Genomic DNA, 49,919 nt, shown 5'->3' on the forward strand with positions numbered 1-49,919 from the left:
TGCAGCCATAACCAATTAGAATTAAACCAGTCCAACTTTCAGGGGCCAGTTCAAAGTGCGGGGGCATATGAGCCCCAAAATAAAAGTGCGGGGCAATATGGTCCATTTTCGGCCATTTTTCACCCATATTCACCCGCAGTTTTCACAACCGACCCTGATATTGCCCCGCAGTTTTCCGGCATACGCTCCACGGGCACATTTCTGTCATAAAACCCACAAACGCCCAGAACTTAAACACGCTTAAACAAAACGCAAAGCAGCCCGAGACTCCCCGGGCTGCTTATTTCTCTCCAGCGTGGCTTTTCTCGAGCGCTACTGCACCCGAGCACCACTCCTGAGCGCTACTTCTCTTCAGCGCTTAAGTACCGCAGCGCCACCCGCGTCGACTGCTCAGCAGCCCCACGCAACACCGGATCCACGTCTGTGTAGATCTCATCAACCAACTGATCCACCGAAGCATCATCCCCCAGCTTCTTGCGGGCCTCACGGATCTGGTCAAGACGGTGGTGGCGTCGATCAAGGTATTTCTCGGCAAACGGCTCCAAATCCGGGTGATCCGGCCCATGCGCAGGCAACAACGGAACACCAGCGCCCCGCTTCTTCAGCATCTCCAACGTCGTCAAGTATTGACCCAAATCACCATCAGTCTCGGAGATCATGGTCGTGTGCTTGCCGGCGATAGTATCGCCCGTCAAAATCGCCTCGGGCTTCGTATCACCCAAACCATCATCGGCCCGAGCAGCGTCGGCACTTGGGTAAAGGAAGAAACTCACCGAGTCCGCGGTGTGGCCGGGAGTGGCAACAACCTTCACGGCCGGAGTGACGCCCTCGACGGTGATGATTTCGCCGTCCTCAAGCGGATCCCCCATCTTGCAGAAACGCTTATCGACAGAGCGGACGGGCGCCCCCGTGATCTGCGATAACCGGTTAGCCCCATCAGCATGATCCGGATGCCGGTGAGTCAAAAGAATCATCGCGATTTCCGACGCATGATGGTTAAGAACATTCAGGTGGCCTTCATCCTGAGGGCCCGGATCCACAACGATCGACCGCGGATCACCATCAGCTCTAATGACCCAACTATTGGTGCCCTCTAGCGAGCCATAGCTGGGATTGGGACATAAAACAACGCCCGCGTTGGGGGTAACGGGACGCAACTGGCTATACGCAGGATGCTCCATGCATGTCAGTGTACGTCCTCGCGCGGTCTGTCAAAATCTCATCGGGCCAGAGACGACCGAAAAAATGCCGAAACGGGGGCAATTCCGGGCATGACTTAGCACACGTTCGGCAAACCCCCGGGGTACGACGGGCTTTCGTCGCGGAATTATTCCGCGCCGGTGTTACTCAGCGCTCGTTTTACTCCGCGCCGGTGTTACGTCGCGCGATAACTTCGACCTCGACGGGCGCATCCAGAGGCAAGTCCGAAACCCCCACCGCCGAGCGCGCATGGGCCGTACCGAAAACGTCGCCGAAAAGATCCGACGCACCATTAATCACCCCAGGTTGGCCACCGAATCCGGGTGCCGACGCCACAAAGCCCGTGACTTTCACGATCGACACTGAGTCAATGTCAACGAGGGAATTGATGGCGGCCAAAGCGTTGAGTGCCGCCTGGCGGGCGTAGCTGGTCGCGTCCTCCGCGGACACGCCTGCGCCAACTTTGCCCGTCGCCGGGAGTTCACCGTTCTTGAAGGGGAGCTGGCCCGAGACGTAAATCGTATCCCCCGAGATCACGGCCGGTGCGTAAGAGGCGACCGGTGCCGCCACCTCCGGGAGTTCGATCCCGAGGTCAGCGAGATTCTTCCGGGGGCTCTGTGTGGACTGTCCGCTGGTCGTCATAAAACTAGTCTTCCTTCGGGCGCTTCATGTAGGCAATGTGCTGCTCGCCTGTGGGGCCGGGCATGACTGCCACCAGGTCCCAACCGTCGGCCCCCCATGTGTCCAAAATCTGCTTCGTCGCGTGCGTCAACAGCGGAACTGTTGAATATTCCCAGGTTGTCATGAACCTAGCCTAACAAGAATCAGCTGCACCCGGCTCATTCAGCTGTGCTGGGCTCAATCACCATCGCCGCGCTTAATCAACCGTGCGGACGGGATGGCCCGTTATGACCGGCCGGCATACCCGGCGTAAAAGTCCGCCCAGCTTTCCACTTCGGGGTGCTCCCGCAACAATGCCCGACGCTGCCGCTCGGTCATACCACCCCACACGCCGAACTCCACGCGGTTATCCAAGGCGTCGGCACGGCACTGCAAAACAACGGGGCAATGTCTGCAAATCGCTGCGGCTTGTCGCTGCTTCGACCCCTTGACAAACAACTCCTCAGGATCGATGTCACGGCACTTGGCGTGAGTGATCCACTGGCCACGCTCCGTGAACGACGACGGATCCGTAAGCGAATCCACCTTCTGCTGGATTCGTCCGTCCTTGGTTGTGGCCAACGATGTATCAGCCGGTCGGGTCAGCGATGCAGTCATTGTGCACTCCTCTCCGTGGTCACGTTTGCATGGTCGCGAAGCCGTGAGCGTCACCCTGGTATTCCGAGATACCGTGTTTTTGTGGATATTCACCCTGCTTAGCTGACTGTAAGTCTATTCACACGCCAAACAAACTGTCGACTACATCACATTTCGGGGGTAGTCGCACTAACTACTTAACGGAAGAGTAGGTTTTTATCCATCTGTGTTTTCCCAGAGCAGGTGCCCATAATCGGTGAGACTCACTTCACAAGGCCAATCACTGGGTAGGGTGTAAGCGTGAACCGACGATCTGATGCTCCGGCACCTAGCCTGATCCTTTGCGGCGCCATACTCCTCGCCACCGTGCTGGTGGCGCTCAGCGCGCTGCCCGTCGCCCTGGCAGCCGGAGCCACGATCAACCGTGGCCACAACGCCATGGACTCCAATTACCACGACATCGCCAGCGCCAAGTTCCCGCAGGTCTCCACTATGACGGACCGGGATGGCAACCCCCTGGCCACGTTCTACACGCAGCGCAGACAAGAAGTCGCGTCGGATCAGATCTCAGAGCCGATGAAGAAAGCGATCGTCGCCATCGAAGACCGACGGTTCTATGACCATCACGGCGTTGACCTGCGCGGAACCGCCCGAGCGGTCGTCGCCAACATAACCCACGGGGGCGTCGCCCAGGGTGCGTCCACCCTGGACCAGCAATACGTCAAGAACTACCTCATGCTGGTCAAAGCCAAGACCGACGACGAACGAGCTGCCGCCAACGAGGACACCGTCGCGCGCAAGCTCCGCGAGATGAAGCTCGCGTCGGACCTGGATAAAAACCTCTCCAAGGACGAGATCCTGACCAGGTATTTGAACCTCGTGGAGTTCGGCAACGGGGCGTACGGCGTGCAGACCGCGGCGCAGACGTATTTCCACGTCGACGCCAAGGACCTCACGGTGCCGCAGGCCGCACTGCTGGCGGGGATGGTTCAGTCCACGTCGGCCTATAACCCGTTCACCCACCCCGACGCCGCGCTGCAGCGCCGCAACACGGTCATTAACGCCATGGCCAGCACGGGGGCGCTGTCCACTGCCGACGCCGACGCGGCGAAGAACTCGCCGCTGGGGGTCGTCGATAAGCCTGAAGCCCCGACTAACGGATGTATCGGGGCCGACGACGCCGGCTTCTTCTGTGATTACGCGCTGCGCTACCTGGACTCGCACGGGATCTCGAAGGACGACTTCATTTCGGGTGGCTACACACTGACCACGACGCTCGACCCGAACGCGTTGAATTCCGTCAACGCTTCGCTCGAACAATATGCCCCCGCAACTACCCCCGGGGTTGCCGGAGCGATGAACCTCATCAAACCCGACGGCCACGAAGTGCTCGCGATGGGCGCCTCACGGCACTACGGGCTCGACGCCAACAATTCGCAATCCGTCCTGCCACTGGCATCGCACCCTGTCGGCAATGGAGCTGGTTCCATCTTCAAAGTGTTCGCTGCAGCCGCGGGCCTGGAAAAGGGCATGGGGATCGACACGGTGATGGACGTGCCGTCCCGGATCGAGGTCTCCGACATGGGCCACGGTGGCGCTCCTGGGTGCCCCGCCGACAAATACTGCGTGGAAAACGTCGGCGCGTACCCGTCGAAAATGACGCTCAAACAGGCGCTCGCCGAGTCGCCGAACACGCCGTTTATCGACCTCGAAAAGCGACTGGGTGTGGGCACCGTTGTTGATACCGCCGTCAAGATGGGGCTACGCAGCTTGGCTGACAAACCCAGTTCCGACAATGGGGATAACGGCGACAACAAGGACGAGAAGTCCCAAGCCGACACGATTAAAGAGACCAACCAAGGGTCATTCGTGCTCGGCCCGGTCGCCGTCGATCCTCTCGAACTGAGCAATGTGGCGGCGACCATCGCCAACGGCGGAACGTGGTGCGAGCCCAACCCCGTCCTGAAGGTGACCGACCACGACGGCAAGGACGTCCAGGTCACGCCACCGAAGTGCGAACAAGTCATCCCCACCGACGTTGCGAACGCGCTGGCCAACGGCCTATCCGACGACGTCAGCACCGGCACGGCCCACGAAGCCGCCGAGCTGACCGGGTGGGACGGCACTCTGGCCTCAAAGACCGGTACCACGGAAACCAACCAATCCGCCGCATTCATGGGGCTCACCAGCGGACTTGCCGGCGCCGTGTACATCTTCAACGACGGCAGCACCAGCTCACCGCTCTGCACCGGCCCCCTGCGTCAATGCCCCGATGGCAACCTCTTCGGCGGCAAGGAGCCCGCCGATATTTACCTCAGCGCGGCCAAACCCCTTATCGACGCCTACGGCGGGCACACACTTCCGCCCATGAACCCCTCCTACCAGGCAGGAACCAACCCCGAGGCGATCGGATACTCACGCGCAGTACTCCCCCAACCCACTAATTCCGGTTCGACGGGAGGCACCGGCGGAGGCGCCACCGGTGGTGGCGGTACCGGCGGCGGAGGAGGCGGAGTACCCGCTCCAGCGCCCGCGCCCGCACTGCCCGACATCCCCGGCATGATCAACGACTTCCTGCACACCTACGTCCCACCCCAGCTGCAGGGATTCCTTCCGTAGCAACGGGGCCGGCGCGTGGAACGGTAGCCCGGCGTCGGACCACCGGCCGTAGCGCCCTAGCCCTGAAGCCGCGCGCGAACAGCCGTCGATAAGCGTTTACCGTCGGCAGTGCCCTTGGCCTCTGCGGTGGCAGCCTTCATGATCTGCCCCATCGCCTTCATGGAGACCTCGCCACCGTCGGCTTCATGCTGCTTGATTACCCGGTCTACCAGCGCATTCAGTTCCTCATCCGAGAGCTGCTTCGGCTGGTAGCGCTCCAGAACGGCAATCTCGGCACGCTCAGAGTCCGCGAGTTCATCGCGGCCTGCCTTGGCGTACACGTCGGCAGATTCGTGCCGCTTCTTAATTTCACGAGCAATCACGCGGAGAATGTCCTGGTCCGACGCCTCATGCGCCTTCCCCGACGTTTCCTCCTCCTGAATGGCAGCCAACAACATACGCAATGTGCTGGTCGTTTCCTTGTCGCGGTTCTTCATCGACTGCTTGAGATCCTCGCGGATCGTTGCTTTCATACCCATGCCCTTGAGGATAGCGCCCGCCCGGACACTGACCAGCCGAATCGGAAAAGCGTCCCGCCACCTTTACCATGGGCGTGTGAGTATTTTTCCCCGGTCCATTGGCAAGAAAATCGCGGCCACCGCAGGTGCTGCGGGAGCTGCAGGGGCCGCTGCTGCGCTGCTCGGTGCCAGCCGGTTCCGCCTCGCCGTCACAACCATCCCCATGCTGGACAAAGGCACTTTTCGGGGGCGTCGTAACGAATTCCGCATTCTGCATATCTCGGACCTCCACATGCTGCCCCACCAGCAGCTCAAGCAGCTGTGGGTCAGCGAACTCGCCGAGCTAGAGCCGGACCTCGTTGTCAATACCGGGGATAACCTGGGCGATCCGAAAGCCGTGCCGGCCGTCGTTCAAACCCTTTCTCCTCTCTTGACGACGCCGGGTCTGTTCTGTTTTGGCACCAACGATTATTGGGCACCGACGGCCCCCAACCCGCTGCGCTACCTCACGGGCAAAAAGCAGAAGCACAGCGACCAGAGCATGCCGTGGAAGAATCTGCGCGCGGTGTTCAAGGAGCACGGCTGGGAAGATTGCACACATCAGCGGCATGATTTCGCCGTCGATGGGTTCCGGCTTGCGGTTGCTGGGGTCGACGATCCGCACGGGGATTTGGATGACTATTCGCTGATTGCGGGGGAGCCGAATAAGGACGCGGACCTGTCCATTGGGTTGACGCACTCCCCCGAACCGCGGGTGTTAGATGCCTTCGCCAAGGACGGGTATCAGCTAATCCTTGCTGGTCACACGCATGGTGGGCAGTTGTGCCTGCCGGGCGGGAAGCCCATCGTGACTAACTCCGGTATCGACCGCGAGCATGCGTCCGGCGTTTCCGAGTGGAAGGACTCCATCCTCAACGTTTCGCCCGGCCTGGGAACGTCCAAGTTTGCTCCGGTGCGGACATTCTGCCCGCCGACCGCACAGCTGCTGCGCATCGTCGAAAAGGGTGGCGGCGGAGCTGACGATCTGCCCGAGCCCACTGTCGACGAGATTGAAGTGGGAGACGGCTTCATCGAGCGAGAAATTGTGGTGAAGGGACTGTAGGCAGCGCGCCTGCGTAGTGATTTGGCAGTACGGATCGCTGATTTGGCAGTACGAAAGAGCGTGCGCTAGCCTTAGTCGAGTTGCACCGGGGTATGGCGCAGCTTGGTAGCGCGCTTCGTTCGGGACGAAGAGGCCGTGGGTTCAAATCCCGCTACCCCGACAAATAAATGACCTCCGCCACTTTCGTTAAGAAAGCAGCGGAGGTTTTGCTGTATGCGCTGGGAGTTCTGGCCGGGGGTTGCCGCGTGCGCGCGTTACCGCGTCAATTACTCAGCAGCGTCCTTGGTCAGCATGACGTCATAGTTTCGGACGACGGAATTCATCGAACCGTGCGGTGGCCTCTTCGCCTCTTCTTCATTGCTGGATTCGCGCTCACGCCATCCGTGGTCTTCACGGAACTTGCGGGAATTGCGCCATCCCAGGAAGGCCTCCTGGTCGCGCCACCGAGTGATCACGATCCAGCGGTCGTCGGCAGGTTCCGTCGGCTTGCACAGCTCGAAGCCTTCGAACCCATCGAACGTGTCCAAGGACTGCATGTTCTGCGAAAAGCGGGAAACAACTTCGTCCGCGCGATCTGACGTAATGGTCAGCTGGTTGGTAACTACGATGCTCATGAACTCATATTAAGCATTGGCTGGCTTATAAATAAAGCGACAGAGCGTCGCAAGCCAATATATCCAGCCTAACTTACCCCTTAAATAACAGGTGAGACTGTCGCAAAAACGGCATGAGTGGAGAACGTGCTGGTCAGAGGGGTGAAATTCGCGGGCGCTTAGCCCTCCAACAAACCGAGGCGCCCCGTGGCCGTCGTCGTAAACAGAGCAGGAATAGAGCCGTCACTATTTCACCAGAGGCATATCCGCGAGCACCACACGATCACATGCCACTAAAAAGCATCGCTCAAACGCGATAAACCTCCCCGCCGTCGCCAAGTTTGAGTAACTTAGATCACATGAATACTCGCGCTGCAGCCCTCCTCGTCAAACGTGTTCTCCGCTCACCGCGCCTCTTCGCCGCCGCCATGAGCGCATACCCACCTCTTCTTGCTGCAGGAGTGAGAATTCGGGACATCCCCGACGATTGGTCGTCGGCACACCTCGTACTCAAGGTCAACCGGCTCAACAGCAACGCACACGGGGCAGCATTCGGCGGATCGCTGTTCTCCATGACCGACGCCATGTTCGGCATGCTCGTTATGCAGCGCCTCGGGCGGGAGTACGAAGCCTGGACGCGCACCGGCACGTTCCAATACATCAACCCCGGCCGCAATAACGCCCACACCACGGTCCGGGTCACGGACGCGATGGTCGAGCAAATCAAACGCGAAATCGCCTCCGATGGTTTCTGCAATATCCCATACACCACGGTTATTACTAACGACGACGGCTCCACCGTCGGGATTGGCCAGCAAGAACTCCACTGCCGACTGCGCAAGAGTAAAGAAGCGCAACGCTCACACCGCGAGCAGGAACGTGGAGGTTCGTCCCCTCGTGTGGTCAACCGTCGCATCGAGCCCCACGAGGCTCGCGGAATCACACTTCTTTCATTAGCGACGGCGGTCGCGTGGCGTGCTTTCGGCCCGGCGTCCTCCTCCGCGGAAGAACATAACGCCAAGGATCACGACGCCGACGCATCACACAACGCCGCCACGTTAACCACTCTCCTCAGCGCAGCCCGACGAATCCCCGACCCGGAAGACCGCGCGCGGTTCGTCATCAAGAAAGTGTTAGAAGAAGAAGCACTCACGCGTCAGGAGATAGAAGAGATGGGAATTCCACCGCGGCTCATTCCCAACGAATAGGACCGCGACCACTCTGACCACACGACCACGCCCCAACACCGTTAACCGCTCTGCACCTGCGTCGTTACACTGGAAACTATGAGTAGCGCACATTATCCGAACGTGTACCGAGCTGCAGATGACCGCTACGAACCCGAGGCACACTCCCCCATGCCCTACAACCGCTGCGGGGATAGCGGCCTGAAACTTCCCGCCATCACACTGGGATTGTGGCACAACTTTGGTGGGGATCGTCCCCTGGAAACGCAACGGGCAATCCTCCGCCGTGCGTTTGACCGCGGCATCACCCACTTCGATCTGGCCAACAACTACGGGCCGCCACCCGGATCCGCGGAATCCAATTTCGGCCGCATTTTTGCCCAGGACTTCCGCCCGTACCGCGAAGAAATGGTGATTAGCTCTAAGGCCGGCTGGTATATGAATAGCAGCCCGTACGGCTTCGGGGGCAGCAGAAAGTACCTGGTAGGAAGCCTGGATGCGTCATTGAAGCGGATGGGCCTGGACTATGTAGACATCTTCTACCACCACCGCCCAGACCCCGACACACCCCTGGAAGAGACGATGAGCGCGCTCGACCACATCGCACGATCGGGACGCGCGCTCTACGTGGGCATCAGCTCATACTCGCCCGAACTCACGCGGCAAGCACAGAGCATCGCCCGCGACCTGGGCACACCACTCACCATCATGCAGCCGAGTTACTCCATGTTTAACCGGTGGATCGAAGGCCCCGACGGCCCGACCGACCCATCCGTATCCCCGGCCGCGAAGACGTCGTTGCTGAAAACATGCGCGGAAAACGGCATGGGAGTTATCGCGTTCTCGGTCCTGGCCCAAGGCCTGCTGACCAGCAAATACCTCAACGGTATCCCGGAGAATTCACGCCTGGGCAACCACAAGATGAACTCCACATTCCTCAACGACGACACCCTCGAGGGCATCCGCGCCCTCAACGCCATCGCCGAAGAACGTGGCCAATCGCTGGCGCAAATGGCGATCGCCTGGGCGCTTCGACGGCCAGAGGTAACGTCGGCACTGATCGGGGCAAGCTCGGTGGAGCAACTCGACGACAGCCTCGGCGCACTAGACAACCTGTCATTTACCGACGACGAGCTGCGCACGATTGACCGCTACGCGGTGGACCGCAATATCAACCAGTGGCAAGTAGCGACGGACTCCCGTGACTAACTCCGAGCACGACACTAAGGGCGGCGACGGGAACGGCGACGTGAGTGGCCGCGATACAAGTAACGACGCGGCCCCGGTGGCAAGTGGCCGCCCCCTCACCCGGCGCGAACGCATCATCAGGTGGGCGACCGGGTATCACAGCCTCGAATGGTGGAACGAAGCCAAAGAACGCCCCTCGATGTCGATGGTTCCGCTGACCATTACGGCCGTGATGGTAGGGTTCGGCACCGGCATCATTGCGTCGTATTTCCGCGTATGCCTCGAGCACGCAGAAGCGTGGCGGACCACGGTGTTTGGGTGGTCACAAGACCACGGGATCGTCGGCGTGATCGTCGCCATTGTTGCCCCTGCGGTTTTGGCCATGGTGGGGGCCGCGATGGTTCGCCACCTGGAACCGGTGGCGGAGGGGTCGGGCATTCCCCGCGTCGAGGCCATCGTGAAGGGCAACGCCAACCCCACTCACATGCGCTTGTTGCCCATCAAGTTTGTCGGCGGACTGATGTCTATCGGCGGCGGTTTGGCGCTGGGTCGTGAAGGCCCGTCGGTGCACCTGGGTGCGTCGGTGGCGACGATCCTGGGGCGGACGTACCGCAATAACCGCGCCGACCTGCGCTTACTGATCGCCGCCGGTGCGGCCGCCGGACTGACAACCGCGTTTTCCGCTCCCCTGGCCGGTGCTGTCTTCGTGCTCGAGGAGTTGGTCAAGCGCTTCGAGGCGAGAATGACGGTGGCGGTTCTTTCGGCGTCCGGGGCGGCGTATTCCATGGCGCATGTGATCGTCGGGGATGACCACGTGTTCCCGCTGCCCGAACCTGCCCCGCCGACGCTGGATAACGGCCCGTTTTTCCTGGTCGTGGGCCTGATCGCTGGGTTCGCTGGGCTGCTGTATAACCGCACGCTCATGCGGACCCTGGCGGTGGTCGACGCGTCGACGTTCCCTGTGGAACTCCGCGCGGGCATGATCGGCGCGGCTATCGGCGTCGTCGGTTATCTCGGTCCCAATCTGGTGGGTGGCGGAGATTCACTGACGATGGATGCTCTCATGGGGCGCGGCACTGTCATGGTTCTCGTCGGCCTGCTGATCTTGCGTTTCATCATGGCGATCGGTTCGTATGTCGCGCTCACGCCGGGCGGTTTGTTCGCCCCCATGCTTGTGTTGGGCGCTGAGCTCGGGCTGATCGTTGGGCTTGTGTGCCACGCGCTGTTCCCGCAGGTCGCGCCGGATCCGTCGGCAATGGCCATCGTCGGGATGGCGGCATTATTTGCCGCGAGTGTGGGCGCGCCGGTGACCGGGCTCGTTCTGACCACCGAGATGACCGGTGCCGTGGTGCTTCTTCCGCCGCTTTTGGGTGCGTGCGCAGCCGCGATGTTCATTGCCGTGGTGTTTAAGTGCCGTCCTATTTACGACGCTTTGGGTCTGCGGTCGGCACGGAACGTTGCGAAGAATGCTGCAGCCATTGAGGAGCGGACGCAACGGGCGATGAAAGCGGAACATGAGCAGTAGGAAGTGAGTGGCCACCACCGAAAGATAGGTTTCGCAAAGTTTTTACTTTGTTTCCTATCGACGTTGATGTGCTGGGACTATCGTTCTCAAAAAGCTCAATTTTCAGGAGGAGGCCCCATGCCCCGCACTGCTCCCCACACGTCTCAACCCGATCGGTTTTCTCGCGCGCACACGACGAGGCGTCAGCGCTCCGTTCTTGCAAGCCTAAGCCTCAGTGCTTCTCTAGGAATCGCGTCGACACTCGCTATTCCCACTGGGATCGCGTATGCCGGTGACGCCCAAGGCACCGTGAACCAGCCCACCGAATCCATACCCGGAAGCAATGATCCGCACCTGATGGATACTGCGCCCGGTGACACGACCGAGCCAGGCACACTCACGAAAGTCGAGCCACTGAATCCGGCTATTGCTGTGCCCCATGCGGGAGCGTCGTATCGAATCACGTACTGGACGGTGAATTCCCAAGGTCAGCCAGCGCTCTCTACCGCAGCCGTTTACCTTCCTAAAGGCAAGGCGCCTGAAGGCGGATGGCCGGTTATGGCCTGGGCACATGGCACAGTCGGCCTCAACGACGTGTGCGCCTACTCTACGAACGGTCCAGCCGCATGGGAGAGAGATTGGGATTATCTGAATTCGTGGATGGACCAGGGCTACGCAATTGTTGCGAGCGACTATGTCGGCCTCGGAACGCCCGGCAACCATCCTTATTTGGACGGCAAAGTAGAAGCCCACAGTGTTGTTGACGCGATTAAGGCGTCCACAACACACTTCGAGGAGTTAGCCAAAAAGTGGTTCGTCGCCGGACAGTCACAAGGCGGCGGCGCTGCAATGTTTACAGCACGATATGCAGAAGAATACGGCGGCAACAGCGGCGGATTGTCCTACCGCGGTGCCGTCGCCACCGGGGTTCCTGCCTACATTGAAGACTTACTACCAGTGGTGTTCCGTCCGGGCGTGGTCCCACCAGGAAAATTGGGTGAACAAAACGTGCTGCCGACCCTGACCACCTATCTTCTTTACATTGTTTCCGGGCTTCGTACCGCACACCCGGAGTGGGACGTCAATTCCTATCTCACCGATTACGGGAAGAAATGGGTTGACTATGCCGAGGGGCCAATATGCGACACCCTGTCGACCCCATCGCATCCTGCCCCTGAAGGAATTACGGATGTCGTTAAAAAGGAAAACATCCGCATTGAAAAGGTGTTTTCCAAGCCTTTAGACACCATCCCAGGATTCAAACAGGCCCTCAAGGATTACATGGGAATACCCGAGTCGGGATATAACCAACCTGTTTTTATCGGCCAAGGAGGATTGGACACCGACATATTTATGCCCGGAGCTGTAACCCTTGCGGAGAAGATGAAGGCTAGTGGCCAGCCAGTCACGTTCAAGTTCTATCCCGATAAAGATCACAGCGGAACGGTGAACAGGTCTAAAGAGGACAGCATCCCGTTCGTTAAGAATGTGATGAGTTAGTTACTCAATGGCGACACTTTAGGATGCCGCGCCATGATGTAAGCGCTCGTGCCCGCTGTGGTCTTTCGCTTCCAACTGGAATGTGGTGTGCTTGATGGCCACCGGGAAGTGCTGGGCCGTGCAATCCTCCAGGGTGTGAAGAATCCGGTGGTGCTCGGCCGCGGAAAGGCCACTATCCACCGCCACGTGCGCGGTTAACGCCACCACACCCGTGCTGATGGTGTTGATGTGAAGGTCGTGGCAATCCTTCACGCCATCAACGCCGCAAATATGTTCGCGCACGTCATCGAGGTCGATTTCGTCGGGAGTGGCCTCCATCAGGATTCGGATCGCTGTGCGGAGAAGCGTGAACGCCCGCGGCACCATCAGCGCAACGATAAACAGGGACGCGATCGAGTCCGCGCGCACCCACCCCGTCGCTAATCCGATAATCGCGGCAAGAATGACAGCCAGCGAACCCAACGCGTCGTTAACCACCTCAAGAAATGCGGCGCGCATATTGAGCGAACTTTCGCGTCCACCTGCCAAAATAATAATCGACGCGGCGTTGGCGACCAGGCCGATCGTTCCGATGATGAGCATGGGCACGGGCTCCACGTCGGGCTGGTTAATGAGGTGGGATATGCCCTCTACCGCGACGATGCCGCAGATAATAATTAGCATTCCTGCCTGCAGTGCGGCGGCAAGCACCTCCGCCCGCGACCATCCCCACGTGAAGCGGTTGTTGCGTGGCCGCTGTGACAAATGCACGGCAATTAGGGCGATGACCAGGCCCGACGAGTCCACCAACATGTGGCCGGCATCTGCAGCGAGGGCCAGCGACCCGGAGATCCACGCACCAATAAGCTCTGCGATCAGGATGGTTGCGGTGACCGCGAGGGCAGCAATCAGACGGCCCCGCGACGAGGCCCCATGATCGTGAGAGTGGCCATGAGAGTGGCCGTGCCCATGCCTGTGGCCCGCCCCATGCACATCATGTTCGTGTTCGTGCGCCTCCACATGGTCGTGTGCGTGGGGCATGTTGTGAGCCATGATCGTCTCCAAAGAAGTATTCGGGCACCAGAAGAGGTATTCAAGCAATAGTGAGCGTTATGACATGGCAGCCGTCATCGGCCATAGCGCTCGCCACCGTTACGCTCTCCGTCGCGGCCGTACCCGCCGCGCGAGTTTGTTTTCAATAGTGCCGTCGTCGTTTTCAATAATTCTGACCCTAACACCCAGTCACCCGATACGACAAGGCTTTTTCCTAAAATAATCTCAGCTCACACCCCCGCATCATCACCACAACGACATCACCATGTTTTCATTAAGCAACCGCAACCACCCGCTCACACACCAACCCACCCGGACATTCCCCACTACAAGGCCAATTCCGGCAGCGTGGAATTCTGACCTGCAACTGATACCCTGGGAAACTGTTTATTGTCTGTTTATGTCCACTTAAACCCACAGGTGTTGATGCTTCGTGGAGCTTGTCGCGATCCCCTTGTTCGTGGTGCTCGCCCTCATCCTGGTTCCCCTGTTTGTTCGGTTACTTGATCGCAACGCAGGGTGGCCCCTAGCCCTTATTTTCATCGCGTCCGCCATCCCGCTCCTTCGGAAGTTGCCCGACATCATCGACGGCAATCCCTGGACCTGGAAGGTCACATGGATTAAGGACTTCCTACCCAACGGCGCCGATGTGATCTTCTCACTCCGCGCCGACGCCCTATCCACCTTCTTCGCCCTGCTCGCGTTGGGCATCGGTGCAGCCGTGTTCATCTACTCGACGCGGTATTTACACGGTGGCCGCGGGTCCATGAGCTTCTACCTGCTCATGACAGCCTTCATGGCCGCCGTCGTCACTCTTGTTCTTGCTGACGACGTCATCCTGATGTTCATCTCGTGGGAGCTCGTGTCACTGGCGTCGTTCTTCCTGATCGCGCGGTCTGGCCCCGGCGGCGAGCTGGGATCGATGCGCACGATCATTCTGACGTTCTTCGGTGGGCTCACGCTGCTGACCAGTTTGGGTATTAGCGCTGGTGTGACGGGTACGACCAGCCTGTCGGGGATTATTCATTCGCCAGAATGGGCTCATCACCCCGCGTTGCTGTCTGTCATCGCCGTGTTGATTGCGACGTCGGCGTGCACGAAGTCGGCGCAGTTCCCCTTCCACTTCTGGCTCCCCGAGGCGATGGCGGCGGATACGCCGGTGTCGGCCTTCCTCCACGCGGCAGCCGTCGTGAAGGCCGGCATTTACCTGCTCTTGCGTTTTTCCGCGCTCTTCCATGACGACGCGTGGTGGCGCGGTGTGCTCATTATCGTCGGCATGTTCACCGCGATTATGGCGGCGCTGTTTGCCCTGCAGAAGAACGATCTGAAGAAGCTGACCGCATACTCGACGGTGTCTCAGCTGGGCTGGATTGTGTGCACCATTGGTATTGGTACTCCGCTGGCCATGGCCGCCGCGGTGGTGCACACGCTGGCGCACGCGTTGTTCAAGTCCAGCCTGTTCATGCTGATCGGTGTGGTGGACCACCAAACCGGGACGCGCGATATTCGCCGGCTGGGGCCAATTTGGCGAGTCATGCCGTGGACATTCAGCATGGCGCTTATCGCCGCGACGTCGATGGCCGCGGTCCCGCCGCTGTTCGGCTTCATCTCCAAAGAGGGCATGTTGGACGCCATGATGGAAGGTGAGCTGGCCACCCCGGCCATCGCCTTCCTGCTCATCTGCGCTGCTGTGGGCGCGATCCTGACCTTCGCCTACTCCTACCGCTACATTTTCGGCGGGTTCGTCGACGGAACACGCGACGTCAGCGACGTCCGCGAAGCACCGCTGTCCTTGTGGCTCCCCGCGGCGATCCCCGGTTTCCTGTCCCTCCCGCTGGGTTTTGTCCCCGGCTTCATGGATTCCTTCGTGGACGCCGCAGCGGATTCCGCGCTGAGCACGCACCACGCGACGCACACTCACCTCGCTTTGTTCCACGGCATCAACGTGCCGCTGATGATCAGCGTCGTGGTGATCGTCGTCGGTGTCACTTGTGTCGTGTTCCGTAAAGCTATTGCGCGGGTTCTCGTCGGCAAGGAACTGTCCCCCTTTACTGGAGCGCACGTGCTCCAAGGGGTCATCACCGGTGGTTCCCGCTGGGGCAAGCTGGGTGGTTCTATGGCGGACTCCGTTTCGCCGACGCGCCACCTGGCCCTCCCGTTCTTGGCGGTCATTACTCTCGCTGGTTCCGTGACTATCGGGGCGCTGTTTAACGGTGGTGCCATCGATGGCGTCGATATGGGCTCCCGGGTGGGCGGAATTGACCGCCCGCTGGATTACGTTGCCCTGGTCACGGTCATTATTGGTGTGGCCATCGCGGTCATGGCCCGTCGTCGCCTGTCGGCTGTGATTGCGGTCAGTGCTGCCGGTGTCGGTGTTACCCTGCAGATTCTGACCCTGGGCAGCCCCGATGTGGCGCTCACCCAGATTTTGGTGGAGCTGCTCACGACCGTGGTCCTCATGCTGGTCATCCGGCTGCAACCGCGTGATTTCACGGAACGGTCCGCACGTCGTGATCGCTGGGCTGGAACGATCGCGGTTCTTATGGGATTGACGACGACGGTCGGCGTGATCGCGCTGGTCGGCTACCACGGAAAACCGTTGATTTCGCAGTGGTACCTCACCAATGGGCCCACGATTTCGCACGGTAATAACGTCGTGAATACCATCCTGGTGGAGTTCCGTGCTTTCGATACCATGGGCGAGCTTTCCGTGCTCGGTATGTGCGGTGTGGCGATCGCCGCGGTGGTGCTCTCCGTGCCACGTGTGCGCGATGACATCCGCGGATCCTTGGCCGCCATCCCGCGCCCGGAGCTGAACTCGTTACCGATGAGGTGGATGGCGAAGCTACTTATCCCCGTCCTGATCCTGATCAGCGCGGCCGTGTTCTGGCGCGGCCACAACCACCCCGGCGGTGGGTTCATCGCAGCCCTGATCGGCGGCGGTGCGCTCATGTTCTACTACCTGTCGCGTCCGGCGGATAAAGCGCCGACGAACAACCGGCTCCCCTACATCCTGGTGGGGTCGGGTATTTCCTTGGCAGTCCTGGCAGGTCTGGCCGGTTACCTCGGCCACGCCTCCGGCGAGGAAGGCGGGCACGGTTCCCGCGGTTCCTTCCTCCAGCCGCTCAATGCGCACGTTGGTGGCGAGCTCTTGACGACGGCGCAAATTTTCGACGCCGGCGTTTACCTGGCCGTTCTCGGTTTGGTGGCCATTGCGCTCCTGCAGTTGGGCGGGTCCATCCGCCCCGGCGCGGAAGCACCGTTAGGGCCTGTGCGTGCGCATGGCGGTTTCTCCCCCGTCGGCTCTAATGAGCCTGATTACGCGCCGTCGACCGCGGGTACCGACCGCGACACCGTGTCTGAATCGACATCCGATAGTGGCGGCGATACATCCGGCCGGAAACCCGTCGACACCGTGGAGGTGGAAGAATGATTATCGCAATAACGATTGGTGTGCTGACCGCCGGCGGTGTGTTCCTGGTTCTGCAACGAGGAATGGTCCGGTTGATCCTCGGGATGACGCTCATTGGACACGCCACCAACTTGACTCTCCTGGCTGCCGGCATTGGAGCGTGGCGGTCGGAGCCCATTATGAGTGGCACGAACCCGCAGGACGCGGCCGATCCCCTGCCGCAGGCTTTCGTGCTGACGGCGATTGTTATTTCGATGGCCACCACCGCGTTCATGCTGGCCTTGGCCGCGTTGGGCCGCTCCGATGACACGTTGAGCGACCCGGTCAAGGAGTTCCCCGATTTGTTCGCAGCGTTCAAGGACTCGGTGTGGAGCACCGAGGAAAAGTCGGTGCCCGCTAAGAAGAAGGTGGCACAGGACCAGGAGAAGGATTCGCAGGAGGAGCACGATGCTCCTACCGACGACGCCTACGTTTTGCCTGATCACGTCACCCATGAGGTGACAGCGCTGCAGACGATGGGCCGCAGCGCGCGTCGGATTTCCACGGACTCGAACCAGTACCAGCGACGCCAACAACGCGAGGAGGGCATCGAATAGATGGCAACGTCAACTATCGCGGCGCTGCTGCCGCTTTTCCTTGCCGGGCCTCTGGCGGCCGCGGCTCTTGCCGCCATGTCGCCGTGGAAAATAGCACGCATCGCTTTGGCTTTCGTGGTGCCGGTCGTCGGTTTTTCTGCGGGCCTGAGCCTCATGATCTACCACTGGAATCACCCCGCGATCGCCGAGAATGTGGGCGGTTACGCTGCGGGTATTGCGATTCCGTTCGCGTCGGATTCGTTCTCGTCGCTCATGATCACGATGACCTCGATTGTGTGCCTGGTCTCCGTGTGGTTTGCGACGGCTGTCGGAGAGATGAACGCGCGCTTCTACCCCGCCCTGGTGTGCATGCTGATGGGTGGCGTGTATGGCGCGATGAGCACGGCGGATCTGTTCAACCTGTTCGTGTGCATTGAGGTCATGCTTCTGCCGTCGTACGCGCTGCTTGCGATGACGGGTACGTTGCAGCGTCTCCGTTCTGGCCGCTTGTTTGTGCTGGTGAACTTGATTACATCGGCTGTGCTGGTCATCGGTGTCACGCTCACCTACGCGACAGCGGGGACATCGAACCTGCCGGCACTGGCCAGTGCGGCCCGGGGCAACGGGCCAGTGGTGGTCACCGGTGGTCTGATTCTTCTGGCGCTGGCTATTAAAGCTGGTCTGTTCCCTGTTCACACGTGGTTGCCGCGCACTTATCCGAACACGTCGCCGGCTGTCATGGCTTTGTTCTCTGGTCTGCACACCAAGGTGGCGTTCTACGCGATCTTCCGCATTTATGCCGTCATGTTTGGCCTGGATGACCGCTGGTCATGGCTCATTCTTGTGATTTGTGTGGCGGCCATGCTTGTTGGTTCCTGGGCCGGACTGGGTGAGCGGACGATGCGTTCGGTTCTGGCCTACCAGATGGTCAACGGTATGCCATTTATGCTCGTTGGCCTGGCATTTGTGGGCCATGATCCCCGACGGATGCTGGCGGCGGGCGTGTTCTACGCGGTTCACCACATGACAGTGATTGCGTCGCTAGCCCTCTCCATCGGCTCGATTGAGGAAACGTACGGAACCGGCCGTTTGCAGCGCCTGTCCGGCTTGATGCGTCGTGACCCGTTGGTTGCGGCCGTGTTCGTCGCCGGCGCGTTGTCGATCGTCGGGTTGCCGCCGTTCTCCGGCGTGATCGGTAAATTGGGTGTTGTGATGGCTGTGGCCAGCGACTACTCGGTGAAATCGTGGATCGTGTTGGCGGCCATCGTCATCGCCGGCATGGGCGCGCTGCTCTCTATGCTCCGGCTGTGGCGCGAGGTGTTCTGGGGCAAACCCATGAATCCGCAGTACGTTGACCGTCAACTGGCTGTTCCGGTGCGGTTCATTTTGCCGTCCGCGGTGATGGCCCTCATGTCAGCCGGGCTGCTGGTGGGCGCTGGACCCGCCATTTCGGCGACGAACCACGCGGCGGATTCGCTGCTCAACGTCAAGGCCTACCAGAGCGCTGTTCTTGGCGACGACGCGGTGGGTGTTGCGAACACCGGTGGCGCTGGTCTGACTGGCGATTCCCATGATCCGGCCGAGGTTCCCGAGGACAAGATTGTTCACCACGACGACGAGGACGATCACGCTGACAACGACCACGACACTGACCACAACGCGGCGGGTGCTGGCCACGCCACTGAGGGCGGCCACCACGCCGATTCACATCAGCGTCAAGCGTCGGCAATGATTGCAGGGACCACAGGAGGGCAAGAATGAAAACAGTTCGTCTAACTCTGCATGCCCTACGGTACGGTGCGTGGCTCATTGAGCAGGTGTTACTGGCAACGTGGTCCATCATCGTGGATGCCAACAAGCGCCGGTCAGAGATCGATCCGATCATTGTGGCGTACCCGTTGCGTGTGCAAACGGACCGCGAGGTCGGCCTCTTTACGACGTCGATCACCATGACGCCGGGGACGTTATCGTTGGGGCTCCTTGAGGTGGGCGATGCCCTGCCTCAGGACGTGTCCGATTATCCCGGGCCGCATGAGCCGATGCCGGCTGAAGATGCTCCCGACGGCCGGATCCTTCTGGTTCATGCTGCGTTTGGTAGCGATCCGGAGTCCATCATGCAGGAGCTCGCAGAGATGGAACAGCGGCTTGCCCCCCAGGTGTGCCAGCGCACGCACCCGCGGTGCGCTAATGGTTACACCAGTAAGTTGTATTACTCGGATGATGCACCCAATGGCGGTCCCGGGCCGAAGTCCTTCACTAAGCCCGGCGGGCCGAGCATTCCCCCTGGTTATGCCGGTGGGGATACGGATGCTACCGGGTTCTCTGTTGAGTCCATTCTTCCGGAGTCCGCCAAAGCCTCGCGTCGGAACGCTTCACAGGAGGAGAGCTAACTATGACATTCGTCTTAATTCTTGTGAGCGCGGTCATCATTGCCTCCTTATTAGCGGCATTATTGCTGATGGCACGGTGTGATGACTTGTCCCGCACAGTGTTGTCCGACGTTATTTTCTTCGGCGCGGTCGGACTGTTCCTGGTGTACTCGCTGGGGAACCGAACAACCATCACCTACGAGGTCGCCGTCTTCGCCGGGGTGCTGAGCGTCCTGAGCTCGGTTGCCAACTCGCGCATCATGGTGGGAGGCCAACGATGATCGTCAACATCATTATTTCTGTACTGATCGTGATCGCCGCCATCGCCTTCATCGACGAGGTCATCGAAATGTGGCGGGCGCCCGACGCCCTCACTCGCGTCAACCTCACCGGCCCCATCACAGGCGTCGGAGTCCCCCTGCTCATCATTGCGAACATGATTCGTTCTATTGCCGACGGCGACGAATGGTACGTCGTGCTGGTGAAGTCCGTGATCGCAATCGTCGCGTGCCTGATGGTCGCGTCGGTGGGATCGTTCGTGATGGGCCGTTCCGTCCACGCTGAACAAATCCGTCGCGGGCAGAGCGCCACGATGGGCAAAGGAGCAGGCTACACGGGCAAAGCCACAACAACGACGGGAACCCCCCTGGACGGCAAAGCCGGTGGAGACAAAGACTAAGCGGAGAGTTAAACATTAAGCAGGGCTACACCTAGGCGCCTAAGCGTCGAGGGTGGCTCTGTTTCTTTTTGATAACATCCCCCAACAAAGGGGGGATATTTCGCCCTTAAAAGTTTCGATTATATTTCGGTTACTGAAGCATCTCAGAACCATTGCTACCGTTGGCCACGGACACGGAAACCACTTTCTACCCAGGTGGTCAGCCCTCGAGGGCACCACTACCGACTTCAGAGAAAGGACTATCCATGCCAGCCAACGTCACGTCCGATTCCATCGATCGCGACAACACAATCCGCAACTCCCGATCACACGTCGGGCGTATTGCCGCCGGAGCCGCCGCCATTGTGGCCGGTGCCGGCCTCATGGGTGCAACCGCCGCTCAGGCTGAAGAAGCACCTGCACCAGCCCCCGCTCCAGCGCCCGCTCCGGAAGATGCCGCCCAGGCTGTTCACCACGTCGTCTTCAACACCCCCGAAGTCGACTGCCAGGTCACCGAGAACCCTGATTCCGTCGCATGTGGAAGCAGCACGGCTGGGGCACAGAGCCAGAACTCACAGCAAGCCGGCGACGGAGCTGTCTGCGGACCTGATCTCAATGTCGATCGCCCTGTCTTCGAGACCAAAGAGGGCGACCCCAACTCCGTGAAGCTCACATGCACGCACCAGGGGTTTGCGGGAGACACCACCGTACTTGACGGGACCAGCCCGCAAACCGTCGGCCGCTACACCTTCTCCTTTGAGACGGATGGCACCATCCACATCACTGCCGACGGCGGTAACAAAGTTGTCGACATCACCCCCGCCGGAACTTTCGACGCTGCTTAAATAAAGCGCCAACTGTATAAGTAAGGGCCCACTGTGGTTGGTGCGCGTTTACCGTAGCAACCACAGCGGATCGATTCCTCCGGTGCTATGTCTCTGGGTCGAGACGGCCGGATTCAATTAGTAAACGATGATCGATACGACGAAGTCCCCGCCACCAGGGCGGGGATTGATGGTCTGTGGTTACCAGACGGGCCTTAGGGAATTGATGAAGCGTCGCCACAGTGGGGCGGGTTGGTATTCATCGGTCGCCTTCTCCGGGGGCGTTAGACCAGCAGAGATGTAGGACTGTCGCGGTGGTGTTTCTCCGAGACTCTCAGAGTGGCGAATCGCCTTACGGTGGGTATCAGTCCAATCAGTCATTGTCTTCACCATCCTTTCCTTTCATGCTATCGCTTGCAGCACAATCATGGGGTGACTGATAAAACTTGTCTATCAGCTCTCGTTCGGTTTGACCCGCTAAGGAACTGTCGTAGAGGTCGCCCAGCTCGATATCCGCTGCTTTCCTTGTTTCATTTGTTGCTGTTTCATTGTTTGCGTTTTCTACTGCCCAGGTGAAACGTTTCCACCACTCGGCCCGGTTATCACTAATCCATTTTTGCCATAGTGTAAGAAATACGGCCACAAGGCCGCCAGCGGCGATGAATAGTTGCACGAGCCGAAGCCACGCTTCTGTATCCATACTGTTTACCCCCTATCTACTCGGTGAGTGTCATCGACAAGAGGTATTGACGCGTTTTTACCGCGATGGTTCCCCAGTGTGGCCGTAGTCACTGTGCGACCATCGACGCTCGGCGATGGGAGAAGAAGGTCGGTGGATACCGCGCTAGCGTGGACGTCACCGTTTTCCTGGTGACTAGTTATCGCCCATCGATCGATCTAAAGACCTCTCGGACATATTCGGACGATATGCCTGCAACTACCCATTGCGTTAAGGAGAATAATGAAGTCACAAATTATAACTCTCGCGTTAATTATCGTATGTGCATCAACTGCTACACTTTCTCTACTCCTCGTCCCTTCGGAATTCAAGGAACCAAGCGTCGATAAAATAATTTATATTTTGCTGCTCTTCTCAGCTTCAATTGCCAGCGGTATTAGCGCTAATAAAGTAGCTCACGATTCACGGTAAGACTTATTTGTGTGACCGATGTAGTAGTTTCCGCGGACATAGCTCTCAGCATGTGTGAAGCACTGATGCTTGTCATTGGATAGGGAGATCATTTTTATGGGAGAAGGTTCAGAGAAGATTGCCGAGTTGGAACAGAGGATCGAATACCTATCTACCCAAGTCGAACGCCTCATCGACCTGCACAACCCTTTCCCATCGCCGATGACGACGTTCCGAAAAGCAGCCATGCTAAATGCCCTCACTTTCGAACAAGAGGCGCTAGTTATCAAGCTCTTAGAAGCGGTAACTGCTTTCAACAAAGGTGAAAAGGTTGATATCAACCAGGGCTTGCTGCCATTTCCTGACGAAACCGTAGCGCTATTTAACGACTACGCAGACAAGGGAACAATCGACGTCAAGCAAGTAAAGAACATGATAAAAACGTTCATTCCAGGTGGCGATGCTTCCGCCCACAACCTGATTGAGGCATGGGAAGCGGTTCAGAATAAAAGTCGACGCAACAACGGCGAACACCAGTGATCGGCTGGGTAACCATGACGTCAACCGTGCCCGTAAGAACCACGGTCATAATTTGCCTTGGGCTGCACTGATGGGTTTTTACCCTATCTTCTCCTCTTTCCGAGGCTCCGTCTTAAACCCACGATGTCGACGTCATAAAACGTTCAGGCTGATGCGAGCTTGATGTTGATGAGCGTATTTAGTGAAACACCCTGTGTTTGAGCCTCAATAGCAAGCTGACGATGTAAAAAGGGTGGAATACGCACGTTGAACTTGCCTGAGTACCGCCGCCCACCGAGAGGCTCAGGAGCCTTTTCCCCGGACGACTCCATGTCGGAAACAGCTTCAGTGACAAGGTTAAATAGTCCAGCTTGAGCCTTCTGCAGATCAGTGTCGAGCCAAGATAACGAAAAAACTCAGCAACAGTGGCCACATACTCTTGGTCACTCCCAGACCACGACACTTGATAGGTGTACTTGCTGATATCCATCTTGGCTACTCCTGTTCCTCGACGCTTGGACCATTGGTGGAAGCCAGTTTGTCAATCACACACAGAACTTAGCTTTTCTCTTGGGGTATTTGAACGGTCACGCATGGATCACCAGCCACGGTGTTTTCCCAAACGCACCTCATACAGCGGTACCGTATATGGTACTGGAACGGAACTAAGAGTCACATAAACAGGGAAAACACACATGGACGCGCGGATTTTTCTCCAGAACCCAAAACTTTGGACATGAGACACGCCCCATACTAAATGGGTTAGAACGTTCGCTGATTATGGGCCCCTGTCATAAAGCTCGAAAAGTAATGCTATTTTCCCTCGGTCTTTTCTCTGCCGCTTTGGAAAAAGGCTTTAAATCCTTTTTTTTAAGCTCAGGATTCTCACGCATTCTTATCCTGAGACCGAGAATCCTCCCGATAACAGCTCCTAATAAAACAATTATGGAAATGACATATAAAGGCATGGTCCGCTCCTTAATCTCTCGTGAATTTTGATCACTACAGGCTTACTGCTCACTCTCGCGAGACCGCTTCCCCAAAGGCGTGCAGAAGGGCCCCACATCGCTCCGGCATCTCAACCCTTTACTGCGCGGGGAGCTCTCTGTAAATAAGCTCGGATCGTAGGACGATTGTCACTCGGACTGGCCGTCGTCCTTCTGGAACAATATTTTTAGACCTTTTCCTTGAAGCTCGGGGTTGTCTCTCATTCGTTTGATGAGACCAAGGGCGTACCCGATACTTCCTCCTGCTAAGACCACGATGAAGACGACGAATAGTGGCATGTTCCGCTCCTTAATCTCTCGTGAGGACTTTAATGGGAGTGGCTTGCTACCCACGTCTAAAAGAATTTTTTTCGAAGGCAGCCAATTCCGCTATGACCAAGTGAACGACAGCGAGAGATAAAACGTCCTCCCAAAAACAGCTCATGTACGGCATCAACCGCGAGGATTACATTGGAACAGCCGTTTCTTTCGATGCATTGAGGAACGCAAGCATGAGGCAGTCGTACTCCATGATGCCCTCCCACTCGTCGGAAGCGCCGGACTGAACGTCAGCTTGGAGCCACTGTGCAATCTATCGAAGTCGTAAGCACTCGGACACCGCCCAGCTTAAGGGTAGGTTTACTTAGCTGGCATTACTTAGATGGGATTTGTCACCTATACAGGGGTAATTTGGGGAGCTAATTTGTCTGATATCGGACTATTTTCCGCAGAGTAGCGCTTTTAGAGTGGCGCCCCGAGTTCTTCGACTCTGGAAAAGGCTAAATACTTATCACCGCTGAGAGAGTGAGTCCTACGAAGGATGGCTACACGCTGATCGAACATAGCCTATGTCGACGCTCATTTTTAACAGCCACAACGGAAATCTGAGAGGGCCCCGACGTTCTACCTGCCCCGGTGTAACCGAGGACAGTCTTCGTTTGGAAGCCCCTGTAGGTCCTAAATATTCTATGGGCGCGAAAGCCGGATGTCAGCGACACGGGAGTGCTGTGTGATCCACTGACACGCTACGGGATCAATCCAGTTAGATACGTTCTTGATCGCGATCTCGTAGCGATCAAGGTCCGCCGATTCCTCTTCTTGGTGTTGCTTCACGAGAGGTTCGTGGTGTGCACACCGATTTCGCAGGCGATAGACCTCATCAATCTCCGTCTTAAAGTCTTCCAGCGAAGGGCTGACTCTAGGACGACTGTCGTTGTCCGAGGGGAGGAGCGTGGTAACCAGTTTCGCCTGGATGAGTGGCCAAAGCCTTGATTGGTACCGGGTTCCGAAAAGAAAGACCCAGAAGTCAAGACTAAGCTCAGCGATCACTTGCCCGGGTAGTGGTGCGCTCCGCTGTTTATTGCTTATGCGTTTCTTTGCCTTCCAGACTGCACGCCGTGCTGGCGTAGATAGGTTGATATCTTCATGGTCGTACCACTGAGCTCCGTATCTAGGACTGACTGCGGTATCAATCCTGTTGCGCAGAAGCACCTCGACATGGGCGATGTCCTCTAAGAAGGTTTTGCTGAGCTGAGTGTTCCAGACATAGAACGCTTCGGGATCACGGTGGTGAGCATATGTGCGCATACGTGGGCAAGAAAACCATTGCTCAAGATTGTTGTAGGTCACGCATTTCATTGTGCTACAATTCCGTACGAAAGCCCCGGAGCGATCCCTGAACCTGAAACACGGTCACATCGCCGGGGTTATTGTTTTTCTATATAACCATGTAGGGATTGGGGGATAAGTAGCAAAAGGCGGTGCGGACGGAATCCTGGAGGATTTGATCCCGTGACTAACCGCAAATACACCCCGGCCGAGAAAAGGCGGCCTTCAAGAAGCTCGACCAGTCCCAGTCAGTCACCAAAAATATGCGGGCGCTGCGCTATCCACGCCGTCAACCATCGCACCGGTTACCGGCCCTAATTCGACCATTCAAGATTAAGAGGCCCGTCGCCACATGTTGCGATTAGTCCTGCCTCGAATGGGGATGAGATTGAAGTATTCCCGATAGGCTGGTGACAGCTTCCACTGCATGAAGGCTCGAGCAAAGATCAAAAGGATAGTGAAGGAAGGCGAGGACTACCCATGACCCAGGAGACTGACCGAGAGAAACGCGCCCGCGATCTTTCCGCGTGGGCAGAATCCGATGCCGCAATCGAGGCCCTGGAAAACAGCACCACACCTCGTGATACTGCCGAGGGAGAGTTCGCCCTTTCGGCTTTTCATCAGGCCGACCTCGGCTAGACAGAAGTCAACACAAAATGGGGCGCTCCCTACGCCGTTAGGTACGCCTCCCTGACGAACTGAGCACTGCCCTTGGCGCCTACGCTGCCAGGCACGATGTCAACCCCGGCGGGGTTATGCGGCAGGCGCTTTCTCAATTCTTGAACAATAGGACCGCTACCTAGGTGCACTGACCGGGTATATTGGGTGGCCCACGGGCTATCTCGCTTGCTGGCTATTTAAGGCATTGCGACGCCCAATCAAGATATAAAACTTCTGGAGAGTTCATTACAGGCGGTGATCCGATTCATGTTGGGCGAAACTCTTCTTTTTACAACTTACTTCCTCGCTCGAGAGTCTGACCTTGAACAATTCCATAAACAGTATTTAAAAAGGATAGATAAGGCACGAGAGATCACAGAGATACTCTATGTAACTGACGAAATTACACATGGAGGAGATGCATTAACTCGCGAAGTCCTCATGCAAGATTTCCGTAGGGACATGCGAGACTTTGGCACTTACCCATTTGATGAATCTGAATGGGGTTTATATAGCCTTTCATGTGTGGCTAAAGACGTTGACGAGCCCGCCAGCGAAGGAGCTAACATATCCAGGCTATGGTACGACTTGGCTTTGGGCGAAGAAACAGTCCCTAGGGAATTTACCAGTCAAGTAGAAGCCGTTAACGTGTCGAGTGATGGCAGAGGACTCCCACTGGGATCTATTAGTGGCTGATCATCCACTCACCATCGCCAGGCAACGCAGTTTTGGCGGGGCAAGTTATTGGATGAGTCGTCCGTTCTTCTATGTGTAATTGCACGATCTCACCGGTGAGTTTTCTTTGTCTTGCTCTCTGAAATTCAACCCGGCATGAGAGTGAGAGGCTCCCAATAATTTCTTCCGTCGCCTATTTTTTCTTAGAAGACTTTATCGAGAAAGCGGATGTAGCGCCTATTAAGGCTCCAGTTGCTGCCCATAGGAGGCAAGTCTTAAGAGTGAAGTCGATATCCTCTGTGCCACCCTCTGTCGCTCTATAGGTCAGCGTGATGTTGAATTCAGCGCGCAGCCAGCAGAGGATCACACCGACGAGGGCAAATGCCACAAGACCCGCTACTAAAACGTCACCGTCTTTGACTGTTTCGAGTCACGAGAGTCTCTACGCCTCTTCCTATCCACTGCGAGATTGAAGACAATCGCGACGACGGCTCCGACTGTAACCCCTAGGAGGAGTACTCGGCTCCTATAGCTTTCCTCTATGTCAGCAGCGTTAACAACAATATAGGCGGCCGCCAAGCTTCCAAGGATCAGAAGGACTTGAATTGCGTACTGAACCTTGGGAGACATTGTTTTGGGACTCCTGTCGCGGTCTGATTTACTCGGACTCTTCTTCAGTTTACTATCCGAACAGTTTTAACTCACTGACTAAGCTCATAAAGCGTCAAGCACTGGCGCTCCATAAATCTAATTCTTTCCAGTCTTGCGGAAATCCCATCGAGTCAATATCAATGTGTTCATTAGTCGGGAATTGGTCTACCAGCGCTGTCAATTGCTGGGGCCACGTCGTGCCCGGGTCAACCTCGTCAAGCAGGTACGCCATGATGGCAATCACGTTATAGAGGCCAAATCCTCCCTTCGAGGAACCAGGCTCTCGAAGATGCTCCAGTTTCGCAATGGCACCTGCTTTGGGACGTTTCGGAGCATGAACTAATTTTCGATTGAATAAACGCGCGTGATGAGTAGAGAGGTTACGAACGTCGTTAATACTGGCAAGCCAACTCCGAAAAAGCGCCTTCGTCGGCACGCTATAGCCCTGGGCTACCTCCGTGGCGATCTCTCGTTTCAGGCCGCTATAAAGCACCGCTAATTGACCTAAATCAAGCAGCTCAGTCAGTGCCCAAATGGGGAGGTACCCTCCATGGGCATCATCGAAATGCTGGACAAAGAGCTCGTGCGAACGTTCCTGAGCCTCTCCAGCTTTAGCCAGCCAAGCACCGTATTTATAACTGCTTATGAAACTCTCGTCGAAAAGAAAACTTTGGAAATGAGCAAACGGCGACCTTTTGCCTAAAGCATATCCAAGGCGCGCTCCCACCGAGGTCTCGATCTGTTCGACCGCATCCAGCATCAGCAAACGCAAGCGGCGATCATAATCAACCAAAGCAAGAACCTGATCCAGGGTGGTGCCCGGCTTATACGAATTTAGCAATCCACCACTGTCACCAGCGCTTGCGTCTCTCTGCCTAAAAGGGTGCAAGTAGCTGGACAAACGGTAGTAACCGATCCGACGAACCTGCTCTTCGGCTCGGGATATGTCATTGACGACGAGGCCACGGTCGGATAATTCCTGAACTTGCCCTTCGAGATTGAGCCCAGGTTTGTAATAACACGCCATCACGATTCTCCCAGTAACGAAAATCAGCCCGAGCCACCAGTGTGGCGAGCGGGCTGATCATGATGACGCCAGGATAACACAAAACATCCCCAGCGCCGAGGCCGGCATCAGCCCGCACGCTGGGGATTACTGCGGAGGTAGAGGGATTTGAACCCCCGGTCCGTGTTAGGGACGCTCGCTTTCAAGGCGAGTGCATTCGGCCGCTCTGCCATACCTCCAAGCGATTATGTATGTGCTGTACATCAGCTCTTCCATCCTCGGCAACCGTCGATCAACGACAAAAACGTCGCAAAACGGCACGACATGGCGGAGCGCTCTCAGCACAACGTGACCATGCTAGCCCATCCACACCGGCAACACCAAGCTCGGGAAAGGCCCCTTCCCGGCGCGATATGTAGAGAAGTTACTTGCCACACTGAGCGGGTGTGAACTCTTTCTGGTGCGCTTTCACCACAGCAGCAAGGTCATTCAACGCAGATTGCCCCGTCTCATACGTTCCATCCGAGGGGTGAGCCGCTAAGGCGACGGCTATTCGGCCCGTCGGACCGTCGAAAAACCCGATCTGCCTGACGAGATAGGCACCATCTTCGTCTGGCCCCCATCCACCTTTGAAGTGGGCGCCGGGGATTGTGCCCAGGCCCCAGCGCTGGTCGGGGTTAATCTGTCCCATTTGGTCGATGACATATTCCGCGCCCGGCACGCAGGGAAGGTTCGCCGCAAACAGGGCAGAGTCCTCCACGGGCCACTGGGTTTGGCCAAAGCCCGAATAGTGGGGGCGAATCGCGTCGATCTGCACCTTGATATTGGGGTTGCCGCCGTCAGCTAAAACCTGGTGGACCGCTTGCCCGGAGGCTTCTCCGCCGCCCAAGGATCGCCATAAAGCGTCGGCGGCGTCGTTGTCGGAAGAACGAATAGCGTCCCGAACGTTCGCCTGGATGTCGTCGGAATTGTTATTGCGGAGGGCAGCAATAGCCAGCGGCACCTTGATGGACGACCACGCAGGATACGGATCGACGTGCCCGAAACGCCGGACCTGCTTTCCATCGGAGACGGCCAACTCCGCCATTCCCCCGTATTTCTTAATGACCTGGTCAACGGCTTCTTGCATGGGTGCGTCGGCTTTACCCGATAGCTCCGGGGTGCCTGCCTCCGTATTTTCGATGGATGGGTGCGGGCCGGGCACGCTGGGCGGCAACGTATCGGCATTCTCCGGCACCGATGATGGTGTGGAATCGGCTCGATCCGGGTTGCCGATGGTGCAGGATGACAGCATCACTGCCGACGCGACCAGTCCGGCGACGCACATGCGAAACCGGCGACGACGGTGCGCGCGTGGAGTATCCGTTCCAGGTAAGTTGCCCATCATTGAATGTAAACCCTTTCGTCGTCCGGACCCTCACAGGTGACAAAGCCACCGTTATCGCGGCAGTTCATGGCGATATTCCGCCCACTGACTGGGCTTTTTACGTCCACCGTCATGTTTGTGTTCAGCGTTTTGACGTATTGCTGGGCGAAAACCCTCCGCGTGGCCACCGCAAACGCTGCGGGCGTGCTATCGGACCCGGTGTACGCCAGGTTAAACTGCCCGGCCTCGTCGTCCTGGATGGCGGCCGCGTTGGCGGGGATAGCGTCATCGGGAAGCGGTGCTGTTGTCGGCCGATTCTTAATAGTGGACAGCCGGACCTCCTGATCGCCCTTCGGTTCGCCATCGCCCTGTTGGTGTGTGGAACCGCCTTGTTTGTTCCCATCGCCGCCGCCGGTTTCGTCGCCGTTCTGGTCATTCGCGGTATTCGACGCTGTGTGGTGGCTATTCGAGGCCCCGGGGGTCCCTAAAACACCTGATTGCCATGCGGCGAACGTTCCGCCGAATAACGCGCAGGCAACAACACCCACGCCGATGGAGGCTGCAGCAACTGAGTGCCGACGCCGTTTCGACGGGCCCACGGGGACGGACGATTTGGCTGGTCTCGAGCCAGAAGGCCGACGTGAGACGTGGGAATCGGAGGTGTCGGGTATCTTCGGTGCCGAGGGTTTTGGCGGGCAGGGTTTTGGCGGGGCGGGTTTTGCCGGTGTCTCCGATTTCGCCGGACTGGGTGGTGTTGGTGCCCGTTTGTCCGAGCGGGCCCGTTCCGGAATGTAGCGCTGCGGTGCCCCTGATTCCTCAGGAGACAGTGTGCGGGGAGTGTGCGGAGCGGACTTGTCCTGCGCCTTATGCCTGCCGCGAGCGTCCGCATCTTTTTTGCCACGCGTTGTGGTGGCGGACGACGTGCCGGGGGACGTACTGGGAGCCTCAGCGCCCTGCTTGCCGCGGGCCAGAAGTTCCGCAACGGTGACCTGCCTGCCACCACGTGACGCGCTCTGATGCGAGGAATACCGTCGGCTATTTTTCTTTGATTCGCCCTGGTCAGCGTCGTTCTGTGACGCGGAATCCGCGTGCTCGATGTGGTTGGTGAACCACCGTTGGCTAGATTCGTCACGAGCAGAACGTGCGTGCTTGTTCGCATGTCTGCCCATGAGTCACCTGTGCCCTACGCGGTCGTCACCTTTCCCGAAAGCTTTATTATGCGCAATCTATAGCAATTTATACAATGCGGACGCGCATTAGCATTCCAAACAAGCCTATACCCAGGGGAAGCGCGGACTCTCAGCGCGTGCTGTCGTCGGCATCTCCACCATCGATCCTGATGATGTTTTAAGAGATAATGACGATCGCATTCTTGCCGCCGTCACACCGCACATACTGGCCATTATCAACACAATTCATGTCAAAGGTGCGGCCAAGATCTGGGCTATACACATCCTTTAGCGAGGCATTTAGCTCGCCCGTCGAAAGATAATTCCGTACGAATGCATCCCGAACGTTCCTTGCAAAAGGCAACGTTGTGACCCCACCCATCACATACACATTGTTTAGATTCCCGGCTGGTTCACCGTTTGCTGCCGAATTATTTGCGGGAGAGACCCCCGACGGCAAGTTGGGGTACTGAGGGCGTCCCGACGAAACATCTCCTCCGTTACTCGCGTCTCGGTCCGTGTCTCCACCCGACGTTTGACCGTCGTTACTATTGCTGTCGTTCTGACCCGCGGTGGTGTCTTGTCCCTGATCGCCGGGATTCTGAGCATTGCCATTGTTCTGCCCCGCATCGCGCGATTGGGAAGAACTGGCCTCATTATTCGATGTATCGAACCAACCCTGTTCCCGTCCAAAGAAGAACAGACCCACCACGGCCACGAGCGCGACCACCGCAGTGATAAGCGTTAAAACTTTTCCGAGCGGGAACCCCGATGTCCCCGAACCTGCCCCCACCGACGCGGAACCGGCGCGAGATCCATACGCAGCACTACCGGGGTACTGCTGCTGCCCGTATTGCTGCTGGCCATATTGCTGACCCTGGGAATATTGCTGTCCGTACTGCTGGCCTTGCCCATATTGCGTCGAATACTGATTCGGCTGCTGGTACTGACCCTGTTGCGACGCGCCATATCCCTGCGCGTAGCCCTGTCCATATCCTTGGGCACCATTCTGGGACTGCCCATACGTCTGCCCATATTGCCCCTGCTGAGCAGCGGATGCCCCCGGAGGAGATGGCTGAAACTCCGTCGTCTCGGTCACGTCATAGTTCGCATCCTTGGCGGCTGCGCTACCGCTACCCGACTGTTGGGAGTTGCCATTTGGTTCGTAGCCGTATTTCGGCGGGACGCCTCCGTTGGAGCGCTCCCCCGCATCACCCCACGCGTCTCCACCCCCATCTGACGAGTGCGAATACCCGAAACCGTCCGAATCAGACGTCGACTTATCGTTATTCCAGTTATCCGAGGAGCGAGGCATGGGGCTTTCCTTCTGTTCATCGCTGTACCGGTTGCCGGAAGCAACACAGCGAGCTCTTAGCACGACTTACCTATAGCGTATCGAAATATACGCCTGCGCACGACGAACCCACGCCTCTACACTCGACGTCATGAAGGCAATTATTCAACAAGACACCACTGACCCCACCTCATTGGAGTGGACCGACACCGACGACCCCACCCCCGGACCGGGAGAAGCGCTCGTCCGAATCCACGCCGCCGGCGTCAACCGTGGCGATGTCCTCCAAGCCGCCGGACATTACCCACCGCCGCCCGGCGCGTCGGACATCATCGGGCTCGAAGCCGCGGGAACGATCGAAGCATTCGGTCCTCCGCTGGCGTCGTCACAAGCTTCAGGCTCGACGCCGGGAAGCGAAGGCGACACACAACCTGCCAAGCAGTGGAACGTCGGCGATGAATGTGGAATGCTCCTCGCTGGCGGGGGATATGCGGAACGTGTTGCCGTGCCCATTACCCAGCTCTTTCCCGTACCGCGCGGATGGTCGCTCACCGACACGGCGGGGGTGATTGAGGTTGCCGCGACGGTGTGGTCGAACTTGGGGATGGTCGCTGGCATGCAGAAAGGCCAGACCGTGCTGATCCACGGCGGGTCGGGCGGCATCGGCACCTTCGCCATTCAGCTGGCTCACGCGATGGGGCTGACCGTCGCCACCACCGCGGGCAACGCCGACAACCTGGAGCTTTGTCGTTCGCTGGGCGCGGATATCCTCATCAATTACAGGGACGACGACTTCGTCGCGGTGATGAAAGAGCACGGTGGTGCCGACATCATCCTGGATATCATGGGCGCGAAATACCTGGATAGCAACGTGAAAGCGTTGGGTGAGAAAGGCCACCTTGTCATCATCGGCATGCAGGGCGGCGTCAAGGGCGAGCTGAATATCGGGCGGCTGCTATCCAAGAGAGGGTCGATCACGGCGACGAATGTGCGCGGCCGCTCCCTCGACGACAAAGCCGCCGTCGTGGCGGACACGATCAAACACGTCTGGCCTCTGTTGGAGGATGGAACCGTATCCGCGCAGGTGACGAAAACACTTCCTATTGCCGACGCGGCCGAGGCCCATCGGCTGCTGAAGTCCCGTGAGGTCACCGGGAAAATCGTGCTGACCGTGGAATAGGCCCGGCCAGCCCCGATCAGCGGAGAACCGAGACCGATCTCAACAGATGGTCGACGTCGTGGGCGGTGTTGTACGGCGCTAACCCCACGGTCAGCGCCCCGCCGGACTCCGTGACCCCCATAGCGTCGAAGAGCGAATCACTCTCCGCCACGCCCACGATCACTCCGTTGTCGGCCAGGCGCGCCTGGGCTGCCTCCGCCGACATCCCGGGGATGATGAAACTGATGCGTGGCACGCGTTCAACGTGCGAGGACTCGTCGTCGAAACCGATGACATAGACGCCCAAGTCCTTCAATCCGTAAAGCAAATGCGCTGCGAGAGCCGCGAGATAGGTATCGATCTTCGGCATGGTGGACTGCAGCCGTCGGCGTCGGGTACCCGTCGCGGAATCGTCGAGACCCGCCCAATGATCAACGAGCGCCGCCACGGAACCACACAGTGCCGCCTGCGGGGGATCCCACTCCACCACACCGGCACCGGCATGACGACCACGCACCTGACCAGCCGAAACGCCAAGCGCAGACGAGGAGACGGACGAGGCAGAACTCCATCCCCGACGCCGGGGCGGACGCAGACGGTCAAACATCGCCTCATCGCGGAACACCAACGCGCCGAGCTCAGGCCCGCCCAGCGGAGCCAAATCCAGCGCCACCACGTCGGCACCCCACGACTGAATCTCCACATGACGGTAGGGCAGCACATCGGTGGCGTCGACAATGGTCCAAGCTCGCGGCGAAATGCGGTGCACCGAGCTAGAAATAGCCTCCACATCCGTCACCGCACCCACCAACGCATGGGCCGCGGGCAAGGCCACAATCGCCGTCGACGGCGACACCAGCGACGTAAACTGCCAGGCAGGAAGCGCACCGGAGGCGAGATCGGCCTCCGCCCACTTCACCGTCGCCCCATACAAATGAGCGGAGCGCACCCACGGGTCGATCGCGGAATCCGCATTGCTGCGGGCCAGCACGACTTCGGTGCCGATCCCGACGCGGTGGCTCAGGCAGTCCGCCAAGTTGCGGAGCAGCGCCGCACGGGACGGACCCAGCACCACCTGGTTCGCCCGGGCACCGACCAGGTCGGCAACAGCCCGGCGCGCCGAGGCCACATAGGAATCGCCGATCGGCGCCCCCGACTTCTGACTTTGAGAATGGCTGCCCGACGTTGCCTCAACGGCCGTGCGCAAGTGGGCGTTCCTGAACGAATACGTCGCCGCTGTGTTCACTCGCTCCGGAATCTGCGCCTGTTCCTGCGCGTTTAAGTACACCCAGCCCTCGCCTAACCAAACATAGAGTCCACGCGCGTGGGCGACGTCGAACATGGCACACCTTTCCTTAGACGAACTGGGGACACGGTTCATGCAGGCCTCTACCGCTATTCGCTTGTCATTGCGACGCGTCATGATCACTGACCCACCGCACACAATAACGGTTTAGTAGCTCCAGGGTAATCTACCCGTCGCTGCTGACACGATGAACATCAGCAAGGCACACCACTGGGATTAATAACTGCTTGTCCCATCACACAGGTAGGGTACGGATTATGGCTGACATAGAACCAACTGAGGGCACGGCCGCGAACAACGCCGGCGCGGGTTCCGATGAAGCCGGGGGAATTGCGCTTCACCGAGCCCCTCAGGCCGACATCGATCGGATGATTAAAGAGCCCACTAGCTCTATACCGCCGTCGCAGTCGCAGACCCTCCGAGCAGCATGGGTCGACCTTGTGCGCGGCTTCCAGTCGTACGAGCTGTGGCTGTCGCTGGGGTTGCAAGACATCAAACAGCGCTACCGTCGCTCAGTCCTTGGCCCACTGTGGATCACGATCGCTACTGGTGTCATGGCCTTAGCGCTCGGATTGCTCTATTCACTGCTGTTCAACATTCCGCTGCACGATTTCCTCCCGCACGTGACCGTCGGGCTCATTATCTGGGGTTTTATCTCCGGGTGCGTGATTGAAGGGGCGCAAACATTCATTGCGAATGAGGGGTTAATTAAGCAGCTACCAGCGTCGTTATCGGTTCACGTTTACCGGTTGGTGTGGCGACAGTTCCTCTTCTTGCTGCACAACCTCGTGATCTATGTTCTGCTGATGATCATTTTCCCGCGTCCGCTGGGGTGGGATTGGTTCCTCTCCATCCCCGCGCTGGCGCTGATCGTCATTAATGGTGTGTGGGTTGGCATGTTCTTCGGGATTATCTCGACGCGCTTCCGTGATATTGCGCCACTCCTGGAATCGCTCATTCAGCTGGCGTTTTATGTCACGCCGATCGTGTGGACGATGCAAACACTGCGCGATCGTGGCGGTGCAGCCGGTGAGCGCGCCCGCATTGCCGAGCTCAACCCCCTCATGCACTACCTCGAAATCGTCCGCGGCCCGCTCACTGGTGTTCCGGTCATGTGGTACAGCTGGGTGATCGTCGGTCTGTGTACCGTCGTTGGTCTGCTCATCACGACGATTGCGATGCGGCAATGGCGCGGCCGCGTGAGCTACTGGGTGTAAACGCGATGTCCGATACACGCACAGCCGCTTCCGCGGGGCGGGCGGTTGGTCCCGCCACGATTGCCTCCGCGGTACACACAACGGATCATGGGGACAGGAGAAGCCACAATCATGGTCAGTATTGATACCTACAATGCGTGCGTCGATTTCCCCATTTTCGACGCCAAATCACGCTCGCTGAAGAAAGCGTTCCTCGGAGCTGCCGGCGGGGCCATCGGCCGGAACGCCGACAACGTCGTCGTTGTGGAAGCGCTGAAGAACGTCAACCTCCACCTTCAGGACGGCGACCGGGTGGGGCTCGTCGGCCATAATGGTGCTGGTAAGTCCACGCTGCTGCGCCTGCTGTCGGGGATCTACGAACCCACCCGCGGGTCTGCGGAGGTTCGCGGGCGCGTGGCACCGGTGTTTGATCTGGGCGTCGGCATGGACCCCGAGATCTCCGGCTACGAAAACATCATTATTCGTGGCCTGTTCCTGGGGCAGACGCGCAAGAAAATGCAGGCCAAGATGGATGAGATCGCCGAGTTCACCGAGCTGGGCGACTACCTCGACATGCCGCTGCGCACCTATTCCACCGGTATGCGCGTGCGCCTCGCGCTCGGGGTTGTGACGTCCATTGAGCCGGAGATTCTTCTTCTCGACGAGGGCATCGGCGCTGTTGACGCCGCGTTCATGGCGAAGGCGCGTGACCGGCTCCGCGAAATGGTGGAACGCTCCGGAATTTTGGTGTTCGCCTCCCACTCGGACGAATTCTTGGCGCAATTGTGTACGTCCGCGTTGTGGGTGGACCACGGGGAAATACGCCAGGCTGGGCAGGTGGACGATATCGTCGAACAATACGAAGGGCCAGAGGCCGCTGAGCAGGTTCGTCACGTGATGCGCGATATGGCCATTGAACACGCGCAGAAGAACGGTAGCGTGCCGGTGTCTAACGTGAAGACCTCCGAGCAGAGCCCGTCGTCGGAAACTGCCCTATAAAACCGTTGCTTATAACCCGTTATCCGGCGCCCAATTCCGCAGGCTTTTTAGCGGGTTATTGTGCAGCCTGTCCTTGCCCGCGCGGGCATGTGCGATACTAACCGCATGCCTCTTTCTTCGTCGGACCGCATTGCCGCTGTCATCGTGACGCATAAACGCCGTGACCTGCTGGCCAACTCGCTGCACATTGTCGCAAGCCAAACCTTGGCACCGGAGTGGGTTGTCGTGGTGGATAACGGCAATGAGCCCGAAGTCAAAGACCTCGTGGAGAGCGTCTGCGCCGATAGCCCGACCTCGCCGACGCCCGTCTACCTCCCCTCGCAGCACAACCTCGGCGGAGCCGGTGGTTTCGCCTACGGATTCTTAACCGCACTCGCCCTCGGTGCCGACGCCATCTTCTGCGCCGACGACGACGGCCGGCCGGAAAACACCGAGGTCCTGGCCACATTAATGCGCGTTGCGGAAAAGCACGGGCTTGAGGAAGTCAGCCCCGTGGTTGCAGGAATTGAGAACCCCGACCAGCTGGCGTTTCCGGTTCGCCTACCCGGCACCGTCGAATGGAAACGGAAGCGGAGCGAGCTGGAGGGGACCGAGAACGGCACATTCATCCCCGGCATCGCATCACTATTTAACGGCGCATTGTTCAGCGCGAATGCCATCGATCAGCTGGGAGTACCCGACCTCCGGCTGTTTATCCGTGGTGACGAGGTCGAATACAACCGTCGGCTCAACCGGTCCGGCCTGCCTTATGGGACGACGCTGGAGGCTGCCTACCTGCACCCGACGGGGGCAGATGAGTTCAAGCCCATTTTCTTCGGGAAGATGCACACTCAGTATCCCGATAACGAGAACAAGCGGTATTTCACGTACCGCAACCGTGGCTACCTCATGAACCAGCCTGGGATGAGGAAACTCATACCCCAGGAATATGCGCGTTTCGCCTGGTTCTTCCTTATTCAGCGGAAAGATCCCAAAGGTTTTGTCTCCTGGTTGAAGCTCCACCGCCAGGGGCGCAACGAGCGCTTTACTCGCCCTTAGCGCAGAGGGCGGGGGTGCATAGCCCCCTCTTCATTCTTTAAGCATTGTCTGACCTATCTTGTCCGAGTACATTAACCATGCACGGACAGAAAAGGAACGTCATGCTTATTGCGAATCTCCTGCTTGCTCTCCGAGAAGGCTTTGAGGCAACCCTTATAGTGGGAATCCTTTTCGCCTACCTTAAAAAAGCTGGTCGACAAGATGTCTACCCCAAACTATGGCTAGGTATCGGACTGGCAGCCCTCGTCCCCCTATCATTCGGCGCCATCCTGACATGGGGGCCAAAAACACTCACCTTCCAGGCACAAGAAATCATCGGCGGAGGCCTCTCCCTCGTCGCCGTGGCCCTTGTGACCTGGATGATTTTTTGGATGGGGAAGAACTCCCGCCAGATGAAAGGTGAACTCGAGGGCTCCATGGCGAAAACCCTGGGCGAGCACGAATCCGGCTGGGGCGTCGTATGGATCGCCGTCCTCGCCGTCGGCCGCGAAGGCATGGAAACCGCGCTGTTCATCTGGGCCACCGTGAGGTCGTCGATCGAAAACAATGTGGCAGCCACCACGACGGGCGTCGTGCTTGGGCTGATTATCGCCATCATTCTCGGGTGGGCAGTGTACAAAGGTGCTGCTCGCATCAACATGCGCATGTTCTTCGCCGCCACCGGCATTTTCTTGATTTTCGTCGCCGCTGGTATTTGCTCCTACGGCATCGGAGACCTTCAAGAGGCCGGGGTTATTCCGGGCGTCATGAACCACGCATGGAATATTTCCCACCTTCTCCCCGAAAACACGTCCCCGCTGTACTGGGTTTATGTGGTGGGGCAAGCGATGTTCCAAATCAACGTGCAGCCCACCGTCGCGCAAGTCATTGCCTGGTGGGTGTACCTGGTGCCTGTCCTCGTGCTGTTCATCCTGCAGATCAGGGGCAAGGTTTTCGCTCCTTCAGCGCCTTCAACCCCTTCAGTCCCTTCAAACCCGGCGCGGTCTTCAGCACCTGCCACCGACAAATAGTCCTGTTCCCTCCGTTCCCCGTTCCATCATCCCCCCATTCCCCGAGAGAAAGCCATCATGACATCTCACTCGCGCTCCCCACGTATCATCGCCGCGACCATCGCATCCGTTGCCACCGCTCTCACACTCGGCGCGTGCACCGACAATCCCCAGAACTCGTCCAGCGATGACAACGCCAAAGCCGACCAGACTATCCAGGTCACCATCACCGACGATTCGTGCGAACTGTCCACGTCGGAAGTCCCGTCGGGCGTCGTCAAGTTTGAAATTACCAATAACGGCACAAAGCCCAACGAGCTCGAGATTCTGGCCGAAAACAAACTCCAGATTGAATCGGAGCAAGAAAATATTGGCCCCGGGACCACAGCAAACCTGACGACCGCGTTGAAGCAGGGGTCGTACCACACGGCGTGCAAGCCAAACATGGTTGGCGATTTTGTTGGGCTCAAGGATTTCACGGTCACCAAGGGCAAAGAAGTCACACTGACTGACGACGAAAAAGAGGCTGAGGACCGGGCGATCACGAACTACACCGCGTATGTGAAGGACCAGGTCGGGCAGCTGCTCACCGGGACGCAGGCGTTCACCGAGGCCTACACCAGCGGAGATACCGAGAAGGCCAAGCAGTTGTTCCCGCTCGCCCGCGCGAATTATGAGCGCATCGAGCCCACCGCGGAGTCCTTCGGCATCAAGGAAGCAGGCGACCTCGACACCGCGCTCGATGCCCGCATCCAGGACCTTGCCGCGGACGCCGGCAAAGATGTCACTGATAAAGATGTGCTCAAGAAGTGGACCGGCTGGCACCGCATCGAGGCTGACCTGTGGGGCGGAGACGACTTCCACTTCGCCAATGACGAGGACCGGAAGAAGGCCGCTGACCAGCTCAATGAGGACACGAAGAAGCTGTACGACCTGGTCTACGGCAACCTTGAGGGAACCGACGGCAAGTTCAAACTCGACCTTTCCGACGTCGTCGATGGCGCCTCCAGCTTGATGGAGGAAGTGGCGACCTCGAAGATCGTCGGCGAGGAGGACACGTTCTCGCACACTGACCTCTACGATTTCAAGGCGAATGTTGAGGGTGCCACGGTTGCCTACGGCAACGTCGCTGACCTGGTGAAGAAGAAGGACGCGGACCTGGACAAGAAGATCACGCGCGCCTTCGACAAGGTCAATAAGCTTATCGACGCTCAGAAGACCGGAGAGGTCACCGGCCTGGGCGACGGATTCGATGGCGACCCGACCTACAAGCCGTATGACGAGATCGCCACCGTTCAGAAGGACGCGGGTGAGGCGCCCAAGGAGTCGGATTACACCGACACGCAGCGCGACTTCTCTGACGCGATCAACGGTTTGTCGGAGCCATTGTCGCAGGTTGCGGGGGCGATTCTGCACTAGCGACGGGCGGACTTTGCTGAACGTGAGGGGGCGCGCGGAAGCGAGCTCTGCTCAGCGGGAGCATGTGAGCGGGCGCGCATACCCCTGACAAGGGTTATAAGCACACGATGAGGAGGAAATGGTGTCACCCCATAAGGACAACCCTGAGCGTGGTTCGAAACCGAAACGCGGTGGTCGCGGTGAACCCGGCCGCGATGCCGACGGACAAGTCCGCGGTGACGTCGGACCTGATAGTTCAGCGCATGAGCCAACCGGTTCGACCGATGCGACGAATGCGTCGGACGCGCCGGATACCGAGGAACAGGGCCGTACGCGGGGTATTTCACGACGCCGACTCTTCACTACCGCCGGTTTCGCTGGCCTCGCCGGAATCGCCGGCGCGGGCATCGGCGGGTTAGCCGTTCACGCTGCGGAAAACAAGCACAAATCCGACCCCACCTCGCTCGTCTACCCGTTCCGCGGCGAGCACCAGCAGGGAATAACAACGCCTGCGCAAGACAACATGTACACCGCCGCGTTCGACATCACGACGGACGACGTCGACGATCTCAAAGACATGCTGACCTCGTGGACGTCGGCGTCGGAACAAATGTGTGCGGGGGAGCTGATTGGTGGCGAGCCGAGCGCCAACCCCAAGGCCGTCCCGAGGGACACTGGCGAGGCATGGAATTACCCGGTCGGCGGTTTGACCATTACTTTCGGCTTCGGGAAGGGACTTTTTGTCGACGGCGAGGGTAAGGATCGCTTTGGCCTGAAGGCGAAGATGCCGGACGTCATCAAGGAGGGGATGCCCAAGTTCGCCAATGAGGCGCTCCGGTCTGAGCAGAGCGATGGCGACCTGTTGGTGCAGGTGTGCTCCAATGATGCGCAGGTGTGCGTGCACGCGATCCGGAATCTGACGCGGATCGGGTTCGGCACGGTGCGGCTGCGGTGGGGCCAGATCGGCTACGGGCGGACGTCATCGACCAGTACCGATCAGGACACTCCCCGGAACTTGTTTGGGTTCAAGGACGGCACGCAGAACATCAAGAGCGACGAAACTGATGCGCTGGATAAAGATGTGTGGGTGACGGACGGGTGGATGGCCGGCGGCAGTTACTTCGTCGCCCGGAAGATCCACATGTATCTCGAGGTGTGGGATCGCGTGATTTTGGAGGAACAAGAGGACGTCATCGGGCGCGATAAGCGCTACGGTGCCCCCTTGTCCGTTGAGGACCCCTCCGATGATCACGAGTTTGACGACGTTGATTACACTGCCCGGCGCGGCGGAAAGCTGGCTGTACCAGCGGATTCTCATGTGGCTGTTGTTGCCCCGGAGCACAATAAGGGCCATCGGATGCTTCGGCGTGGGTACAACTACACCGATGGGAATGATTCCTTGGGCAGGTTGAACGCCGGGTTGTTCTTTATTGCGTATTCGAAGGATCCGCGCGAGGGGTTCTATCCGATCCTCAAGAAGATGACGGAAAAGGACGCCATGACTGAGTACCTCCAGCACCAAGCATCTGCCCTGTTTGCTGTCCCCGGTGGGATTAGAGAGGGCGATTCGATGGTTGGCCAGCGATTATTCGAATAGATCGCGTCGGGGTCATGACTTCACTAACCGGGCGATGGCTTGTGATGCCTCGTGGAGTTTCTGCTCTGCCTCATCGCCGCCGGCTTGGGCAGCGTTGAGCACGCAGTGATTGAGGTGGTCGTCGAGTAACCCCAGGCCAACCGCTTGCAGCGCCTTCGTGAGCGCGCTGATCTGCGTCAGAATGTCGACACAGTATTTTTCATCCTCGATCATTTTTGTGATCCCGCGCGCTTGCCCCTCAATCCGCTTCATCCGGTGAAGGTACCGCTCTTTTTCCGAGATATAGCCGTGGGGGGCGTGGGCCTCGTGGCACGCGTGGCATAGTTGCTGCTCAGCCGCGCTATCCATGGTTGATGGGGTTGTCATTTCGCCCGTTCCTCCTCGACAATGTGTGCAGTGGCATTCCTATCAGTCTTATCAGCGTGAGTGCCGACGTTCCTATTAACGCTGGTGAACCCGCGCAACCGCAGGCTGTTGCCCACCACAAATACGCTCGAGAACGCCATGGCCGCTCCCGCGATCATGGGGTTGAGAAGCCCCAACGCTGCCACCGGAATAGCAGCGACGTTGTACGCGAAGGCCCAGAACAGGTTGGTTTTGATGGTCGCGAGCGTCGCCCGGGAGAGCCGTACCGCGTCAACAGCGCTGGTGAGGTCTCCTCGAACAAGTGTGATGTCGGCGGCTTCGATAGCGACATCCGTACCGGTTCCCATAGCCAGACCCAGGTCTGCTTGGGCTAACGCCGGTGCGTCGTTGACGCCATCACCCACCATGGCCACGGTTTTCCCTTGGTCCTGAAGACCGCGGATGACCTGCACTTTGTCGGCGGGAAGAACGTCGGCCTTAACGTCGTCTATTCCTACTTCTTTGGCGATACGCTGGGCAACAACCTCATTGTCACCAGTCAGCAAGACCGGGTTGAGGCCGAGTCCTTTGAGTTGGCTGATTGCTGTGGCACTGGTGGGTTTCACCGTGTCGGCGACAACCAGAATCCCGCGTGCTTCACCGTCCCACGCAATGGCGACGGCGGTTTTCCCGGCATGTTCGGCGTCGTTCTTCGCCTGCCGAAGTTCGTCGTCCAAGGGGGCTCGGGCCTCGTTGAGCAGGGATTCTTTACCGACGAACACGTCATGCCCGTCGACGACCGCGCGCACTCCACGTCCTTCCTTGTTCTGGAAGTCGGTGACCTCGTGGGCCTCGAGCCCCTTCGCCTTCGCCGCCTGAGCGATAGCTTGTGCGATGGGATGTTCCGATGAGCCTTCCACTGCCCCAGCGATCGCCAGAACTTCATCATCAGATGAGTTGCTACCAGCATGAACACTCGTCAGCGCCATCGTTCCTGTAGTGACGGTGCCTGTTTTGTCCAGCACAACAGTGTCAATGTTCCGGGTGGATTCCAGAACCTCCGGCCCTTTGATCAGCACACCCATTTGCGCACCGCGCCCGGTACCAACCAGCAACGCTGTTGGCGTGGCCAGTCCCAGGGCGCAGGGGCACGCCACAACGAGGATCGCGACGGCGGCTGTCATGGAGGCGGCGAATCCGTGCCCCAACACCAGCCAGACGATGAGTGTGAGCAGGGCGATGCTGATCACGGTGGGGACGAAAACACCGGAAATGCGGTCCGCTAGGCGCTGGACCTGCGCTTTCCCGGTTTGAGCATCCTCAACCATGCGGGCCATCTGGGCCAGCTGCGTATCAGAACCGACTCGGGTTGCACGAACAACAAGCCGCCCACTGGTGTTCACCGTCGCTCCGGTGACGTGGTCGCCAAGCCCAACTTCCGCGGGGACAGACTCTCCGGTGAGCATGGACTCATCGATAGCCGAAGAGCCACTTACAATGTCGCCATCCGTCGCGATCTTTTCGCCGGGCCGGACCACGAACGTGTTTCCAACCTGCAGTTTCTCAACGGGAATCCGCTTTTCTTGGCCGTCGTCAAGAAGTGTGACTTCCTTGGCGCCCATATTGAGTAGCGCCCGAAGGGCAGCCCCGGATTCTCGCTTGGACTTCTTCTCGAAATAGCGCCCTGCCAGGATAAATAGCGTGACACCGGAAGCGACCTCTAAGTAGATATTGGCCGACGCGTCGGTATGCGAAGCCATCATGGTGAAGGTGTGCTTCAGTCCTGGCTCACCGGCTCGGCCGAAGAAGAGGGCGTAGAGCGACCACGCGAATGCCACCAGCGTGCCCATCGAAATGAGCGTATCCATGGTGGTCGCGCCGTGTTTGAGGTTTGTCCAGGCCGCTTTGTGGAAGGGAAGCGCTCCCCACACGATGACAGGCGCTGCCAACGTCAGGGACAGCCACTGCCAGTTTCGGAACTGCAGGGCGGGAATCATAGCCATCGCGATAACAGGGATCGCTAGCCATGCGGACACAATCAGACGTTGCCGGAAGTTCGCCGTCTCTCGCTCAATCGGGCTTTCGCTCTGCGTAGATCCAGAGGTCCCGTTGCCTGGCGCGTGATCGTCGTCGGCAGTGGAATCGTCGGTGCTCTCATGAGCAGGCGCGGCGGGTTCTTCGAGCGTCGCTGTGTAGCCAGCTTTTTCCACTGTCTGGATAAGGTCATCAGTGGTCACGGTCGGCGGCGCTGTGACCTTGGCTTTTTCGGTCGCCAAGTTAACAGTGGCCTGCACTCCGTCGAGCTTGTTGAGCTTGCGTTCCACGCGGTTTGCGCACGAGGCACAGGTCATTCCGCCGATGTCGAGTTCGATGACCGAACCCTCGGGTATGGTCACGCCGTCGATGGCACCCTGTGATGTGGTGTCAGGACTTGTCGTCACTGATTGTGGCACTTCTCTCGCTTCCCTTTGGTGTGGCGGGTCAGTTTTTACAGGCGCGTGCCCGAGTAACCCGCTTCCTCCACTGCTTCAAGAACTTTCATGTCTTTGATGTCGTCGTCCGAGCTGACGGTCAGCATGCCCGTCTCAGCGCTCACCTCATCGACGTGAACGCCAGGAATTTCGCTGACTTCGTCACGAACAGCGCGTTCGCAGTGGCTGCAGGACATGCCCGAAATCTTGTACTTACGTGTGGTCATCACGATCTCCTCGATATTGCTGTCATTGACCGACGTCCACGCGGGCACGTGGGCGATCACATACCCTCCTGGGGTATCCGATAGATCCAACGCTATACCCCCCACGGGTATTCCGCAATGTTCGAATCGTCATCAACTAATTCACGACGTCCCACGTCGGCACGCGGACGCGTCGCGGTCGTCACTCGAACACGTCCCTCGTCGTACCGGCAACGCGTGTCCTGGGTTTCTGCAACAATGGGCCACACACCGTCCATAACCCAATCATCGAGGAGGACGAGCAGAATTATGACTATCGAATATTCACACACCGCACGCATCCCCTTCCCCCGTCGCGACGTCGTTAAGTATTACGAATCAGCTGGTGGCGCTGCACGTTTGTGCCCCGACTTTTCGACGACGCTCACCTCGGGCCCCAGCAAGGGACTCGCGGAGGGCTCTGAAACTGAGTTAGAAATGGGTTTGCCCTGGTTAGATGGCTTAGCGCCGGTCTCGACGACGGTGAAGTGGAAGGCGCGCCACACCGCGTACACGCCGGGTGAGTCGTTTACGGACACGATGGTGCAGGGGCCTCTGGATTCGTGGGAGCACACCCACACGTTTTCGGATGACACGTTTTCCGATTCCGGTGGTGGGTCGTCGCTTGTTCAGGATCAGGTGACCGCGGAGCTTCCGGGTAAGACGTCCGTTCTGGGTAAGAATTGGCTGGTCAAGCGGAAGATTGATAAGGAGCTGGAGCGGACATTTGAATTCCGCACCCGCCAGATTGTGGCTGATCTGACTTTCCAGCAGCAGTTGCGTGACGCGACCGAGAAGAGTGGGACGGCTAATAAAGATGGGGCCATCGACCCGACTACCGCCCAGACGTTCGTCATTGCGGGTGAAACAGGCCTGGTAGGACAGGCAATTTCGGCGCTTCTCCGTTCGCTGGGCCACAGTGTTGTCGCGTTAACGCGTAGTTCGCGCACCTCGCGGGTTCCCGGCGTGACCTATAAGCGATGGGATCCCAGTAAGGGCTCCCTTGATCCTTCCCTGCTGAAGGGGGCGTCGGCTGTGATCAATCTGGCCGGGACGTCGATCATGGGACGTTTTACTGACGATCACAAGAAGTCGATCCTTGATTCGCGTATCGACGCCACTACAACGCTTGTCGACGCGATGAAGGAAGCCGCATCGGATGGTGGCCCAACAACGCTGATTAACGCTTCTGCCAGCGGATATTATGGTTCCGACGCGGGCACAGTCACGGAGGATTCACCCGCCGGGGATGACTTCCTTGCCGACGTCTGCCAGCGCTGGGAAAGCGCCGCGCTGGAGGCGGAAGAGGCTGGTATTCGTGTAGTTCTCGTCCGCACTGGCCTGGTGTTATCCGCCCGCGGAGGCCTTCTGGGTGCGCAGCTTCCGCTGTACCTCATGGGTGGAGGCGGCCCGCTCAACGGGGGCGAGATGTGGCAGCCGTGGATTGGTATTGATGACCTTGCGCAGATCTACATCTGGTCCGCCTTTAACCCCGAGGTGTCGGGGCCGATTAACGCCGCCGCTCCCAACGCCGTGAAGCAAAAAGAATTCGCGTCCACGCTGGCGAAAGTTCTTCACCGCCCGTCTGTTATTCCGACTCCGCGTGTGGGGCCGGATGCCCTGATGGGCAAGGAGGGCGCAGATCAGCTCGCTCTCTCGTCGGTCAAGATGGAGCCCGAGGCGTTGGAGAAGAACGGGTACACGTTCCGCTTCACTAATCTAGAGGAGGCGCTGCGCCACACGCTGGGGAAATGAGGTAAAGCCGCCTAGGCGGCCCCGTGAGCGGCCCCCTAGTTGGTTTTGAAAATGACCCACCGCTGGACAACGAAGTTCACGGCGGTGGCCACCCCCTGACCAATGACATAACCGACGGTTCCGGCGATGAACGCGCTGGCCCCGGCGTTAAGCAAGAGGTGGTTCACGGACACCGCAAGTCCCCACTGGACGGCGAACATCAGCGCGTAGAGGGACATCGTTTGTAGGAACTTCTTTGTCGACGGTTCCGCCTCGAAGGTCCAGCGTCGGTTGATGATGTAGGCCGTGATGGTGCCGAAGATGAAGCCAATGGCCTTCGCCAGCGGGTATGACTGCCCGAACGCATGCTGAATGATCATGGTCAGGCCGTAGTCCACGACAGCGGAGATCCCGCCTGCGATCACGAATTTATAGAGGTGAGTGAGGACGCTCGCTCCCTGCGGAGCCGGTGCGTCAACGCCCGCGGCGCCGGGGGTGGCCGGGTCGCGTGGCGTTGGGGCGTCTGCGGATGCGGCACCGCTTTCCGTCGCCGCATCAACGTCATCCATCGCGGCACTTTCGGCAGCTAAAGCCCCCGATAGATTAGGTGTCAGCAGTTCCGGCTCGGCGTGATCATCGGTTGGGTGGTCAGGCTTGGTTTCACTCACGCCCTGGCAGCTTACTCTTCAACGCGCTTCGCGGTCCTCCCCCGGCTTGTGTCCGTCGTCGTCAACTCGTCGCCGTCCTATCTAATCTGCCCCGTTATACCTAGTCCGCCCTCCGATACTTAATCCGCGCGGATGATCGCTCGGCACAATTCAAGCCGTTCCAGTGAGGACAATCGTTTATCCCCCGTGAGCCCTATGTGCTCAAAGGCCTGCAAAGTTTCGCTGGCCAGATGGTCAATTTCGGGAAGTTTCAGTTCCGAACCGTCGTCGGCTACCCAGCCGATCGCTTCCATCATCGTTTCAATAATGTCCGCTCGCAGAGGGCCTTCAACCAGGGCTGCTTGGGCCATGATCTCGGCAACCGCCGCATCGCGGCCGGCCGGATCCTTTTCCTTCGGGAGGCATCGGCATAGCGCCAGCGTGTCCGCGTCCACATTGGTTTCTCGGCCTAAGTCCAAAGCCTGGAGCAGCGGAATGAAGTCAAAGATGCCACTTCGTTCGATAGCCGAACGGATTGTCGGTTTCGTCGCGTGCAGAATGTGCTGCGTTGTCGCCGCGCCGGTCAGCTCTGCATTGATGCTGTCTAAATCGGCGTGCTCGTCCCCGCCGACACACAACGCGTCGGGGGTCCCGTGATCGCGTAGATAGCACTCGGCTACGTCGATATGAAAGTGCAGGTCATCGGGGTCATCGACATTCTTATCGACGCTCCCCTCGCCGGAGTTAGCATTCGCGGTGCTCGCCTCGGCGGAGTTAGCGTCCCCGGTGCTCGTTTCACCAACGTTCGTGCCTCCAGCATTCATGTCCGTGTCCGCCGGTTGGCGGCGGGTCACATCGAGCGTGTCGCCGGGGGCGTTGAGCAGCTCATACAGCGACTGATCACCAACGAAGGACTCGCGTTCTCCCCCTGTCTCGTCGGCCCCATGAATCGCCCATTCTGCGTCACCATCACACCCGAAGCACGTGTCCAGCACGGTGAAGAAATCTGCGACGTGGAGAGCGTCGTTAATCCCGATGATTCGGTACTGAGGGCCATCGCCACCGCTCTGGTGAACAGAAAGCACCAGGCTGGCGGCTTCCCGCGCGACAGGCTCGTGGCCATCGAGGACGGGTTCGCGTTGGTTCTGAGGAAAATGGCTACCGTCACCGCCGCGCGCGCGACTGGCATAGTCGCTCAGTTCGATGACGTTGTCATCGTCGCGGGCGGTGTTTGTTCTCATAAAACCCAGGGTAGACACAAATCCCGGGGCTGGTGCGCCAATTGTTCCCTACTTTGGGTTTGTCGAGCCGCCTGCTAGCCCTCAGTTGTGCGCGTGACCAGGGGAATCGGCTGCGGCTCCTTGCTGCCAAAGTGCTGCAAATAATCGGTGGCTTTGGCCCGGCGCTGAGCATCGATGCCGTTCCACGTGTCCACTAACCGCCGCATCCCCTCCGCCCAGGCCCAGCACTCTTTAGCCAGCGGGTTATCGACGCCGAGCGCCTCCGCGGCATCATAGGCAGGCTCCACATCTGCGACGTCGGGGTACGTTTGCCCCTTCAACGTGCTTTTGCCGTCCGCTTTCCGACGCGCATTTTCGGCCTTCAGCGCCTCTTTATACGAGGTCACTGCTTCCTTAATCGCAGCGACGGTGTCATCAACATTGACGACGCTCCACGTCGCGCTTCCTCCGTCGGACGTCGCATTTCCTTCGTCATCGGCTTCAATGGCGGCGAGTGCCTTCCTGCCGCTATCGGTCGCCACAACAGGGTGACCGTCGATAAGCATGGGAAGAACGGATTGATCGAGTTCCGCCCCCGCCCAGGATAAATTATTCGTTTCGCCAGGCTGGATGCTTGTTTTTCCCGTGCCGACGATCCACGCGCCGACGAACTGCCCTGTTTTGGCTAGCGGATCGGTGTCGATATGCCACACTGCGGTGGGCCCTTCACCGGCTACCACTGCGATGACGGGGTAGGTGCCGTCGGATTCAGCAGACGTCATGTGGTCCTCTTTCTTGCCTCTGTTCGTTGTGTACCGCGAGTTGTCGTGCGTACCACTCTATGACGTTCACCGTGCGAGCACGGATTTCAGCTTCTCGAACTCCAACTGCAGCTCGTTTCCTGTAAACGCGCCCTGCTCCTCAACGGGTTATACGACAGAAGGCGGTGCGGGCAGAATCCTGGAGGATTTGATCCCGTGGCTAACCGTAAATAC

At 58.6% G+C, this 49,919-nt stretch carries 46 protein-coding genes, 2 tRNA genes and 1 pseudogene; 25 read left to right on the forward strand and 24 right to left on the reverse strand.

Going from position 1 to position 49,919, the window contains the following annotated elements; translation table 11 throughout:
• Positions 1-341: 341 nt before the first annotated feature.
• The 4 genes from Q3981_RS03825 to Q3981_RS03840 all read right to left on the reverse strand — a co-directional run bounded on the left by Q3981_RS03825 (position 342) and on the right by Q3981_RS03840 (position 2,478).
• Positions 342-1,181, reverse strand: coding sequence for an MBL fold metallo-hydrolase (locus Q3981_RS03825; protein ID WP_303124083.1), 840 nt, complete (start codon positions 1,179-1,181; stop codon positions 342-344).
• A 178-nt stretch (positions 1,182-1,359) separates the two neighbouring features.
• Positions 1,360-1,842 (reverse strand): RidA family protein, encoded by a 483-nt coding sequence (locus Q3981_RS03830; protein ID WP_303124085.1) that lies wholly within the window; start codon positions 1,840-1,842, stop codon positions 1,360-1,362.
• Positions 1,843-1,846: 4 nt separating this feature from the next.
• Positions 1,847-2,005, reverse strand: coding sequence for a hypothetical protein (locus Q3981_RS03835; protein ID WP_303124087.1), 159 nt, complete (start codon positions 2,003-2,005; stop codon positions 1,847-1,849).
• Positions 2,006-2,106: 101 nt separating this feature from the next.
• On the reverse strand, positions 2,107-2,478 hold the full coding sequence (locus tag Q3981_RS03840) for a WhiB family transcriptional regulator (RefSeq protein WP_012732604.1): 372 nt from the start codon (positions 2,476-2,478) through the stop codon (positions 2,107-2,109).
• Positions 2,479-2,757: 279 nt separating this feature from the next.
• Between Q3981_RS03840 and Q3981_RS03845 the strand changes: the two genes are divergently transcribed.
• Positions 2,758-5,076 carry a transglycosylase domain-containing protein gene (locus Q3981_RS03845; protein ID WP_303124092.1) on the forward strand — a complete coding sequence of 773 codons (2,319 nt, stop codon included), beginning with the start codon at positions 2,758-2,760 and terminating at the stop codon, positions 5,074-5,076.
• A 56-nt stretch (positions 5,077-5,132) separates the two neighbouring features.
• Here Q3981_RS03845 and Q3981_RS03850 read toward each other — a convergent pair whose 3' ends face one another.
• Positions 5,133-5,594 (reverse strand): GatB/YqeY domain-containing protein, encoded by a 462-nt coding sequence (locus Q3981_RS03850; protein WP_046203283.1) that lies wholly within the window; start codon positions 5,592-5,594, stop codon positions 5,133-5,135.
• A 76-nt stretch (positions 5,595-5,670) separates the two neighbouring features.
• Between Q3981_RS03850 and Q3981_RS03855 the strand changes: the two genes are divergently transcribed.
• Both Q3981_RS03855 and Q3981_RS03860 read left to right on the forward strand, forming a co-directional pair.
• Positions 5,671-6,675, forward strand: a complete 1,005-nt coding sequence (locus Q3981_RS03855) for a metallophosphoesterase (RefSeq protein ID WP_303124096.1) — start codon at positions 5,671-5,673, stop codon at positions 6,673-6,675.
• Positions 6,676-6,761: 86 nt separating this feature from the next.
• Positions 6,762-6,835 (forward strand) — tRNA-Pro (locus Q3981_RS03860).
• 106 nt (positions 6,836-6,941) lie between these two features.
• Here the strand turns inward: Q3981_RS03860 and Q3981_RS03865 are convergent.
• A complete protein-coding gene (locus Q3981_RS03865) occupies positions 6,942-7,289 on the reverse strand; it encodes an antibiotic biosynthesis monooxygenase family protein (RefSeq protein WP_303124098.1) in 348 nt (115 codons plus the stop codon).
• A gap of 338 nt (positions 7,290-7,627) precedes the next feature.
• Here Q3981_RS03865 and Q3981_RS03870 point away from each other — a divergent pair, with 338 nt between their 5' ends.
• The 4 genes from Q3981_RS03870 (at position 7,628) to Q3981_RS03885 (ending at position 12,647) form a co-directional block, all read left to right on the forward strand.
• A complete protein-coding gene (locus tag Q3981_RS03870; RefSeq protein WP_303124100.1) occupies positions 7,628-8,476 on the forward strand; it encodes a PaaI family thioesterase in 849 nt (282 codons plus the stop codon).
• Positions 8,477-8,554: 78 nt separating this feature from the next.
• The gene (locus Q3981_RS03875) at positions 8,555-9,664 is read left to right on the forward strand and encodes an aldo/keto reductase (protein ID WP_303124102.1); all 1,110 of its coding nucleotides are present in this window, start codon (positions 8,555-8,557) and stop codon (positions 9,662-9,664) included.
• Positions 9,657-11,168 carry a H(+)/Cl(-) exchange transporter ClcA gene (gene clcA, locus Q3981_RS03880; RefSeq protein WP_303124104.1) on the forward strand — a complete coding sequence of 504 codons (1,512 nt, stop codon included), beginning with the start codon at positions 9,657-9,659 and terminating at the stop codon, positions 11,166-11,168. Before Q3981_RS03875 ends, clcA begins: the two co-directional genes overlap by 8 nt.
• Positions 11,169-11,285: 117 nt before the next feature.
• On the forward strand, positions 11,286-12,647 hold the full coding sequence (locus tag Q3981_RS03885; protein ID WP_303124106.1) for a S9 family peptidase: 1,362 nt from the start codon (positions 11,286-11,288) through the stop codon (positions 12,645-12,647).
• A gap of 18 nt (positions 12,648-12,665) precedes the next feature.
• Here Q3981_RS03885 and Q3981_RS03890 read toward each other — a convergent pair whose 3' ends face one another.
• The gene (locus Q3981_RS03890) at positions 12,666-13,679 is read right to left on the reverse strand and encodes a cation diffusion facilitator family transporter (protein WP_303124108.1); all 1,014 of its coding nucleotides are present in this window, start codon (positions 13,677-13,679) and stop codon (positions 12,666-12,668) included.
• A gap of 433 nt (positions 13,680-14,112) precedes the next feature.
• Between Q3981_RS03890 and Q3981_RS03895 the strand changes: the two genes are divergently transcribed.
• From Q3981_RS03895 to Q3981_RS03925, 7 genes are all read left to right on the forward strand, one after another.
• Positions 14,113-17,112, forward strand: coding sequence for a DUF4040 family protein (locus Q3981_RS03895; RefSeq protein WP_303124111.1), 3,000 nt, complete (start codon positions 14,113-14,115; stop codon positions 17,110-17,112).
• Complete coding sequence (locus Q3981_RS03900) at positions 17,109-17,687, forward strand: cation:proton antiporter subunit C (RefSeq protein WP_303124113.1); 579 nt, start codon at positions 17,109-17,111, stop codon at positions 17,685-17,687. Before Q3981_RS03895 ends, Q3981_RS03900 begins: the two co-directional genes overlap by 4 nt.
• 15 nt (positions 17,688-17,702) lie before the next feature.
• The gene (locus Q3981_RS03905; RefSeq protein WP_303124169.1) at positions 17,703-19,427 is read left to right on the forward strand and encodes a monovalent cation/H+ antiporter subunit D family protein; all 1,725 of its coding nucleotides are present in this window, start codon (positions 17,703-17,705) and stop codon (positions 19,425-19,427) included.
• Positions 19,424-20,056 carry a Na+/H+ antiporter subunit E gene (locus tag Q3981_RS03910; protein ID WP_303124114.1) on the forward strand — a complete coding sequence of 211 codons (633 nt, stop codon included), beginning with the start codon at positions 19,424-19,426 and terminating at the stop codon, positions 20,054-20,056. Before Q3981_RS03905 ends, Q3981_RS03910 begins: the two co-directional genes overlap by 4 nt.
• A 2-nt stretch (positions 20,057-20,058) precedes the next feature.
• Entirely contained in the window at positions 20,059-20,316 is a 258-nt protein-coding gene (locus tag Q3981_RS03915; RefSeq protein WP_296138957.1) for a cation:proton antiporter, read from the forward strand.
• A complete protein-coding gene (locus tag Q3981_RS03920) occupies positions 20,313-20,714 on the forward strand; it encodes a monovalent cation/H(+) antiporter subunit G (protein WP_204582615.1) in 402 nt (133 codons plus the stop codon). The genes Q3981_RS03915 and Q3981_RS03920 overlap by 4 nt, the downstream gene beginning before the upstream one ends.
• Before the next feature lie 245 nt (positions 20,715-20,959).
• On the forward strand, positions 20,960-21,538 hold the full coding sequence (locus Q3981_RS03925; protein ID WP_303124120.1) for a hypothetical protein: 579 nt from the start codon (positions 20,960-20,962) through the stop codon (positions 21,536-21,538).
• A gap of 352 nt (positions 21,539-21,890) precedes the next feature.
• On the opposite strand, the gene Q3981_RS03930 is transcribed toward Q3981_RS03925, so the two are convergent.
• On the reverse strand, positions 21,891-22,217 hold the full coding sequence (locus tag Q3981_RS03930; RefSeq protein ID WP_303124122.1) for a hypothetical protein: 327 nt from the start codon (positions 22,215-22,217) through the stop codon (positions 21,891-21,893).
• 546 nt (positions 22,218-22,763) lie between these two features.
• On the opposite strand from Q3981_RS03930, the gene Q3981_RS03935 reads away from it, so the two are divergent.
• Positions 22,764-23,186 carry a hypothetical protein gene (locus tag Q3981_RS03935; RefSeq protein ID WP_303124124.1) on the forward strand — a complete coding sequence of 141 codons (423 nt, stop codon included), beginning with the start codon at positions 22,764-22,766 and terminating at the stop codon, positions 23,184-23,186.
• Between the two features lie 143 nt (positions 23,187-23,329).
• Here Q3981_RS03935 and Q3981_RS03940 read toward each other — a convergent pair.
• The 4 genes and pseudogenes from Q3981_RS03940 to Q3981_RS03955 form a co-directional block, all read right to left on the reverse strand.
• Positions 23,330-23,655 (reverse strand): annotated as a pseudogene (locus Q3981_RS03940) (type II toxin-antitoxin system HicB family antitoxin).
• Positions 23,656-23,956: 301 nt separating this feature from the next.
• Entirely contained in the window at positions 23,957-24,133 is a 177-nt protein-coding gene (locus Q3981_RS03945; protein ID WP_303124126.1) for a hypothetical protein, read from the reverse strand.
• 168 nt (positions 24,134-24,301) lie between these two features.
• The gene (locus Q3981_RS03950) at positions 24,302-24,451 is read right to left on the reverse strand and encodes a hypothetical protein (RefSeq protein WP_180962461.1); all 150 of its coding nucleotides are present in this window, start codon (positions 24,449-24,451) and stop codon (positions 24,302-24,304) included.
• A gap of 666 nt (positions 24,452-25,117) precedes the next feature.
• Positions 25,118-25,780 (reverse strand): Abi family protein, encoded by a 663-nt coding sequence (locus Q3981_RS03955; protein ID WP_303124133.1) that lies wholly within the window; start codon positions 25,778-25,780, stop codon positions 25,118-25,120.
• 459 nt (positions 25,781-26,239) lie between these two features.
• Here Q3981_RS03955 and Q3981_RS03960 point away from each other — a divergent pair, with 459 nt between their 5' ends.
• Both Q3981_RS03960 and Q3981_RS03965 read left to right on the forward strand, forming a co-directional pair.
• Positions 26,240-26,398 (forward strand): hypothetical protein, encoded by a 159-nt coding sequence (locus Q3981_RS03960; protein ID WP_303124135.1) that lies wholly within the window; start codon positions 26,240-26,242, stop codon positions 26,396-26,398.
• Between the two features lie 288 nt (positions 26,399-26,686).
• Positions 26,687-27,115, forward strand: a complete 429-nt coding sequence (locus Q3981_RS03965; protein WP_303124138.1) for a hypothetical protein — start codon at positions 26,687-26,689, stop codon at positions 27,113-27,115.
• Between the two features lie 703 nt (positions 27,116-27,818).
• Here Q3981_RS03965 and Q3981_RS03970 read toward each other — a convergent pair.
• The 5 genes from Q3981_RS03970 to Q3981_RS03990 form a co-directional block, all read right to left on the reverse strand.
• A complete protein-coding gene (locus Q3981_RS03970; protein WP_303124140.1) occupies positions 27,819-28,772 on the reverse strand; it encodes an Abi family protein in 954 nt (317 codons plus the stop codon).
• 132 nt (positions 28,773-28,904) lie between these two features.
• Positions 28,905-28,990 (reverse strand) — tRNA-Ser (locus Q3981_RS03975).
• A 185-nt stretch (positions 28,991-29,175) separates the two neighbouring features.
• Complete coding sequence (locus Q3981_RS03980) at positions 29,176-30,138, reverse strand: hypothetical protein (RefSeq protein WP_303124142.1); 963 nt, start codon at positions 30,136-30,138, stop codon at positions 29,176-29,178.
• Positions 30,135-31,286, reverse strand: coding sequence for a hypothetical protein (locus Q3981_RS03985; protein ID WP_303124144.1), 1,152 nt, complete (start codon positions 31,284-31,286; stop codon positions 30,135-30,137). The genes Q3981_RS03980 and Q3981_RS03985 overlap by 4 nt, the downstream gene beginning before the upstream one ends.
• Positions 31,287-31,464: 178 nt before the next feature.
• The gene (locus tag Q3981_RS03990; protein ID WP_303124146.1) at positions 31,465-32,601 is read right to left on the reverse strand and encodes a hypothetical protein; all 1,137 of its coding nucleotides are present in this window, start codon (positions 32,599-32,601) and stop codon (positions 31,465-31,467) included.
• A 130-nt stretch (positions 32,602-32,731) separates the two neighbouring features.
• Between Q3981_RS03990 and Q3981_RS03995 the strand changes: the two genes are divergently transcribed.
• Complete coding sequence (locus Q3981_RS03995; RefSeq protein ID WP_303124148.1) at positions 32,732-33,760, forward strand: NAD(P)H-quinone oxidoreductase; 1,029 nt, start codon at positions 32,732-32,734, stop codon at positions 33,758-33,760.
• Positions 33,761-33,776: 16 nt separating this feature from the next.
• Here the strand turns inward: Q3981_RS03995 and Q3981_RS04000 are convergent, their stop codons facing one another.
• Entirely contained in the window at positions 33,777-35,081 is a 1,305-nt protein-coding gene (locus tag Q3981_RS04000; RefSeq protein WP_303124150.1) for an aminotransferase class V-fold PLP-dependent enzyme, read from the reverse strand.
• Positions 35,082-35,413: 332 nt separating this feature from the next.
• On the opposite strand from Q3981_RS04000, the gene Q3981_RS04005 reads away from it, so the two are divergent.
• The 6 genes from Q3981_RS04005 (at position 35,414) to efeB (ending at position 42,262) form a co-directional block, all read left to right on the forward strand.
• Positions 35,414-36,262 carry an ABC transporter permease gene (locus tag Q3981_RS04005; RefSeq protein ID WP_046203404.1) on the forward strand — a complete coding sequence of 283 codons (849 nt, stop codon included), beginning with the start codon at positions 35,414-35,416 and terminating at the stop codon, positions 36,260-36,262.
• 111 nt (positions 36,263-36,373) lie between these two features.
• On the forward strand, positions 36,374-37,240 hold the full coding sequence (locus Q3981_RS04010) for an ABC transporter ATP-binding protein (RefSeq protein WP_303124173.1): 867 nt from the start codon (positions 36,374-36,376) through the stop codon (positions 37,238-37,240).
• 105 nt (positions 37,241-37,345) lie between these two features.
• Positions 37,346-38,278 carry a glycosyltransferase family 2 protein gene (locus tag Q3981_RS04015; protein WP_303124152.1) on the forward strand — a complete coding sequence of 311 codons (933 nt, stop codon included), beginning with the start codon at positions 37,346-37,348 and terminating at the stop codon, positions 38,276-38,278.
• 101 nt (positions 38,279-38,379) lie between these two features.
• Positions 38,380-39,288: an iron uptake transporter permease EfeU gene (efeU, locus tag Q3981_RS04020; protein ID WP_303124154.1), complete on the forward strand. Its 909-nt coding sequence runs from the start codon at positions 38,380-38,382 to the stop codon at positions 39,286-39,288.
• A 57-nt stretch (positions 39,289-39,345) separates the two neighbouring features.
• Positions 39,346-40,686, forward strand: a complete 1,341-nt coding sequence (efeO, locus tag Q3981_RS04025; RefSeq protein WP_303124156.1) for an iron uptake system protein EfeO — start codon at positions 39,346-39,348, stop codon at positions 40,684-40,686.
• Between the two features lie 118 nt (positions 40,687-40,804).
• The gene (efeB, locus tag Q3981_RS04030; RefSeq protein WP_303124158.1) at positions 40,805-42,262 is read left to right on the forward strand and encodes an iron uptake transporter deferrochelatase/peroxidase subunit; all 1,458 of its coding nucleotides are present in this window, start codon (positions 40,805-40,807) and stop codon (positions 42,260-42,262) included.
• A gap of 12 nt (positions 42,263-42,274) precedes the next feature.
• On the opposite strand, the gene Q3981_RS04035 is transcribed toward efeB, so the two are convergent.
• From Q3981_RS04035 to Q3981_RS04045, 3 genes are all read right to left on the reverse strand, one after another.
• Positions 42,275-42,610 carry a metal-sensitive transcriptional regulator gene (locus Q3981_RS04035; protein WP_272867029.1) on the reverse strand — a complete coding sequence of 112 codons (336 nt, stop codon included), beginning with the start codon at positions 42,608-42,610 and terminating at the stop codon, positions 42,275-42,277.
• Between the two features lie 14 nt (positions 42,611-42,624).
• A complete protein-coding gene (locus tag Q3981_RS04040) occupies positions 42,625-45,003 on the reverse strand; it encodes a cation-translocating P-type ATPase (RefSeq protein ID WP_303124176.1) in 2,379 nt (792 codons plus the stop codon).
• A gap of 92 nt (positions 45,004-45,095) precedes the next feature.
• Positions 45,096-45,365: a heavy-metal-associated domain-containing protein gene (locus Q3981_RS04045; protein ID WP_368410086.1), complete on the reverse strand. Its 270-nt coding sequence runs from the start codon at positions 45,363-45,365 to the stop codon at positions 45,096-45,098.
• Between the two features lie 228 nt (positions 45,366-45,593).
• Here Q3981_RS04045 and Q3981_RS04050 point away from each other — a divergent pair, with 228 nt between their 5' ends.
• Positions 45,594-47,078 carry a TIGR01777 family oxidoreductase gene (locus Q3981_RS04050; protein ID WP_303124160.1) on the forward strand — a complete coding sequence of 495 codons (1,485 nt, stop codon included), beginning with the start codon at positions 45,594-45,596 and terminating at the stop codon, positions 47,076-47,078.
• Between the two features lie 35 nt (positions 47,079-47,113).
• Here the strand turns inward: Q3981_RS04050 and Q3981_RS04055 are convergent, their stop codons facing one another.
• The 3 genes from Q3981_RS04055 to Q3981_RS04065 all read right to left on the reverse strand — a co-directional run bounded on the left by Q3981_RS04055 (position 47,114) and on the right by Q3981_RS04065 (position 49,706).
• Entirely contained in the window at positions 47,114-47,725 is a 612-nt protein-coding gene (locus Q3981_RS04055; protein ID WP_303124163.1) for a GtrA family protein, read from the reverse strand.
• A gap of 119 nt (positions 47,726-47,844) precedes the next feature.
• Entirely contained in the window at positions 47,845-48,945 is a 1,101-nt protein-coding gene (locus Q3981_RS04060) for a hypothetical protein (protein ID WP_303124165.1), read from the reverse strand.
• Positions 48,946-49,019: 74 nt separating this feature from the next.
• Positions 49,020-49,706 carry a hypothetical protein gene (locus Q3981_RS04065; RefSeq protein WP_303124167.1) on the reverse strand — a complete coding sequence of 229 codons (687 nt, stop codon included), beginning with the start codon at positions 49,704-49,706 and terminating at the stop codon, positions 49,020-49,022.
• Positions 49,707-49,919: the final 213 nt, after the last annotated feature.

Source organism: Corynebacterium sp., from assembly GCF_030530965.1.
In the GTDB taxonomy this organism is placed as follows: Bacteria; Actinomycetota; Actinomycetes; order Mycobacteriales; family Mycobacteriaceae; genus Corynebacterium.

Excerpts from the sequence above, each read along its gene's own strand:
- Q3981_RS04065 (WP_303124167.1), bottom strand. The coding sequence starts at position 49,706 with ATGACGTCTGCTGAATCCGACGGCACCTACCCCGTCATCGCAGTGGTA.
- Q3981_RS04015 (WP_303124152.1), top strand. The coding sequence starts at position 37,346 with ATGCCTCTTTCTTCGTCGGACCGCATTGCCGCTGTCATCGTGACGCAT.
- Q3981_RS03985 (WP_303124144.1), bottom strand. The coding sequence starts at position 31,286 with ATGGGCAGACATGCGAACAAGCACGCACGTTCTGCTCGTGACGAATCT.
- efeB (WP_303124158.1), top strand. The coding sequence starts at position 40,805 with ATGGTGTCACCCCATAAGGACAACCCTGAGCGTGGTTCGAAACCGAAA.
- Q3981_RS03930 (WP_303124122.1), bottom strand. The coding sequence starts at position 22,217 with ATGGATACAGAAGCGTGGCTTCGGCTCGTGCAACTATTCATCGCCGCT.
- Q3981_RS03950 (WP_180962461.1), bottom strand. The coding sequence starts at position 24,451 with ATGCCACTATTCGTCGTCTTCATCGTGGTCTTAGCAGGAGGAAGTATC.
- Q3981_RS03995 (WP_303124148.1), top strand. The coding sequence starts at position 32,732 with ATGAAGGCAATTATTCAACAAGACACCACTGACCCCACCTCATTGGAG.
- Q3981_RS03885 (WP_303124106.1), top strand. The coding sequence starts at position 11,286 with ATGCCCCGCACTGCTCCCCACACGTCTCAACCCGATCGGTTTTCTCGC.
- Q3981_RS04000 (WP_303124150.1), bottom strand. The coding sequence starts at position 35,081 with ATGTTCGACGTCGCCCACGCGCGTGGACTCTATGTTTGGTTAGGCGAG.
- Q3981_RS04050 (WP_303124160.1), top strand. The coding sequence starts at position 45,594 with ATGACTATCGAATATTCACACACCGCACGCATCCCCTTCCCCCGTCGC.
- Q3981_RS04005 (WP_046203404.1), top strand. The coding sequence starts at position 35,414 with ATGATTAAAGAGCCCACTAGCTCTATACCGCCGTCGCAGTCGCAGACC.
- Q3981_RS03960 (WP_303124135.1), top strand. The coding sequence starts at position 26,240 with ATGACCCAGGAGACTGACCGAGAGAAACGCGCCCGCGATCTTTCCGCG.
- Q3981_RS04060 (WP_303124165.1), bottom strand. The coding sequence starts at position 48,945 with ATGAGAACAAACACCGCCCGCGACGATGACAACGTCATCGAACTGAGC.
- Q3981_RS03900 (WP_303124113.1), top strand. The coding sequence starts at position 17,109 with ATGATTATCGCAATAACGATTGGTGTGCTGACCGCCGGCGGTGTGTTC.
- Q3981_RS03945 (WP_303124126.1), bottom strand. The coding sequence starts at position 24,133 with ATGCCTTTATATGTCATTTCCATAATTGTTTTATTAGGAGCTGTTATC.
- Q3981_RS03875 (WP_303124102.1), top strand. The coding sequence starts at position 8,555 with ATGAGTAGCGCACATTATCCGAACGTGTACCGAGCTGCAGATGACCGC.
- Q3981_RS04010 (WP_303124173.1), top strand. The coding sequence starts at position 36,374 with ATGGTCAGTATTGATACCTACAATGCGTGCGTCGATTTCCCCATTTTC.
- Q3981_RS03965 (WP_303124138.1), top strand. The coding sequence starts at position 26,687 with ATGTTGGGCGAAACTCTTCTTTTTACAACTTACTTCCTCGCTCGAGAG.
- Q3981_RS03865 (WP_303124098.1), bottom strand. The coding sequence starts at position 7,289 with ATGAGCATCGTAGTTACCAACCAGCTGACCATTACGTCAGATCGCGCG.
- efeO (WP_303124156.1), top strand. The coding sequence starts at position 39,346 with ATGACATCTCACTCGCGCTCCCCACGTATCATCGCCGCGACCATCGCA.
- Q3981_RS03970 (WP_303124140.1), bottom strand. The coding sequence starts at position 28,772 with ATGGCGTGTTATTACAAACCTGGGCTCAATCTCGAAGGGCAAGTTCAG.
- Q3981_RS03890 (WP_303124108.1), bottom strand. The coding sequence starts at position 13,679 with ATGGCTCACAACATGCCCCACGCACACGACCATGTGGAGGCGCACGAA.
- Q3981_RS03915 (WP_296138957.1), top strand. The coding sequence starts at position 20,059 with ATGACATTCGTCTTAATTCTTGTGAGCGCGGTCATCATTGCCTCCTTA.
- Q3981_RS03980 (WP_303124142.1), bottom strand. The coding sequence starts at position 30,138 with ATGATGGGCAACTTACCTGGAACGGATACTCCACGCGCGCACCGTCGT.
- Q3981_RS03850 (WP_046203283.1), bottom strand. The coding sequence starts at position 5,594 with ATGGGTATGAAAGCAACGATCCGCGAGGATCTCAAGCAGTCGATGAAG.
- Q3981_RS03990 (WP_303124146.1), bottom strand. The coding sequence starts at position 32,601 with ATGCCTCGCTCCTCGGATAACTGGAATAACGATAAGTCGACGTCTGAT.
- efeU (WP_303124154.1), top strand. The coding sequence starts at position 38,380 with ATGCTTATTGCGAATCTCCTGCTTGCTCTCCGAGAAGGCTTTGAGGCA.
- Q3981_RS03910 (WP_303124114.1), top strand. The coding sequence starts at position 19,424 with ATGAAAACAGTTCGTCTAACTCTGCATGCCCTACGGTACGGTGCGTGG.
- Q3981_RS03830 (WP_303124085.1), bottom strand. The coding sequence starts at position 1,842 with ATGACGACCAGCGGACAGTCCACACAGAGCCCCCGGAAGAATCTCGCT.
- Q3981_RS03835 (WP_303124087.1), bottom strand. The coding sequence starts at position 2,005 with ATGACAACCTGGGAATATTCAACAGTTCCGCTGTTGACGCACGCGACG.
- Q3981_RS03825 (WP_303124083.1), bottom strand. The coding sequence starts at position 1,181 with ATGGAGCATCCTGCGTATAGCCAGTTGCGTCCCGTTACCCCCAACGCG.
- Q3981_RS03920 (WP_204582615.1), top strand. The coding sequence starts at position 20,313 with ATGATCGTCAACATCATTATTTCTGTACTGATCGTGATCGCCGCCATC.
- Q3981_RS03935 (WP_303124124.1), top strand. The coding sequence starts at position 22,764 with ATGGGAGAAGGTTCAGAGAAGATTGCCGAGTTGGAACAGAGGATCGAA.
- Q3981_RS04035 (WP_272867029.1), bottom strand. The coding sequence starts at position 42,610 with ATGGATAGCGCGGCTGAGCAGCAACTATGCCACGCGTGCCACGAGGCC.
- Q3981_RS03870 (WP_303124100.1), top strand. The coding sequence starts at position 7,628 with ATGAATACTCGCGCTGCAGCCCTCCTCGTCAAACGTGTTCTCCGCTCA.
- Q3981_RS03840 (WP_012732604.1), bottom strand. The coding sequence starts at position 2,478 with ATGACTGCATCGCTGACCCGACCGGCTGATACATCGTTGGCCACAACC.
- Q3981_RS03925 (WP_303124120.1), top strand. The coding sequence starts at position 20,960 with ATGCCAGCCAACGTCACGTCCGATTCCATCGATCGCGACAACACAATC.